The organism is Rhodophyticola sp. SM2404 (genome assembly GCF_053570515.1).
Genome location: NZ_JBSEDL010000006.1, coordinates 112,257 through 169,927 on the forward strand (window position 1 = coordinate 112,257; position 57,671 = coordinate 169,927).

Annotated in this window: 51 protein-coding genes and 4 tRNA genes (2 of these 55 cut by a window edge); 25 read left to right on the forward strand and 30 right to left on the reverse strand. The window is 58.7% G+C overall.

What is annotated here, in order from left to right; all coding sequences use genetic code 11:
• The 5 genes from ACTYEO_RS10810 to ACTYEO_RS10830 form a co-directional block, all read right to left on the reverse strand.
• On the reverse strand, positions 1–790 hold the beginning of the coding sequence (locus ACTYEO_RS10810; RefSeq protein ID WP_449323756.1) for an ATP-binding protein. Its footprint begins 1,352 nt before the window's first position; 790 of the gene's 2,142 nt are visible here — the first part of the coding sequence; its start codon is at positions 788–790; its stop codon lies beyond the left edge, outside the window.
• Between the two features lie 115 nt (positions 791–905).
• Complete coding sequence (locus ACTYEO_RS10815) at positions 906–2,063, reverse strand: RsmB/NOP family class I SAM-dependent RNA methyltransferase (RefSeq protein ID WP_449323757.1); 1,158 nt, start codon at positions 2,061–2,063, stop codon at positions 906–908.
• Between the two features lie 3 nt (positions 2,064–2,066).
• A complete protein-coding gene (gene guaB / locus ACTYEO_RS10820; protein ID WP_449323758.1) occupies positions 2,067–3,521 on the reverse strand; it encodes an IMP dehydrogenase in 1,455 nt (484 codons plus the stop codon).
• A gap of 96 nt (positions 3,522–3,617) precedes the next feature.
• On the reverse strand, positions 3,618–4,352 hold the full coding sequence (locus ACTYEO_RS10825; RefSeq protein WP_449323759.1) for an RlmE family RNA methyltransferase: 735 nt from the start codon (positions 4,350–4,352) through the stop codon (positions 3,618–3,620).
• Between the two features lie 67 nt (positions 4,353–4,419).
• Positions 4,420–5,577 carry a Ppx/GppA phosphatase family protein gene (locus ACTYEO_RS10830; protein ID WP_449323760.1) on the reverse strand — a complete coding sequence of 386 codons (1,158 nt, stop codon included), beginning with the start codon at positions 5,575–5,577 and terminating at the stop codon, positions 4,420–4,422.
• A gap of 253 nt (positions 5,578–5,830) precedes the next feature.
• On the opposite strand from ACTYEO_RS10830, the gene ACTYEO_RS10835 reads away from it, so the two are divergent.
• The 6 genes from ACTYEO_RS10835 to ACTYEO_RS10860 all read left to right on the forward strand — a co-directional run bounded on the left by ACTYEO_RS10835 (position 5,831) and on the right by ACTYEO_RS10860 (position 11,033).
• On the forward strand, positions 5,831–6,133 hold the full coding sequence (locus ACTYEO_RS10835; RefSeq protein WP_449323761.1) for a virulence factor: 303 nt from the start codon (positions 5,831–5,833) through the stop codon (positions 6,131–6,133).
• Between the two features lie 44 nt (positions 6,134–6,177).
• Entirely contained in the window at positions 6,178–7,107 is a 930-nt protein-coding gene (locus ACTYEO_RS10840; protein ID WP_449323762.1) for a methylenetetrahydrofolate reductase, read from the forward strand.
• A gap of 12 nt (positions 7,108–7,119) precedes the next feature.
• Complete coding sequence (locus ACTYEO_RS10845) at positions 7,120–8,196, forward strand: dihydropteroate synthase (protein ID WP_449323763.1); 1,077 nt, start codon at positions 7,120–7,122, stop codon at positions 8,194–8,196.
• Positions 8,197–8,318: 122 nt separating this feature from the next.
• The gene (locus tag ACTYEO_RS10850; protein WP_449323764.1) at positions 8,319–10,364 is read left to right on the forward strand and encodes an ASKHA domain-containing protein; all 2,046 of its coding nucleotides are present in this window, start codon (positions 8,319–8,321) and stop codon (positions 10,362–10,364) included.
• Positions 10,365–10,427: 63 nt separating this feature from the next.
• Positions 10,428–10,501 (forward strand) — tRNA-Gly (locus ACTYEO_RS10855).
• A gap of 55 nt (positions 10,502–10,556) precedes the next feature.
• Positions 10,557–11,033 (forward strand): acyl-CoA thioesterase, encoded by a 477-nt coding sequence (locus ACTYEO_RS10860; RefSeq protein WP_449323765.1) that lies wholly within the window; start codon positions 10,557–10,559, stop codon positions 11,031–11,033.
• A gap of 9 nt (positions 11,034–11,042) precedes the next feature.
• On the opposite strand, the gene pgi is transcribed toward ACTYEO_RS10860, so the two are convergent.
• From pgi to zwf, 3 genes are read right to left on the reverse strand one after another with little or no spacing between them, the layout of a single operon-like run.
• Positions 11,043–12,662, reverse strand: coding sequence for a glucose-6-phosphate isomerase (pgi, locus tag ACTYEO_RS10865; RefSeq protein ID WP_449323834.1), 1,620 nt, complete (start codon positions 12,660–12,662; stop codon positions 11,043–11,045).
• Positions 12,663–12,680: 18 nt separating this feature from the next.
• Positions 12,681–13,355, reverse strand: coding sequence for a 6-phosphogluconolactonase (gene pgl, locus ACTYEO_RS10870; protein WP_449323766.1), 675 nt, complete (start codon positions 13,353–13,355; stop codon positions 12,681–12,683).
• Entirely contained in the window at positions 13,352–14,806 is a 1,455-nt protein-coding gene (gene zwf, locus ACTYEO_RS10875) for a glucose-6-phosphate dehydrogenase (RefSeq protein ID WP_449323767.1), read from the reverse strand. The genes pgl and zwf overlap by 4 nt, the downstream gene beginning before the upstream one ends.
• Before the next feature lie 427 nt (positions 14,807–15,233).
• On the opposite strand from zwf, the gene ACTYEO_RS10880 reads away from it, so the two are divergent.
• The 7 genes from ACTYEO_RS10880 to gluQRS all read left to right on the forward strand — a co-directional run bounded on the left by ACTYEO_RS10880 (position 15,234) and on the right by gluQRS (position 23,263).
• Positions 15,234–15,812: a YqaA family protein gene (locus ACTYEO_RS10880; RefSeq protein WP_449323768.1), complete on the forward strand. Its 579-nt coding sequence runs from the start codon at positions 15,234–15,236 to the stop codon at positions 15,810–15,812.
• 3 nt (positions 15,813–15,815) lie between these two features.
• Complete coding sequence (locus ACTYEO_RS10885) at positions 15,816–16,292, forward strand: disulfide bond formation protein B (protein ID WP_449323769.1); 477 nt, start codon at positions 15,816–15,818, stop codon at positions 16,290–16,292.
• A gap of 158 nt (positions 16,293–16,450) precedes the next feature.
• The gene (gyrA, locus tag ACTYEO_RS10890; RefSeq protein ID WP_449323770.1) at positions 16,451–19,228 is read left to right on the forward strand and encodes a DNA gyrase subunit A; all 2,778 of its coding nucleotides are present in this window, start codon (positions 16,451–16,453) and stop codon (positions 19,226–19,228) included.
• A 156-nt stretch (positions 19,229–19,384) separates the two neighbouring features.
• Positions 19,385–20,014 carry a hypothetical protein gene (locus ACTYEO_RS10895; protein WP_449323771.1) on the forward strand — a complete coding sequence of 210 codons (630 nt, stop codon included), beginning with the start codon at positions 19,385–19,387 and terminating at the stop codon, positions 20,012–20,014.
• Positions 20,015–20,204: 190 nt separating this feature from the next.
• Entirely contained in the window at positions 20,205–20,978 is a 774-nt protein-coding gene (locus ACTYEO_RS10900) for a hypothetical protein (protein WP_449323772.1), read from the forward strand.
• 58 nt (positions 20,979–21,036) lie between these two features.
• A complete protein-coding gene (gene trmFO / locus ACTYEO_RS10905; protein ID WP_449323773.1) occupies positions 21,037–22,392 on the forward strand; it encodes a methylenetetrahydrofolate--tRNA-(uracil(54)-C(5))-methyltransferase (FADH(2)-oxidizing) TrmFO in 1,356 nt (451 codons plus the stop codon).
• Positions 22,393–22,417: 25 nt separating this feature from the next.
• Positions 22,418–23,263: a tRNA glutamyl-Q(34) synthetase GluQRS gene (gene gluQRS / locus ACTYEO_RS10910; RefSeq protein ID WP_449323774.1), complete on the forward strand. Its 846-nt coding sequence runs from the start codon at positions 22,418–22,420 to the stop codon at positions 23,261–23,263.
• Between the two features lie 42 nt (positions 23,264–23,305).
• Here gluQRS and hisI read toward each other — a convergent pair whose 3' ends face one another.
• Complete coding sequence (gene hisI / locus ACTYEO_RS10915; protein ID WP_449323775.1) at positions 23,306–23,665, reverse strand: phosphoribosyl-AMP cyclohydrolase; 360 nt, start codon at positions 23,663–23,665, stop codon at positions 23,306–23,308.
• Between the two features lie 66 nt (positions 23,666–23,731).
• Between hisI and ACTYEO_RS10920 the strand changes: the two genes are divergently transcribed.
• A complete protein-coding gene (locus ACTYEO_RS10920; RefSeq protein WP_449323776.1) occupies positions 23,732–24,187 on the forward strand; it encodes an iron-sulfur cluster assembly scaffold protein in 456 nt (151 codons plus the stop codon).
• A 205-nt stretch (positions 24,188–24,392) separates the two neighbouring features.
• Here ACTYEO_RS10920 and ACTYEO_RS10925 read toward each other — a convergent pair whose 3' ends face one another.
• The 5 genes from ACTYEO_RS10925 to sciP form a co-directional block, all read right to left on the reverse strand.
• Positions 24,393–24,515 carry a hypothetical protein gene (locus ACTYEO_RS10925; protein ID WP_449323777.1) on the reverse strand — a complete coding sequence of 41 codons (123 nt, stop codon included), beginning with the start codon at positions 24,513–24,515 and terminating at the stop codon, positions 24,393–24,395.
• A gap of 149 nt (positions 24,516–24,664) precedes the next feature.
• Positions 24,665–26,758, reverse strand: a complete 2,094-nt coding sequence (gene recG / locus ACTYEO_RS10930) for an ATP-dependent DNA helicase RecG (RefSeq protein ID WP_449323778.1) — start codon at positions 26,756–26,758, stop codon at positions 24,665–24,667.
• On the reverse strand, positions 26,751–28,925 hold the full coding sequence (ligA, locus tag ACTYEO_RS10935; RefSeq protein ID WP_449323835.1) for an NAD-dependent DNA ligase LigA: 2,175 nt from the start codon (positions 28,923–28,925) through the stop codon (positions 26,751–26,753). Before ligA ends, recG begins: the two co-directional genes overlap by 8 nt.
• Positions 28,926–29,098: 173 nt before the next feature.
• Entirely contained in the window at positions 29,099–29,812 is a 714-nt protein-coding gene (gene ctrA / locus ACTYEO_RS10940; RefSeq protein WP_449323779.1) for a response regulator transcription factor CtrA, read from the reverse strand.
• A 138-nt stretch (positions 29,813–29,950) separates the two neighbouring features.
• Positions 29,951–30,226: a CtrA inhibitor SciP gene (gene sciP, locus ACTYEO_RS10945; protein ID WP_449323780.1), complete on the reverse strand. Its 276-nt coding sequence runs from the start codon at positions 30,224–30,226 to the stop codon at positions 29,951–29,953.
• 131 nt (positions 30,227–30,357) lie between these two features.
• On the opposite strand from sciP, the gene mnmA reads away from it, so the two are divergent.
• Positions 30,358–31,503 carry a tRNA 2-thiouridine(34) synthase MnmA gene (gene mnmA / locus ACTYEO_RS10950; protein ID WP_449323781.1) on the forward strand — a complete coding sequence of 382 codons (1,146 nt, stop codon included), beginning with the start codon at positions 30,358–30,360 and terminating at the stop codon, positions 31,501–31,503.
• Between the two features lie 147 nt (positions 31,504–31,650).
• Here mnmA and ACTYEO_RS10955 read toward each other — a convergent pair.
• Both ACTYEO_RS10955 and ACTYEO_RS10960 read right to left on the reverse strand, forming a co-directional pair.
• Positions 31,651–31,727: transfer RNA gene (locus ACTYEO_RS10955), tRNA-Asp, on the reverse strand.
• A gap of 32 nt (positions 31,728–31,759) precedes the next feature.
• Positions 31,760–31,836 (reverse strand) — tRNA-Asp (locus ACTYEO_RS10960).
• Positions 31,837–32,084: 248 nt separating this feature from the next.
• Here ACTYEO_RS10960 and ACTYEO_RS10965 point away from each other — a divergent pair.
• Positions 32,085–32,600 carry a hypothetical protein gene (locus tag ACTYEO_RS10965; protein WP_449323782.1) on the forward strand — a complete coding sequence of 172 codons (516 nt, stop codon included), beginning with the start codon at positions 32,085–32,087 and terminating at the stop codon, positions 32,598–32,600.
• 310 nt (positions 32,601–32,910) lie between these two features.
• Positions 32,911–33,279 (forward strand): lysozyme inhibitor LprI family protein, encoded by a 369-nt coding sequence (locus tag ACTYEO_RS10970; RefSeq protein WP_449323783.1) that lies wholly within the window; start codon positions 32,911–32,913, stop codon positions 33,277–33,279.
• 143 nt (positions 33,280–33,422) lie between these two features.
• Here the strand turns inward: ACTYEO_RS10970 and ACTYEO_RS10975 are convergent.
• Together ACTYEO_RS10975 and ACTYEO_RS10980 are read right to left on the reverse strand one after the other, a co-directional pair.
• Positions 33,423–33,498: transfer RNA gene (locus ACTYEO_RS10975), tRNA-Val, on the reverse strand.
• Positions 33,499–33,558: 60 nt separating this feature from the next.
• Positions 33,559–34,146 carry a histidine phosphatase family protein gene (locus ACTYEO_RS10980; RefSeq protein ID WP_449323784.1) on the reverse strand — a complete coding sequence of 196 codons (588 nt, stop codon included), beginning with the start codon at positions 34,144–34,146 and terminating at the stop codon, positions 33,559–33,561.
• 114 nt (positions 34,147–34,260) lie between these two features.
• On the opposite strand from ACTYEO_RS10980, the gene ACTYEO_RS10985 reads away from it, so the two are divergent.
• The gene (locus ACTYEO_RS10985; protein WP_449323785.1) at positions 34,261–35,061 is read left to right on the forward strand and encodes an alpha/beta hydrolase; all 801 of its coding nucleotides are present in this window, start codon (positions 34,261–34,263) and stop codon (positions 35,059–35,061) included.
• On the opposite strand, the gene soxR is transcribed toward ACTYEO_RS10985, so the two are convergent.
• From soxR to tgt, 4 genes are all read right to left on the reverse strand, one after another.
• Positions 35,058–35,540 carry a redox-sensitive transcriptional activator SoxR gene (gene soxR / locus ACTYEO_RS10990; RefSeq protein WP_449323786.1) on the reverse strand — a complete coding sequence of 161 codons (483 nt, stop codon included), beginning with the start codon at positions 35,538–35,540 and terminating at the stop codon, positions 35,058–35,060. The genes ACTYEO_RS10985 and soxR overlap by 4 nt on opposite strands.
• Positions 35,541–35,970: 430 nt before the next feature.
• A complete protein-coding gene (locus tag ACTYEO_RS10995; protein ID WP_449323787.1) occupies positions 35,971–36,495 on the reverse strand; it encodes an HU family DNA-binding protein in 525 nt (174 codons plus the stop codon).
• A 149-nt stretch (positions 36,496–36,644) separates the two neighbouring features.
• Positions 36,645–39,050, reverse strand: a complete 2,406-nt coding sequence (gene lon, locus ACTYEO_RS11000; RefSeq protein ID WP_449323788.1) for an endopeptidase La — start codon at positions 39,048–39,050, stop codon at positions 36,645–36,647.
• Between the two features lie 245 nt (positions 39,051–39,295).
• Positions 39,296–40,426, reverse strand: coding sequence for a tRNA guanosine(34) transglycosylase Tgt (gene tgt, locus ACTYEO_RS11005; protein ID WP_449323789.1), 1,131 nt, complete (start codon positions 40,424–40,426; stop codon positions 39,296–39,298).
• 95 nt (positions 40,427–40,521) lie between these two features.
• On the opposite strand from tgt, the gene rimK reads away from it, so the two are divergent.
• The 6 genes from rimK to ACTYEO_RS11035 all read left to right on the forward strand — a co-directional run bounded on the left by rimK (position 40,522) and on the right by ACTYEO_RS11035 (position 44,592).
• Positions 40,522–41,907 carry a 30S ribosomal protein S6--L-glutamate ligase gene (rimK, locus tag ACTYEO_RS11010; RefSeq protein ID WP_449323790.1) on the forward strand — a complete coding sequence of 462 codons (1,386 nt, stop codon included), beginning with the start codon at positions 40,522–40,524 and terminating at the stop codon, positions 41,905–41,907.
• An 83-nt stretch (positions 41,908–41,990) separates the two neighbouring features.
• Entirely contained in the window at positions 41,991–42,368 is a 378-nt protein-coding gene (locus ACTYEO_RS11015; protein ID WP_449323791.1) for an SUF system Fe-S cluster assembly protein, read from the forward strand.
• 30 nt (positions 42,369–42,398) lie between these two features.
• Positions 42,399–42,779, forward strand: coding sequence for a HesB/IscA family protein (locus tag ACTYEO_RS11020; protein WP_449323792.1), 381 nt, complete (start codon positions 42,399–42,401; stop codon positions 42,777–42,779).
• A gap of 10 nt (positions 42,780–42,789) precedes the next feature.
• Positions 42,790–43,122, forward strand: coding sequence for a TfoX/Sxy family protein (locus ACTYEO_RS11025; protein ID WP_449323793.1), 333 nt, complete (start codon positions 42,790–42,792; stop codon positions 43,120–43,122).
• Positions 43,123–43,188: 66 nt separating this feature from the next.
• Positions 43,189–43,947, forward strand: coding sequence for a triose-phosphate isomerase (gene tpiA / locus ACTYEO_RS11030; protein WP_449323794.1), 759 nt, complete (start codon positions 43,189–43,191; stop codon positions 43,945–43,947).
• Positions 43,948–44,307: 360 nt separating this feature from the next.
• Positions 44,308–44,592 carry a hypothetical protein gene (locus ACTYEO_RS11035; protein WP_449323795.1) on the forward strand — a complete coding sequence of 95 codons (285 nt, stop codon included), beginning with the start codon at positions 44,308–44,310 and terminating at the stop codon, positions 44,590–44,592.
• Positions 44,593–44,833: 241 nt separating this feature from the next.
• On the opposite strand, the gene ACTYEO_RS11040 is transcribed toward ACTYEO_RS11035, so the two are convergent.
• Positions 44,834–46,075, reverse strand: coding sequence for a DVUA0089 family protein (locus tag ACTYEO_RS11040; RefSeq protein WP_449323796.1), 1,242 nt, complete (start codon positions 46,073–46,075; stop codon positions 44,834–44,836).
• 189 nt (positions 46,076–46,264) lie between these two features.
• Between ACTYEO_RS11040 and ACTYEO_RS11045 the strand changes: the two genes are divergently transcribed.
• Positions 46,265–47,431, forward strand: coding sequence for a cytochrome P450 (locus ACTYEO_RS11045; protein WP_449323797.1), 1,167 nt, complete (start codon positions 46,265–46,267; stop codon positions 47,429–47,431).
• Positions 47,432–47,506: 75 nt separating this feature from the next.
• On the opposite strand, the gene uvrA is transcribed toward ACTYEO_RS11045, so the two are convergent.
• From uvrA to ACTYEO_RS11080, 7 genes are all read right to left on the reverse strand, one after another.
• Entirely contained in the window at positions 47,507–50,371 is a 2,865-nt protein-coding gene (gene uvrA / locus ACTYEO_RS11050; RefSeq protein WP_449323798.1) for an excinuclease ABC subunit UvrA, read from the reverse strand.
• Positions 50,372–50,458: 87 nt separating this feature from the next.
• Positions 50,459–51,571, reverse strand: a complete 1,113-nt coding sequence (locus tag ACTYEO_RS11055) for an MFS transporter (protein WP_449323799.1) — start codon at positions 51,569–51,571, stop codon at positions 50,459–50,461.
• Between the two features lie 52 nt (positions 51,572–51,623).
• A complete protein-coding gene (gene lpdA / locus ACTYEO_RS11060) occupies positions 51,624–53,018 on the reverse strand; it encodes a dihydrolipoyl dehydrogenase (protein ID WP_449323800.1) in 1,395 nt (464 codons plus the stop codon).
• Between the two features lie 123 nt (positions 53,019–53,141).
• Positions 53,142–53,726: a DUF924 family protein gene (locus ACTYEO_RS11065; RefSeq protein ID WP_449323801.1), complete on the reverse strand. Its 585-nt coding sequence runs from the start codon at positions 53,724–53,726 to the stop codon at positions 53,142–53,144.
• Positions 53,727–53,767: 41 nt separating this feature from the next.
• Positions 53,768–55,039: an MFS transporter gene (locus ACTYEO_RS11070; protein ID WP_449323802.1), complete on the reverse strand. Its 1,272-nt coding sequence runs from the start codon at positions 55,037–55,039 to the stop codon at positions 53,768–53,770.
• 57 nt (positions 55,040–55,096) lie between these two features.
• The gene (gene queA / locus ACTYEO_RS11075; RefSeq protein WP_449323803.1) at positions 55,097–56,152 is read right to left on the reverse strand and encodes a tRNA preQ1(34) S-adenosylmethionine ribosyltransferase-isomerase QueA; all 1,056 of its coding nucleotides are present in this window, start codon (positions 56,150–56,152) and stop codon (positions 55,097–55,099) included.
• A gap of 15 nt (positions 56,153–56,167) precedes the next feature.
• Positions 56,168–57,671, reverse strand: the 3' portion of a protein-coding gene (locus ACTYEO_RS11080; RefSeq protein WP_449323804.1) for a hypothetical protein. 1,805 nt of this gene lie beyond the right edge of the window; only the last 1,504 of its 3,309 coding nucleotides appear in the window; the start codon falls outside the window, past its right edge; it ends in the stop codon at positions 56,168–56,170.

The window sequence follows — 57,671 nt, forward strand, 5'->3', positions numbered from 1 at the left end:
GGTTGGGGATGCGGTTTTCAACCACATCCTTGAGCCAATCGCGCACAGGACGCCCCAAACCTTCAACCAAACCGCTCAGATGCGCGTCTTCATCAGGGGGCATGCCAAGCAGGGTTTGCGCCAGAGTATTGGAGGCCAACACGCGGCCATCGGCTGCCAGATGGAGCAGGGCGACAGGCAGGCTTTCAAAACTGCGGGAGGAGATAATATCAGCTTCCTCAGCGGCCTCAGTCAATATTTCTTCATTTTTTTCAGATGGATAAGAGCTGACCACTGCGGCCTCCGCCCTCGCGGTCTTCTCGAATTCAAGCCGCCAAAACACCCCCCGCCCCAAGCGATGCCCGTTCAAGGCAACCGACACCCGCGGGGTGGTGATGGCCTCGCTCACATGGGCATCGCGCATCAAGGCGGTCTCCAGTCGCTCGAGCGAGCGGGTGAGGGTCGGGGAAACACTTGTGAGGATATGAGCCAGAGATTTCCCAGTTTGGGAGCCGAATTTCGCAACAGCCGAGTTGTTTTGCGCCACCACAAAGCCCGTTTCACTGGTGATGAAACACGGCGTCTGGTCATCCGCCATCAAGGCCATTGCCGCGCGCCATGTCACACGGTTTCGGCGGCGATCCAGCAAAAACACGCCAATTACGACAATGACAGAGAGAAACACGCCCCCTAGAACAGAGAGAGAAAGAGAGCGCACAGAACCGTCGAGATACATCAGCGCCACGGCCGCCCCCAAAAGGCACAGCCCCGCCAAAAGCGCCAGCATTGCGTAAAGCAGGCCGAAAGGCACCGCTTGCCTGCCGAATGATTGCCTTGCCCCTAGCACCATCTTCTCCGAATAATTCTTCGGACAAGCTACACGAAAAAACGTTAATCAGCCATTAACACTGAAAATCTGCGGGGTCCTACGGGCAGGACAGCTCGGCCATATAGAAGCCGTCGGATTGCGCGCGCGGGTCAAAGCGGGCCTCTTTGAGCAAGGAAAACCCTGCATGTCGCGCCAGAAATGCGGCGATTTGATCCTCGTTTTCCTCCCGAAGGAGCGAGCAGGTCATATAGACCAACCGCCCGCCTGATCCCAAAAGCGCGCGCGCTTGGTCCAAAATCAGGCTTTGGGTTGCGCATAACTCGACCAGCCCGTCCTCGGAGAGACGCCAGCGCGCCTCGGGGTCGCGGCGCCATGTGCCTGAGCCTGAACATGGCACATCGCATAGCACCAGATCATATCGGGTGCCTGCTAAATCCTCGGTCTCGACCTCGCGCAGATCAAGGCCCGCACACCCTGCGCGGATCGGGATATCTACCATACGCTCGCGCTTTGCGTCATGCACATCAATGCGCGCGTCACACAGGGCGGCCATGGCCAAAGCCTTGCCCCCGCCGCCTGCGCAATAATCCAGAATGCGGCCCTGATCGGGCCAATTGATCTGCTCAAGCGCCAATTGCACCGAGAGGTCCTGAAATTCAATCAAACCATCTAGATAGGCGGATGAATTGCGCAGCTGGCGCGCGCCTTGCGTGACCTGCAAAGCCATGCGGGAGCCTTGCATCTGCTCGGCCAGAATGCCTGCTTCAGCGAGGGCGTCCATACATGCCTCAGGCGTTGTTTTCTTCAGGTTCACACGCAGGTAAACGGGCGCGCGCTCGGCCGCTTTATGCAGCACATCCTCCAGATCCGCCCCAAAGACGGGCCTCAGCCGATCCAGCAGCCATTGCGGCGTGTCCAGTGTGATTGCGGCCTTCCCGTCAGGTGCGGGCGCGTCGTCCTCCGAGAGGGGCGCGGGCGCATGGCCTTGGCCCGTAAAGACATCCTCAGGGGGGATGCCTTGCAAACGCAACAGCCCGAGGATCAAGGCGCGCCCTGTCTCGCCGCCGCCCAACCAAGCCGCCCTGCCCCTATTGCGCAGCACGTCATAGACATGGTCGCGCACTGCCGCGCGATCCTTGGAGCCTGCAAAGCGCGAGCCGCGCGCCCATTGGGTCAGGGCCCGCTCAGCGGCAAGCCCTGCGGTGATCTGGTCAAGGACCTCAATCGCCGCATGATAGCGCGCCGCTATTTGCATGAGTTATCCGATCCGGTAATTGGGCGACTCGCGCGTGATCTGCACATCATGGACATGGGATTCCTGCAAGCCTGCATTGGTGATTTTCACAAAACGCCTATAGCGGCGCATGTCATCGACAGTGGCGCTGCCCGTATATCCCATCGCCGCGCGCAAACCGCCCACAAGCTGATGTACAACCGCACTGGCCGAGCCCTTATAGGGCACCTGCCCCTCAATCCCTTCGGGGACAAGCTTGTCAGTCGCGGCGTCTTTCTGGAAATACCGATCAGCCGAGCCGCGCGCCATCGCGCCAAGGCTGCCCATGCCGCGATAGGATTTGAAGGAACGCCCCTGATAGAGGATCACCTCGCCCGGGCTTTCATCGGTGCCCGCAATCGCAGAGCCCACCATCGCGCAGGATGCGCCCGCCGCGATCGCTTTGGCGAAATCGCCCGAGAATTTGATGCCGCCATCGGCAATCACGGGGGTGTTGCTGGCTTGGGCGGCCTCGGCGCAATCCATGATTGCGGTCAATTGCGGCACGCCCACGCCCGCCACGATCCGTGTGGTGCAGATCGAGCCTGGCCCGATCCCGACCTTGATCGCATCGGCGCCTGCATCAATCAGCGCACGGGTGGCATCGCCCGTGGCGACATTGCCCGCCACAACCTGCACCGTGTTGGACAGTTTCTTGACCCGCTCAACCGCGCGCGCCACGCCTTCGGAATGGCCATGCGCCGTATCAATCACGATCAGATCGCAACCTGCATCCACCAAAGCCTCAGAACGTTCAAACCCTGCATCGCCCACGGTGGTGGCCGCTGCCACGCGCAAACGGCCTAGCTCATCCTTGCAGGCATGCGGGTTCAGAACCGCTTTTTCCGTATCTTTCAAGGTCAGCAAACCTGTCAGCTTGCCCGCGCCATCCACCACGAGAAGCTTCTCGATGCGGCGCGATTTCATCAGGCTTTTTGCTTCTTCCAATTCGGCAGGCTCACGCAGCATTGCCAGATCATTCGAGGTCATCATCGCATGCACAGGCGTGTCATCCGAGGTTGCAAAGCGCATATCGCGATTGGTCACGATCCCCATGACATGGCCGTTTTCATCAACAACGGGGAAGCCTGTGAAATTATACCGCTCGATCAGAGCTTTCGCATCGGCCAAGGTCTGGTCGGCGCGCAAAGTGACGGGGTTATAAACGATCCCACTTTCAAACCGTTTGACGCGGCGCACCTCGCGGGCCTGCTCTTCCAAGGTGAGATTGCGGTGGATCACGCCCATCCCGCCGGCTTGCGCCATGGCAATCGCCATCCGGCTTTCGGTCACGGTATCCATGGCCGAAGACAAAAGCGGGATATTGAGTGCGATGGTCTTGGTCACCTGCGTGCGGGTATCCGCCGTTGAGGGCAGCACCGAGGAGGCCCCCGGAACAAGCAACACATCATCAAAGGTAAGCGCCTCACGAATCTCCATCACACGGACCTCTCAGCGGGAGTTTCAATTGGCACTGCCCTATCTCATGGAGCGGGCGGAAGGGAAAGACCAAATTTCGCGAAAATGCGGCTTTGCTCAGGCCTCATCCTCGCTGGTGCCGCGAAAGCCGCGCGCAACCACGAATTTTTCCGAGCTGTCCTGACGGCTGGCACCGGGCTTGATATTGGCCACCGTTTTGAAGCGCTGCTTGAGAAGCTTTTGCAATTCGCCCTCGGCACCGCCTGCCAGAACCTTGGCCACAAAGGTGCCGCCCTCATCCAGAACATCAAAGGCGAAATAGGCCGCTGCCTCGCAAAGCGCGATGATGCGCAAATGGTCGGTCTGCTTATGCCCCGAGGCCGAGGCCGCCATATCGCTCATCACGACATCGGCCTTGCCTCCAAGCCAGCCTTTGACGATTTCATCGGCATCATCTTCCATGAAATCAAGCTGATGGATTTCGGCCCCCGCAATCGGTTCGACCTCTTGCAGGTCAACACCAATGATGCGGCCCACGGATTTGCCCTGTTTCTCGCCAAGCGCATTGATGCGCGGCACAGCCACCTGCAACCAGCCCCCCGGTGCGCAGCCCAGATCAACCACCCGCGCGCCTGGCACGAGGAAGCGGTATTTATCATCAAGATCCATGATCTTATAGGCCGCCCGCCCGCGATAGCCTTCGCGGCGCGCCCGCGCGACATAAGGGTCGTTCAACTGACGCTCGAGCCAGAGGGTCGAGGACAGCTTGCGCCCCCGCGCGGTCTTGACCTTGACCCGCAATTCCCGCGCGCCACGTCCACTGCCGCCTTTTCCACTTGGTGTCTTTGCCATCGAGCTATGCCTTGAATGCTGTGCCGCCCCCATAGCGAGCTTGCCCTCCATGGGCAAGGAGCGCTGTTCAGAAGGGGCCATCCTCCAAGACGCCATCGCGGCTCATCTGTGCATAAAGCAAGCCTTCGCGCAGGCCACGATCAGCCACGCTCAAACGGTCTGTGGGCCATGCCCGCAGCAAGGCCTGCAAAATCGCGGCCCCCGACATGATCAGCGTCTGCCTGTCCCGCCCGATCCGCGGATCCGCCCGCCGCCCGTCAGGCCCGAGCGAGAGGTAATCACGAATGACCGTATCGATCTGGTCCGAGGTCATGCGCAACCCGTCCACCTTATTGCGGTCATAGCGTTTGAGCCCCAGATGCGAGGCCGCCACCGTGGTCACGGTGCCGCTGGTCCCGATGATCTGGAACCCCTCGCGCGCCTGATCGGCGGCGTTGATATAGGGCGAGAACTCGGCCATTTGTTCCTCGAAGAACCAGCTCATCAGCGCAAAGCGCCCGCCATCATCTTCGACATCGTCATACATGTCTTTCAGCGTGGCCACCCCAAGGGGGATGGAAATCCAATCGACAACCTTGGCGCGGGGGAAGATCGTGTCTTCATGTTTGAAGCCCTGATGCAGCCGCATAATGGCGCGCGAGCGCTCCAAGGGGGGCACGCGGGAGAGATCAATCCAGACCAGCTCGGTCGAGCCGCCGCCAATATCCACCACCAAAAGCTGCTCGGTCTTGGCCGAGACCAGCGGCGCGCAGGACACCACGGCCAATTGCGCCTCTTCCTCGGGCTTGATGATTTCCAGCTGCAACCCCGTCTCGCGCTTGACGACCGAGATGAATTCGCTGGCATTGGCCGCGCGGCGGCAGGCCTCGGTCGCGACAAGGCGCATCTGGGTCACGTTATGGCGCGACAGTTTGCTCTGACAAATCTTGAGCGCGCCAACCGCGCGTGCCATCGAGGCGCGCGACAAGCGGCCCGATGCCTCAAGCCCTTGGCCCAGTTGGACATTTTTTGAAAAACTATCGACCACATGCAATTGATTGCCCTTAGGCTGCGCAATCAGCATACGGCAGGAATTGGTTCCAAGATCCAGCGCGGCATAGAGATCCGCGGGATCGGGTTTTTTATCGGGTGCTGCCTTTCGTTCGACAGGCGGGCGAGATGCTGGTTTGACGGCATCGACGGGTCTGGGGAACGGGCCTGCACCATGAGGACGCTTGCGCGACATCGGCCCCTCCGAAATTCAAAGTTGCCCCAAGCCTAGCCGCAGATCCGGTTTCAAGCAATGCCCGCCTTTTGGCCTGCCGCGCCGCGATTCAACATCTTCATGAGAATTATGGGGGCGCGCGCCTCTCGCCATCGGGGCGCGCGGGTTCTATCACAGCCGCTAAGCGTCGGTGACGCCCCAATTGATGTCGAAAACAGGCCCCGCCACTGGCAGGGCCGCTCCTATGGTGCCCGTAGTAGAAGAGGATTCGCCCATGCCCGCTGTGACCATTGTTTACTGGCGTGATATCCCTGCCCAAGTGATTGTGGGCAAGGGTCGGTCTGCGGCGAAAATTCAACTGCCCGAGCGGTTCGAGCAGGCCATTGATCGCTGTGCGATGAAGGTCGGTGCAAAAGACGATAACGCCTATCTCGCCGAATGGCGGCGTGAGGCGGCAGGCGAGCGTGACGGTGACCCCGACACCATCGCCCAAGCCGAGGCGGATCGTCTGATCGCGGAATATGACAGTGACAGGATCAAGACCCTGATCGCGGCCGAAGGCCACGACAAGGCCTGATCCGCGAAATGCCCCTTCAGCCCGCATCATTCTGGGAGACAGCAATGGCCCTTTTAAATTTCAGACAGCCCCGCAGCGCAGATCTGCCCCCCGCCAATGCGCAGCTTGAGGCCTTTCTTCAGGGCTATTCCATCGAGGTGATGCCGCGCACGGCTGAAAAAATCGAGAATTTCCGCGATCTGCTGCCTGAGGGCACACGCGTTTATATCGCCCATATCGATGGGACCGAGATCACCGATATGGTCGCCACAGCGGCGCGTCTGGCCAAGGACGGCTTTGAGGTGATGCCGCATTTCCCCGCCCGTTCGATCAAGGATAACGCCACCCTGCAAGACTGGATCGCGCGCTATCAGGGTGAGGCCAATGTCACCTCAGGGCTCATCCTTGCAGGCGGCATCCCTCAGGCGCATGGCGAATTCGAAAGCTCCATGCAGCTTCTGGAGACGGGGCTTTTTGACAAGGCGGGTTTCAAACGCCTCCATGTGGCAGGCCACCCCGAAGGCAATCGCGATATCGACCCCAAGGGCGGCGATGCAGGCGTGATGGAGGCTTTGGGCTGGAAACAGGCCTTTGCCGCGCGCACAGATGCGCAAATGGCGCTGGCCACCCAGTTTTGCTTTGAGGCCAAGCCCGTGATCGCTTGGGCCGACCGTTTGCGCGAGGCAGGCATCGATATTCCCGTCCATATCGGCATCGCGGGCCCTGCCAAGCTGCAAACATTGATCAAATTCGCTATCGCTTGCGGGGTTGGCCCCTCGCTTTCGGTGCTACAAAAACGCGCCAAGGATGTCTCGAAACTGCTATTGCCCTTCGAGCCTGACGCGATCTTGACCGAACTGGCCGCCCACAAGGCCGCCAACGCCGATTTCAACATTGAAAGCGTCCATTTCTTCCCCTTGGGGGGCATCAAGACAAATGCACAATGGGCGATCAAACACGGGGGCGCATCCAGCCGCCCCGCCAATCAAGAGTGAGAGACCTCAACTATGACCCGCACCGTCATTGAATCGAAAACCAAGACCACCGTCATCGGCTTTGACGAGCCGTTCTGCGTGATCGGCGAACGCATCAACCCCACGGGGCGCAAAATCCTCAATGAGGAGTTGGAGCGCGGCGATTACACCCGTGTGCAGGCCGATGCCATCGCACAGGCCGCGGCTGGGGCTGCGGTGCTCGATATCAATTCAGGGGCGGTCTTTTCGAATAAAATGGCCGAAGACCCGCGCTATGCGGATAACAACTTTGTCGAGCCCGCGCTGATGAAGGCGCTGATCGAAAAGGTTCAAGAGGTCACCGATTGCCCGCTTTGCATCGACAGCTCGGTTCCCGGAGCGCTGGAAAACGGTCTGGCCGCCGCCGAAGGTCGCCCGCTGCTCAACTCGGTCACGGGCGAGGAAGACCGGCTGGAGATGGTTCTGCCACTGGTCAAGAAATACAATGTTCCTGTTGTGGCAATTTCCAATGATGACACAGGCATCTCCGAAGACCCCGATGTGCGCTTCAATGTGGCCAAAAAGATCGTGGAGCGCGCCGCTGATTTCGGCATCCCCGCCCATGACATCGTGGTGGACCCACTGGTCATGCCCATTGGCGCAATGGCCACGGCAGGCCATCAGGTCTTTACCCTCGTGCGCCGTCTGCGCGATGAATTGGGTGTGAATACAACCTGTGGCGCCTCCAATATCAGCTTTGGCCTTCCCAACCGTCACGGCGTGAATAACGCTTTCCTGCCAATGGCTTATGCCGCTGGTATGACATCGGCCATCATGAACCCCGTGGCCCTGCCCGTGGGCCCCAAAAAGATCGCGGAGAAACGCGCACAGGTTGAAGCAGCGGGCATCGTGATCCCCGAAGGAATGGATGATGAGGCTTTTGCCAAGCTTTTCGGCCTCGGCTCCACCCTGCCGCGTCCCGGCAAGGAGATGGAGGCGATCCGCGCGGCCAATCTTCTGCTCAATCAAGATGATGGCGGTGCCGCTTGGATCATGTTCAACAAGGACCCTGACGCGGCCGTCACAGGCGGGCGCGCCAATCGCCGCGCAGGTGGTCGCCGTCGCGGATAAAGCGGCCCAAGCGATGCTAAATTTGCGGCAAAGGGCCTCTGGTCTTTTGCCGCTCCGCTTTTTACCCCTTTTCTTGAGCCACCCTCGGCTTAGGTTCGGGGACGAACAAAACGGTATGTGATATGACGCAAGACCCACTCGTGATTTTCACCCCTTCGGGCAAGCACGGACGCTTTGCCAAGGGCACGCCCATCCTGACAGCGGCGCGGCAATTGGGCGTCGATCTCGATTCTGTCTGTGGCGGGCGGGGTATCTGCTCCAAATGCCAGATCGCGCCCTCCTACGGGGATTTCCCCAAACACGGGGTGAGCGTTGAGCAAGATGCCTTATCCGAGTGGAACGAGGTCGAGGCGCGGTATGACCGTGTGCGCGGGCTGAAAGAGGGCCGCCGCCTTGGCTGCCAAGCCTGCGTGCAGGGCGATATCGTTATTGATGTGCCCGCTGAAAGTCAGGTCCACCGCCAAGTGGTGCGCAAGGCGGCCTCCTCCAAACCGATCGTCATGGACCCCGCGACACGGCTGGTCATGATCGAGGTCCAAGAACCCGATATGCATGTCCCCACAGGCGATTTCGAGAGGGTGCAAACCGCACTCAAGGATCAATGGGGGATCGAAGGCGTGCGTGCGGGGCTGCCTGTTCTGGCCAAGCTGCAACCTGCATTGCGCAAAGGCAAATGGCAGATTAGCGTCGCACTCTATCAAGCTGCGAATACACAAGAATTCGAAATTCTAGATGTCTGGCCCGGCCTTCATGAGGGGGGGCTGTATGGATTGGCGATTGATCTGGGGTCAACCACTATCGCTGCCCATCTGTGCGATCTGACCGATGGTCGTGTCTTGGCCTCCTCGGGCATCATGAACCCGCAAATCCGCTTTGGCGAAGACCTGATGAGCCGCGTCTCCTATGCCATGATGAATGCGGGCGGAGATAAGGAAATGACCCGCGCCGTGCGCGAGGCGATCAATACATTGGCCGTTGAAATCGCCGCCGAGGCCGAGATTGACCCAGCCCTGATTTTCGAAACGGTATTTGTCTGCAACCCTGTCATGCATCACCTTCTTCTGGGCATTGATCCAGTGGAACTGGGACAGGCCCCTTTCGCTTTGGCGACCTCCGACAGCATTACCCTGCCCTCAACTGCGCTTGAGTTAGACGCGCTGAACCCCCAAGCGCAGGTCTATTTGCTGCCCTGTATCGCGGGCCATGTGGGCGCGGATGCCGCAGCCGTTGCCTTGGCCGAAGAGCCCGAGAAATCCGAGGACCTCGTTCTTATCGTGGATGTGGGCACCAATGCAGAAATCCTTCTTGGCAACAAGGACCGCGTTCTGGCCTGTTCCTCGCCCACAGGGCCTGCTTTTGAAGGCGCGCAGATCAGCTCGGGCCAGCGTGCCGCCCCAGGTGCGATTGAGCGCATCGAGATCAATCCCGACACCAAAGAGCCGCGCTTTCGCGTGATCGGCAGTGATATCTGGTCAGATGAGGCGGGGTTTGACGAAGCGATCAAGGATACGGGCGTCACAGGCATTTGCGGCTCGGGCATTATCGAGGCCGTGGCCGAGATGCGCATGGCGGGCCTGCTAGATCCGTCAGGGCTGATCGGCTCGGCCGAGCAGACGGGCACGCCGCGCAACCAAGCCACAGGCCGCACCCATGAATATCTGATCCATGACAGCAGCGCCGATGGCGGCCCGCGCATCACCGTGACCCAAGGCGATATCCGCGCCATTCAGCTTGCGAAATCAGCGCTTTACGCAGGCGCGCGCCTGCTGATGGATGAGCTTGGCGTGGATAAGGTGGACCGCGTGGTTCTGGCGGGCGCGTTCGGGGCCCATATCAGCCCCAAACATGCGATGGTTCTGGGCATGATCCCCGATGCGCCGCTGGACAAGGTCACAAGTGCGGGAAATGCAGCAGGCCATGGTGCGCGGATTGCGCTGTGCAACCGCGCCGCCCGCGGGCGGATCGAGGCAGGCGTTCACGCAATCCATAAGGTCGAAACAGCCATCGAGCCGCGTTTTCAGGAGCATTTCGTGGCCGCCAATGCCATTCCCCATGCGACCGACAGCTTCCCCGATCTGTCCAAGATCGTCACCCTGCCCCATGTCGCCTTCGGCGCATCAGGTGGTGGCGGCGAAGATGGCGGGCGCAGACGGCGCAGGCGCGGCTAGCAGGCAGGCGCGCCCTGTCAGGCTTGACGCAGCAAGGGCATGCGCTTAGGTGGGATCAAGGCTGCGGGTATGATGTAGTGGTAGCCTGTCAGCTTCCCAAGCTGAACGTGCGGGTTCGATTCCCGCTACCCGCTCCAACGCTTTCCCAAAACCGTCTTGACCAAAGCGCCCATCCCCGACACATCACGGGGTATGGAATATTTGACCCCGCTTGACGCCCCTGCCCTGCGTGCGCTTGGCATTCCCGTCCCTTGGAGCTTCGGTCTGGCCGATCGTGTCCGCTTTGGGGAATTGGATGCAATGGGCCATGTAAATAACACGGCCTCGCTGCGCTGGTTCGAGAGCTTTCGCCTGCCTTTCCTCAAGGCGCGCGGCGCGACCGAGTATCTCGAGACCAGCCCGCGCTTGGTGCTCAAACAGGTGGGCGTGGAGTATCACGCCGAAATCCTCAACAGCGAGAGCTATGTCATCACGGGCCGTGTGCGCAGCTATCGGCGCACCTCTTTCGTGATGGAGTATGCCGTCTGGGTTCTGCGCGACACCCCTGTCGAGGCGGTCACCTCACATGCTTTGATCGTATTCCTCAACCCTGACGGGGCGGGTCGTTTTCCCATCCCCGAGGTTGCAAAACAGGCCTTTGCCCGCGAAGACGGGGCCGTGGCGGAATAGACCCGTCCCTTAAAGGCCCATCTTTGCCTGCAGCGCGTCCGAGCGGAAATAGCTGACCAATTGCTTGGTCGAGCCGTCCTTTTCCGCCCCCTCTGCCTTACCGCTGAGCACAGGCTCCAGTGCAACGGCCAGTTCCTTGCCAAGCTCCACACCCCATTGATCAAAGGAATTGATCCCAAGGATCACCCCTTCTACAAAAACCCTGTGCTCATAGAGCGCGATGATCTGGCCAAGCATGGCAGGCGTCAGTTTCGGGTAGATCAAAGTGGTCGAAGGCCTGTTTCCAGGGAAGACGCGGTGACGGGCTTGGCGTTCCAGCTCGTCCCCCTCCAGCCCTTTCTCGGCCATCATCGCGCGGGCCACATCCAGCGAACGGCCAAGCATCAAAGCCTCGGATTGGGCCAGACAATTGGCGACCAATAGTCGGTGATGATGGCTCAGATCAGGCTCATGCCCACGGGCTGCCACCAGAAACTCACAAGGGATCACACGGGTGCCTTGATGGATCAATTGATAAAACGCATGCTGCCCATTGGTGCCAGGCTCGCCCCAGACAACGGGGCCCGAGGCAAACTCAAGATCAGCCCCATCCATCGAGACGCGCTTGCCGTTGCTCTCCATTTCCAGCTGCTGGAGATAAGCAGGCAGACGCGAGAGCCTCTGGTCATAGGGCAGCACAGCGCGGGTCGCATGACCGCAAATCTGGTTATGCCAGATGCCGACCAGAGCCAGCAAAACAGGCAGGTTTTGGGCCAAATCCGCCTCTTGGAAATGGGTATCCATCTCGCGGGCGCCGCGCAGCATCTCCTGAAAATCATCAGGCCCGACGGCCAGCATGATCCCAAGGCCAATTGGCCCCCAAAGCGAATAGCGCCCGCCGACCCAATCCTCAAAGCCGAACACTCTTGAGGGGTCGATCCCGAAGGCGCTGGTCTTATCCACCGCCGAGGAGAGCGCCGCGAATTGCCGCGCGGGGTCAGAGACCTTTTTGGCCATCCAGTCGAGGGCCGTGCGCGCATTGGTCATGGTCTCGATCGTGGTGAAAGTCTTGGAGGCGACGATCACCAAAGTTGTTTCAGGATCAAGCCCTTGCAAGACGTCATGAATATGCGCGCCATCTACATTCGAGACATAATGCAGCCGCGGCCCGTCATGATAGGGCGCCAAGGCCAGCGTCGCCATAGCAGGCCCCAGATCCGAGCCACCAATGCCGATATTGACCACATCGGTGAAATTTCCGCCCTGCCCTTTGAAATTGCCCGAGCGCAGACGCAGCGCAAAAGCGGCCATGCGCGCGCGGGTCTCAAGAACAGTTGGCATGACATTCTCGCCATCCATCTCGATCTTACCCCCCGTGGCACGCAACGCGGTATGCAGCACGGCGCGCCCCTCGGTCTCGTTGATCTTTTCGCCCGAGAACATCGCGGCACGGCGGCCTTCAACATCCCGCGCGTGCGCAAGATCCAGTAAAAGCGATAAGGCCTGCCGATCAATCGTGGTTTTGGAGAAATCAAACAGCGTCTCGCCGAATCTGGCGGAAAATTCGCCGGCGCGGCCGTCATCTTGGAAAAGATCTTGGATAGAACAGCCGGAATTGGCCGCGTGATAGGATTTTAGCGCGTCAAAGATACCCAAAGCAGGCTCCCGTTATTCGGCCCAATGGACCACAGCATTTGAAAGAACGGCGCGGATTGGCGCCTCTTGCGGGGTGAGCGTCATCGCGCGCTCCAAAGCTGCGCGTTTCTCGGTTCCCGTAATCACGATATGCGTGCTCATCGCGCCTTTCAGCACAGGCGCGGTCAAGGTGATGCGCGGCTCGCCCGCGCCTTCGGCCCGCATTGGCAGCAGCAAGGGCGCGTCATCTGACAGCGCCTCGGCCAGCAAATCCGCACCGGGAAACAGGCTTGCCGTATGCATATCCACCCCCATCCCCAACAGAAGCACCGAGATCGGCAAATGCGCCTCAAGCCCCTGTGCAAGCGCATCCAGCGCCTCTTCGGGATGCTCGGTTGGCGCATAAAGCGGGACAAGCGTGGCAGGTTCTGCCTTGCCCTTCAGCAAGCGCGCTTTGAGAAGCGCGGTGTTGGAGCGCGGGCTGCTCTCATCGACCCAACGTTCATCATTGAGGAAGACGGCCACGCGGTCCCAATCCAGCTCCTGCTCGGACAGAACATCGAAAATCGGGCCGGGCGTGGTGCCGCCGGGCACGCATAGACTGGCGCGCGCATTATTGCGCAAACTTGCGGCCAGTTCAGCGGTGATCTTGTCGGCCAAGGCCAGCATCATCAATTCGCGGTCAGGATAGTCGATGAAATCCTTCATTTCGCGACCTCCCGCCAGCGGCGACCATCCTTATGCAGCATCATCAAGGCCTCTTCAGGGCCCGAGCTGCCTTGATCATATTGCACAGGCTTGTCACCACGATTTGTCCAAGCCTCGATGATCGGATCGGTCCATGCCCAAGCCGCCTCGACCTCATCACCGCGCATGAACAAGGTCTGGTTACCACGGATCACATCCATGATCAGACGTTCATAGGCATCTGGCACATCGGCCGCTTCGGGGCCCAAAGCATCGGCAAAGGTCATATCAAGCGGCACATCCACCAGACGCATCCCGCCCGGACCCGGCTCTTTGATGGTGACCGAGAGATCAATCCCCTCATCAGGCTGCAAGCGGATCGACAAAACATTGGGCCTGCTGCCTGCATCTTCGTCAAAGATCGAATGGGGCGGCTCTTTGAAATGGATGACAATCTCGCTCATCCGCGCCTTCATGCGCTTGCCCGTGCGCAGATAGAAAGGCGTGCCGTTCCAACGCCAGTTCGCGATATGAACGCGCATGGCGATAAAGCTTTCTGTGCGGCTATCTGGGTTTTCGGCATCGTCGCGATATGAAGGTTGATCGCCCGCGCCCTTATATTGCCCGCGCACGATGTCATCGGTTTTCAACGGGTCCAAAGCACGGATCACCTTGAGCTTTTCATCACGCACCGAATCCGGCTCATAGCGGCTTGGCGGCTCCATCGCGGTCAGGCAAAGCAGCTGCATCAGGTGGTTTTGCACCATATCGCGCATCGCGCCCGATTGGTCATAATACCCGCCGCGCCCGCCAACGCCCACTTCCTCGGCCACTGTAATCTGCACATGATCGATATATTGCGCATTCCACAACGGCTCGAAAAGGATATTGGCAAAACGGATCGCCATCAGGTTCTGGACCGTCTCTTTGCCCAGATAATGGTCGATGCGGTAAATCTGGTGTTCGTCAAAATGCTCGGCCAGCGTTGCGTTCAACACGCGCGCCGAGGCCAGATCACGGCCAAAGGGTTTTTCAACCACGATCCGCGCATCCCCGCGCGCAATCTCGAACGCATGCAGACGCTCGGCCAGATCGCCGAACAGGCTTGGCGCAACCGAGAAATAAAAGGCCTGCACCACGCCCTCGCGCATTTCAGCTTTCAGCGCGCTCCAACCGCCCTCACCCTTGGCATCCACAGCAACATAGCTCAGCCGTTCAAGGAAGGTCGCGATCAGATCGGGATCTCGCTCCGGGGCCGAGACGAATTCCTCAATCGCCTCGCCCACAAAGAGACGCCACGCTGCGCTGTCCTGTTCGGTGCGCGCCGCCCCGATGATCCGCGCCTCTTGGGGCATCTGCCCATCACGGAAACGGCGATAAAGGCCAGGCAAAATCTTGCGGCGGGCCAGATCGCCCGTACCGCCAAAGATCACAAGGTCGAATGTATCAACCGGAATGACGCGCGAAACCATGGGCTCTCCTGTATCGGGCAGATGTCTAATTCTGACTTACACCACCAGCACAGGAAATCTGTTAGCGCTAACGGCATTTATGGATGCGTTTACAACCTCTCGCGCGGCAAGTCTAGCAGAGTGATCCGCCATCTCAATCGCAAGTCCAAGACTTCACGCAATAATAACAAATGTGGGGTTTGGGTGAGAATGGTTCGAGCGGCCTCCCCTCCGCTCGAACCAGTACGCGGCACAGGTCGTTCAACCCTTCGCGTAAACTCACGAGACGTACCAAACTCTATCGCTGCGCTTGCGTCAAGCGTTTTGAAAAAAGCCAAGCCCGTGCAAAATTTCTCAACGCCCACAAAACCCTACCCCTTTGCTTGACGCCACGGGCGGGATCGGGCATCGCCTGTGCACGCGACCTTATTTTTCGGATATTTCGATCATGATCCGCCGCCTCTATGACTGGACATTGAGCCTTGCCGCGCATCCACATGCGCTTTGGGCCTTGGCGCTGGTCTCCTTCATGGAAAGCTCCGTCTTCCCGATCCCGCCCGATATCTTGATGATTCCCATGATCCTCGCAGCCCCAAGCCGCGCCTTTTTAATCGCGAGCGTCTGCCTGATTGCCTCCGTCTTGGGCGGAATCGCAGGCTACGGGATTGGCTATTTCTTCTATGACCAGATCGGCCAACCCATTCTGGAGGCGCTCGGAAAAGGCGCCTATGCGGCCGAGTTCAATGCCCGCTTCAATGATCTTGGCTTCTGGCCCGTTCTCATCGCAGGCCTCACACCCTTTCCCTATAAGGTCATCACGATCATGTCGGGCTGGACGGGGCTGCCGCTGGGAACCTTCATCATCACCTCCATCGTGGCGCGCGGCATTCGGTTTTTCCTCGTCGCCACCTTGCTATGGAAATTCGGCGCACCAATTCGTGATTTCATCGAGCGCCGTCTTGGCTTGATGTTTGCCCTATTCCTCGCTCTGCTGGCGGCTGGATTTTATGTATTGAGGTTCCTCTAGATCATGACCAGACGCAGCTTGATACTTCTGGCAGGGCTCGGCTCACTCGCGATGCTATCCACTGCTTTCGGGTTTCAATATATCGGCGGGCTCGCGCCTTGCGCGATGTGCCTGTGGCAGCGCTGGCCCCATGTCGCAGCTATCGCCCTTGCCGCCATCGGCGCGGCCCTGCCGCATCGGGTGATCGCCGCTCTTGGCGGGCTCACCATGCTTGGAAATGCTGGCATCGCGTTGTTCCATACAGGGGTGGAGCGTGATTATTGGGAGGGGCCCGCCACCTGCACCACAGGGGGGCAAGACCTCACGGGCCTGTCAGGCGCGGAACTGCTCTCCTTTGATGCGCCTGCCCCGATCGTGATGTGCGATGTGGTGGTCTGGGAATTGGCGGGTCTGTCCATGGCCTCATGGAATGGCATCATCTGCCTCGGGCTGGCTGTGATCTGGTTCATGGCCGCAGGCCGCCGCCGCACCACGGGCTAACCCGCCCCGCCCTTTCATCTTTCCAAAAATACGACCTCCACAGCCCGCCAAATGCGCTGCGGTGGGAAAAAAGCGGGCTGAGCATTGCACCCTATATCCCGCCCCTCTATACTGGCCAGCAACAATATATAGATGCCCGCCGCATAGCAGGACGCCCCGTGACAGATACGCCAGAACCCCCTGAGAACGCAGACGAAACCCCGATCGAGCGCCACCCCCATGAGGGCCCCTCGATAGATATCGCTGCCGAGATGAAACACAGCTTTATCGATTACGCGATGTCGGTGATCATTTCACGCGCGATTCCCGATCTGCGGGACGGCCTCAAACCTGTTCACCGCCGCATCCTTTTCGCGATGCATGAGACCAATAACACCCATGAAAAAGCCTATCGCAAATCGGCCCGTCCGGTTGGCGATGTGATGGGTCAATACCACCCGCATGGCGATAGCGCGATCTATGACGCGCTTGTGCGCATGGCGCAGCCTTTCTCGATGTCGCTGCCTCTCTTGGATGGTCAGGGCAATTTCGGCTCCATGGATGGCGATAACCCCGCCGCGATGCGCTACACGGAAGTGCGCATGGACAAACCTGCCGCCTTCCTTCTCGCCGATATCGACAAGGATACGGTCGATTTTCAGGATAATTACGACGGCAAACAGCAAGAACCCACAGTTCTGCCCGCGCGCTTTCCCAATATGCTGGTCAATGGCGCAGGCGGTATTGCTGTCGGCATGGCCACGAATATTCCGCCCCATAATCTGGGCGAGGTGATCAATGCCTGTCAGGCGCTGATCGAAAACCCCGATCTCACCTCGGAAGAGTTGATCGAGTATGTTCCCGCCCCCGATTTCCCGACAGGCGGCATTATTTTGGGGCGTGGCGGCGCGCGCAAAGCCTATACCGAGGGTCGTGGCAGCGTGATCATCCGCGCCAAGACCCGCGTCGAGGAAATCCGCAAGGACCGCTTTGCCATCATCATCGACGAGATCCCCTATCAGGTGAACAAAGCCTCGATGATCGAGCGGATCGCTGAATTGGTGCGCGAAAAGAAGATCGACGGTATCTCGGGCGTGGCGGACGAATCCGACCGCATCGGTGTGCGCGTGGTGATCGAACTCAAGCGCGATGCCACCGCCGAAGTGGTGCTGAACCAGCTGTTCCGCTTCAGCCAGATGCAGACCTATTTTGGCTGCAATATGCTGGCGCTCAATGGCGGCAAGCCCGAGCAGCTCAATCTGCGCGGCTTCCTGACCGCCTTCCTTGATTTCCGCGAAGAAGTCGTGGCCCGCCGCACAGCTTTTGAGCTGAACAAGGCCCGCGAGCGCAGCCATGTGCTCTGTGGTTTGGCCGTTGCCGTCTCCAATGTGGATGAGGTCGTGGCCACCATCCGTCAATCCGCCGATGCCGCCGCCGCGCGCGAGGCCTTGATGACGCGGCGCTGGCCTGCCCATGAGATCGCGGATTACATCCGCCTGATCGATGACCCGACCCATAAAATGAATGAGGACGGGACTTATAACCTCTCCGAGACTCAAGCCCGCGCGATCCTTGAATTGCGCCTCCAGCGCCTGACCCAGATCGGCGTTAAGGAAGTCACGGATGAGCTGGAAGAGCTTGCAGGCAAGATCAAGGAATACCTTGCGATCCTCGCCTCGCGGGAGCGTATCCTGCAAATCATCTCCTCGGAACTGGCCGAGGTCAAAGACGCCTTCGCCGTTCCCCGCCGCACCGAGATCGTGGATTGGTCGGGCGATATGGATGATGAAGACCTGATCGAGCGCGAGGATATGGTCGTCACCATCACGGCGGGCGGCTATATCAAACGCACCCCTCTGGCCGATTTCCGCGCGCAAAAGCGCGGCGGCAAGGGCGTGTCGGGCGGCAGCCTCAAAGAAGACGATGTGGTCACAAACCTGTTCGTGGCCAATACCCATACGCCGCTGTTGTTCTTCACGACAGACGGGATGGCCTATAAACTCAAGACATGGCGCCTGCCACAGGGCAGCCGCACCTCCAAGGGCAAGGCCATCGTCAATATCCTGCCCATTCCCACGGGTGTCAGCATCGCAGCGATCATGCCCGTTGACCGCCCCGAAGAACATTGGGACGAATTGCAGATCGTCTTTGCCACCTCGGCAGGTGATGTGCGCCGCAACCAACTGTCGGATTTCACCAATGTGAAATCCAACGGCAAGATTGCGATGAAACTGCCTGAAACGGGCGATGTCAGCCTCGTGAATGCGCGGATTTGCACCGAAGAGGATGACGTGATGCTGGTCACGGATTCGGGCCGCGCGATCCGCTTCCGCACCACTGATGTGCGCGTCTTCAAAGGCCGCGATTCCACCGGTGTGCGCGGCATCCGCCTCTCTGGCGATGATACCGTGGTCTCCATGGCCGTGATCCGCCATTTCGATGCCACATCCGAGGACCGCGCCGCCTATCTCAAGCAACGCCGCATGATGGCAGGTGCGCCCGAGGATGAGGGCGACGAGGATGAAGACGCCACACCCGCAGGCCCGCTCTCGACCGAGGCCTTCAATGCGATGGCCGAAGCCGAAGATCTGATTCTGACGATCACGGCTAAAGGCTCGGGCAAGCTCTCCTCCAGCCATGACTACCCCGTCAGGGGCCGTGGCGGCATGGGCGTGGCAGCGATGGATAAGGCCATGCGCGGCGGCGCGCTGGTGGCCTGCTTCCCTGTCGAAACCTCAGATCAGGTCATGTTGGCAACCTCCACAGGCCAATCCATCCGCGTTCCAGTTGAAGGCATTTCCTTCCGCTCGCGCAGCGCAGGTGGCGTGAAGGTGTTTAACACCAGCGGGGCCGAAACTGTGGTCTCGGTGGCTTGGATCGCTGATCAAGGCGATGAGGCCACGCAGAGCGATGCCGCAGCAAGCGACGGGGCCGAAGCCCAATCCCCAGCAGAATAAGGGCGATGGGGCATCCACACGCGTGAATGCCCCATTTAAGACATTAACTTGTCCGCATATAGCCTTATTATTGAACGATATTTTTCAAAATTTACCCACATGATTGCCATATTGTGACGCGATAGTGTTCGCACTGGGACAAGAACGGGGGCGTTCTTGCGGCATTGGTTAGGCACCAATGCTGCGGTCTATGGAGTGCATATTTTGCAACGCTCAACACCCGATGTCTTCACACTTGGCGCAACCGCGCAGAACCTTCTGCGCGTGATCATCGCATCTTATTTTATCGCCCTCTCTTTGGGTATGATTTCAGGTGCCACCCTGTCACCCTTGGCAGCCATGCTCATCTCCGAGCAGCTGGCCAGTTTGATGTCTTCTCTCATTATGTTCGGCTTGGCATCTTTGGTGATGCTAGGGCTACATATTCGACCTGCTGCCCTTCTTCTGGGGCTCATCACCTTGGCAGGCAGCTTTGCAACGCTGAATGCTCTCGGTGTTTCGGAAAATTTGGGCGCCCTCTGGCGGGATTTGGTTTTGGTGGCCGCATTGGTGCTGACCTATTCCGAAAATGCCCCGCGTGATCGGCATAAACGCCGCGCGCTCCGCCAAAAGGTCGCGCCCCGCCGCATAACACCGAAACCGACCACCGCCACAACCTCGGTCGCCACGCCATGCCGCGGTGTAAAAGACGCCAACGCCCCGCGCCGCCTCAATAAGACTTGGGTTATGGATGATGATGACGGTTTAAATGAGAACATCTTCGCGGAAGACGGCGTCTACGCCTAGGTATACCCCTTCCATTAATATGTGTCTGCACCTTGGAGATTTGCGCTCCACGCTCCGGTTGGCCCTCCGCCACCGGAGCTTTTTTCTTACCCCCTCGCCCGTTAACCCTTTGTAAAGTTTAATATTCAATTAACCATAAGCCTATGGGAGACCACGCGGAACAGATCCCAGTTCAACAGTAGGTGTCACCATGATCCGCGCTTTCTCCCTCGCTTTTTGCGTTCTTCTTGCCACCAGCCCGATGGCTTTGTCGAAATCCTTGGGGCTTGCCGCGGGCTTTGTGGAACTCGGCCAAACCGAGCCTGAGCATGGCGCGGCAAGGCAAAGCGGCCGCATCTTGATGGATTTCACCATCTCCGCCCATCACGGGATCGAGGCAAGCGCCGCCCTTGAAGAGACCCCCCTTGGCACAACAGGCACCCTGACAGGTGTCGCCTATATGCGCCCCGCCAATGGCCTGCGCTACGGGCTGTTTGGCAGCCTCTCCGATCTCGACGGGGAAGCGGCCAGTTGGGGCTATGTCGGGGCGGCAGGGATTTGGGCCCTCTCCGACAGGCTGAGCCTTGGGGCCCATGGGGCAATCGGGCGGCGTGTCACGGGGCCACGCGCGGGCGGTCGCCTGATCGAGCCTGACACTTTGATGGGAGGGATCGATCTGAGCGCCACGCTCAGCGATAACCTGATCGCCAGCGCCGCCCTCTCGGTTGCGGAATTTGATGAATGGCAGTTCCGCGCTACAGCCTCGGAACTCAGCGCAGGGCTGACCTATCATGTGCCGCGCACGCCGTTGGGGCTCGAGGCCAGCGTGATCCATGACCGCCTTGATGGTCCCAATGGTGCGCCCGCCGAAACCCGTTTGCGCCTTGGCCTGTTCATCCAATTCGGCCCCCGCCCCAGCCAAGCCGAAATGCGCCCCTTCCAGATTTCCGACCCGATCGCGCAAGTGGTGCGGCGCGGCCTATAGGATGCCCGCCCGTTTTGCACCCTTTCCCTAAGCGCCCCTTTGTCCTACATCCCCCCTCATGACACAGGAACTCCATATCATCGGCGGCGGAATGGCCGGATCAGAGGCCGCTTGGCAGGCCGCAAATGCAGGTATCAAGGTCGTCATCCACGAGATGCGCCCCAAGATCGGCACCTTCGCGCATCAAAGCGGCGATCTGGCCGAAATGGTCTGCTCCAATTCCTTCCGCTCGGATGATGACGAGCAGAACGCGGTTGGTCTGCTGCATTGGGAAATGCGTCAGGCAGGCGGTTTGATCATGGAAATGGCCGATCAGCATCGCTTGCCCGCAGGCGGGGCCTTGGCCGTGGATCGCGAATTGTTTGCCCAAGGCGTCACAGCCCGCATTCAGGCCCATCCCAATATCACCATTTCAGGCGAGGAAATCCCCGCCTTGCCCGAGCACGGCCATTGGATCGTGGCCACAGGCCCGCTGACCTCGGGCAATCTGGCCCAAGCCATCGCGGATGAGGCAGGTCAGGAAAGCCTCGCCTTTTTCGACGCCATCGCCCCGATCATCTATGCAGATACAATCGATATGTCGCGCGCATGGATGCAATCGCGCTATGACAAGGGCGAGACCGAGGAAGAGCGCACGGCCTATCTCAATTGCCCGATGGATAAAGACCAATACGAGGCCTTTATCGACGCCCTACTGAGCGCCGAGAAGACCGAGTTCAAACCGGGCGAAACCGCAGGCTATTTCGATGGCTGCCTGCCGATTGAGGTAATGGCCGAGCGCGGACGCGAAACATTGCGCCATGGGCCGATGAAACCCGTTGGACTGACCAATCCGCATCAACCCGATGTGAAGGCTTGGGCCGTGGTACAGCTGCGCCGCGACAACAAGCTTGGCACCTTGTTCAATATCGTGGGCTTCCAGACCAAGATGAAATACGCCGCGCAAAAAGAGGTGCTGCGCATGATCCCGGGGTTGGAAAATGCCAGCTTCGCACGGCTTGGCGGCATTCACCGCAACACCTTTATCAACTCGCCCACGCTGCTGGATGAACAGATGCGCCTGCGCTCCAAACCGCATCTGCGCTTTGCAGGCCAGATCACGGGCGTGGAGGGCTATGTGGAATCTGCGGCCATGGGCCTCTTGGCAGGTCGTCTGGCCACGGCCGAGATCACAGGCAGCAATTTGCCCCCCGTGCCCGACACCACCGCAATGGGCGCATTGGTCACCCATATTACAGGCGGGGCCGAGGCGAAAACCTTCCAGCCGATGAATGTGAATTTCGGCCTCTTCCCCCCTCTGGAGGGAATGAAAGGCGGACGGAGGGGGCGCAAGGACCGCTACAAAGCCCATACCGACCGCGCCAAGGCGGCTTGGCTTGACTGGCTCAGCCATGCCAAAAGGGATGCAGCCTGAAACAATGGGGGGCTAGCTGCGGCTGATGCGCTTTCGAACACGGTTTGCCCCCTCTCCCACGGGTCCTTTGCATCTGGGCCATGCCTATTCCGCGATAACAGCCCATGACATGGCCCGCGCTGCAAATGGCCAATTCCTGCTGCGCATCGATGATATCGACACAAGCCGCGCCCGCCCCGAATGGGAGGCGCTGATCGCCCAAGACCTCGCTTGGCTGGGGCTGACATGGGACGGCGCAGCGCCGCGCCGCCAATCCGAGCATCTGCCCGAATACCGCGCGGCCATCGCTCGCCTCAGCGCAGATGGCCTCACCTATCCCTGCCGCTGCAACCGCCGCGACATCGAGGCCGCCGCCTCCGCCCCCCAAGAAGGCGCGCCCACACATGGCCCTGATGGCCGCATCTATCCTGGCACCTGCCGCAACCGCCCCATGTCAGATTGGGCGCAAGGCGATGCCATCCGCCTTGATCTGCGCCGCGCGCTCACCGCACCCCTTCCAAGCTTTACGGAAACAGGCCCCAAACATCACGGCCAGCATGACCTGACCCAAGATATCTTGCTCACCCATATCGGGGATCCGGTACTGGCCCGCCCGCATATGGCCGCCTCCTATCATCTCAGCGTGGTGATAGATGATGCGGCGCAAGATATAACCCATGTGATCCGCGGCGCTGATCTGTTTGAGGCGACATATCTACAGGTCTTTCTGCAAGCCCTGCTTGGCCTCAAAACTCCCATCTACCACCATCACGATCTGGTCCGCGACGACAAAGGCAAAAGGCTGGCCAAACGCGATGACGCGCGTGCCATCTCGACCTATCGCGATGCAGGCACCACCCCAGACGCCATCCGCAAGATGGTCGGGCTCTAATCGCTTAATCTTTGCTTCAAAAATACTTCCGCCGGAGGCGCGTTAACCCTCAGGCGCCATCAATTCGACTTCCTCACCATCCCGCACGGCTGTGTAGAAACACACGCGGCGATTGGTATGGCAGGCAGGCCCTGTCTGGCGCACCTGCACCAAAAGGCAATCGCGGTCGCAATCAAGGCGCATCTCGACCAATTCCTGCACATGGCCCGAACTTTCGCCCTTCACCCAGAAACACGCGCGTGAACGGCTCCAATAGGTCACCCGCCCCGTTTCAAGTGTTTTGGCAATGGCCTGCGCATTCATCCATGCCAGCATCAAAACCTCGCCCGTCTCCGCCTCCTGCGCGATCACGGGAAGCAACCCATTGGCATCAAATGTCAGGTTTGTCGGATCAAAGCGCATGGCCCACCTCTTTGCAAAATGCACAGCACGCGCTACCTATAGCGGGTCGGACGAAAAGGCAAAGACATGACGGCAGATGCAGACCTGATCAAGCTCTATTCACAGCGCATTTTGGCGCTGGCCGCCGATATGCCGCTTGCAGATCGACTGGAGTCCCCTCAGGCCAGTGTCAAGAAACGCGCGCCGATTTGCGGCTCGACGGTGATTGTCGATCTTGATCTGGAAAATGGAAAAATCAGCCGCTTCGGTCAGGATGTGAAGGCCTGCGCGCTTGGTCAGGCCTCAGCGGCGGTGATGGCGCAAAACATCATTGGCCGCAGCCGTGCCGAGGTGGAAACCGCGCGCGACCAATTGCGCGCCATGCTGAAAGAGGCAGGCCCACTGCCCGAGGCCCCGTTTGAGGGCTATGAGGTGCTGGAGCCCGCGCGCGAATATCGCAACCGCCATGCCTCTATCATGTTGGCGCTAGAGGCCACAGCACAGGCCATGGCCGAGGCTGAGCAGGCCAGCTCCTGCGCCTGAAGCGCGTCTCGCAACTCCATATATAGCAACAAAAAAAACCGCCGCGCATCCGGGGCAGGATGGCGGCGGAGTATGCGTGTCAGATAGGTCCGGAGCCATGAGGCAATTTGGGATATGCCGCCTAGCAAATGGGGAAAACCTCCCCCGTGGGACAGAGCATGGCGGCATAACACGGATCCGGACAGGGACCGCAGGCAGTAAACAGTTAGAGCATTCCAGGAAGATAGAGCATGCCCATGGTCAAAACGGCCAAGGACAGCACGCCTGCCACATCCGACAGGATGGTGTCATGCGAGCGGGTCAGGATGGTTTTGATCTCATTAAACATCGGGCAACTCCTTCTTCGGTGTTGACCCTTTGTTCTCATACTGGAAACGCAATGTAAAGAACTTTATGAGAACAAAAGCGAACAAAATGGAACAATTTGGTCTTGGAGGGACGGAAACATCAGCAAATCAACGCCGCAAGGATCGGCCGCTAGCCAACTGAAATCAGCCGGATGGCTTTGTCCTGCTCCATCAACCACAGCAAGACCCGCGCCGCCTGCCCCCGTGGTGAGGTCAGCTCTGGGTCCAAAGCCATCAAAGCGCGTGCATCGGTTTGGGCCAAAGCCATCAGGGCCGTCTGGCTTTCCAGATCGGCCACCTTGAACCGTGGTAGGCCCGATTGCGCCGTGCCGATCAGATCACCCGCGCCCCGAATGGCGAGGTCTTCCTCGGAAATGCGGAACCCGTCTTCAGTCTCGCGCATGACCATCAAACGGCGTTTGGCAGTCTCACCCAAGGGGCTGCGATACATCAACAGGCAGGTCGATTCCGCAGCGCCCCGCCCCACACGCCCGCGCAATTGGTGCAATTGCGCCAAGCCAAACAGTTCGGCCTGTTCGATCACCATGATCGAGGCATTGGGCACATCCACCCCCACTTCGATCACCGTTGTGGCAACCAAAACACGCGTGCGCCCTTGCGCAAAATCCTCCATCGCGGCCTGTTTCTCGGCCACGCCCAATTGCCCATGGACAAGCCCCACAACCCCGTCACCCAAAGCCGCGCGCAACAATTTAAAACGCTCCTCGGCGGCGGTGGCTTCATAAACCTCGGATTCCTCGACCAAGGGGCAGACCCAATAGGCCTGCCGCCCCTCCTCCACCGCTTCGCGCAGATGCTGGACAACCTCATCCATCTTGGCCGTCGAGATCAGCGCGGTTTTCACAGGCGTGCGTCCGGGTGGTTTTTCATCCAACACGCTCACATCCATATCGCCATATTGCGCAAGGCTGAGCGTGCGAGGGATCGGTGTCGCTGTCATCACCAAGACATCAGCCGCCGCCCCTTTCTGGCCAAGCAAAATGCGCTGGCGCACCCCGAAACGGTGCTGCTCATCCACAATCGCCAGACGCAACTCAGCGAATTCCACATCATCCTGAAACACCGCATGGGTGCCCACCAGAATATGGATATCACCGCGTTTGAGCGCATCGAGCTTCGCTTCCCGCTCGCGCCCCTTATCGGCCCCTGTCAGCACCTCTATGACCACGCCCGCCTCTTCGGCCAGCGGTTTAAGGTTTTGGTAATGTTGACCTGCAAGGATAGAGGTCGGTGCCATCATCACGCCCTGCCCGCCCGCCTCCACCGCAATCAGCAGCGCCATCAAGGCTACAAGGGTTTTGCCCGCGCCCACATCGCCCTGCAACAGGCGGTTCATGCGCAGGGGCGTGGCCATATCCGTCGCGATTTCTTCAATCACGCGGGTTTGCGCACCTGTGGGCGCATAGGGCAAAGCCGCCAGAACCTTGCGGCGCAAATGGCCATCGCCTTCACTCACCAGCCCCTTTTTGCGTTTGACCGAGGCGCGCGCCAAAGCCAGCGTCAATTGATGAGCCAGTAATTCATCATAGGCGATCCGTTCGCGCGATTTGGAACTGCGCGACAGATCTTGCGGGCCTTCGGGGTGATGCGCCTCAGCCAGCGCCGCCTGCCAATCGGGCCATTCCTTGCGGCGCTTCAACTCGGGGTCGATCCATTCGGGCAAAGGCGGGGCCAAATCCAGCGCCGAGGCCATGGCCTTGGCCATCCCCTTTTGCGTTACACCCGCTGTCAGCGGATAGATCGGCTCGAACGCAGGAATATCACCCGCATCCTCGGGGGGCAGGACATGATCGGGATGGGCCATCTGGGCCACCGCATCGAATAATTCCACCCGCCCCGACACAACCCTGCGACTGCCCGTTGGCAGGATTTTCTCAAGGTAATCGCCGCGCGCATGGAAAAACACCAATTGAAAAGAGGTCTGCGCATCCTCCACCTCGATGCGGTAAGGTCCCCGCCCTGAGGGCTTGCGATGCCGCCCGACCGTGACCTCAACTGTGGCAACACCAGGCAGAAGCACATCACGGATCGAGGCTTTGCGCGCGCGGTCCGTGCCGCCCGCGGGTAAGGTTAATAAAAGGTCTTTGGGTGTCTCGACATGCAGGCCCGCATAGTTTTTCGCCGTCTTCGGCCCGACGCCATCCAGCGTTTCCAGCCCTGCGAAAAGCGGGAAGAGTATTTCGGGCCGACCGCGCTCAGGCATCTCCGATCAACGCAAGCCATGCGTCCTCATCCATGGTCTCGATCCCCAAATCAGCGGCCTTCTTAGCCTTGGACCCCGCGCCAGGCCCCGCAACCAAGATATCGGTTTTCGCCGAAACGCTTCCCGCCACTTTCGCCCCTAACCCTTCCGCGCGGGCCTTGGCCTCGGCGCGGGTCATTTTCTCAAGCGTGCCTGTGAAAACAACGGTTTTTCCCGCGACAGGGCTAGTGGTAGAGCGCATCTCAGGCGCTTGGATGTCCAGATGGGCCACCAATCGGTTGATCGATCCGCGCTCGGCCTCTTGCGACAAGGTCGTGGTCAGGGCTTGGGCCACGGTATCCCCGATCCCGTCAATGCCTGTGATTTCAGACCAAGCGGGGCTTTCCGCAAGGGCCGCTTTGCGCAATTTCGGATCAACCGCCCGCGCGACAGGCTCGGCACTTGCTTGATCAACAGTCTCGGCCAAACTCTCCCAACTCATGAAATGGCGCGCCAGATCATTTGAGGCCACCTCGCCCACATGGCGGATACCGAGCGCGAAAATCATCCGCCCCAATGCTATTTTCCGTTTATCATCAATTGCTTGAAATAGATTCTCGGCGCTTTTATCGCCCCAGCCTTCACGGTTTTTCAATTGCTGAAGGCCGCTGCCAAACCGTGTGCGAAGGGTGAAAATATCGGCTGGTTCCTTGATCCAGCCATCACGGTAGAATTGCTCAACCTGTTTTGCGCCCAAGCCTTCGATGTCAAAAGCCGCGCGCGAGACAAAATGCTTGAGCTTTTCCACCGCCTGCGCAGGGCAAATTAGCCCGCCCGTGCAACGGCGCACCGCATCACCTTGCTCGCGCAATGCCTCCGATCCGCATTCAGGGCAAAGGGTTGGAAAGCTGAAACGCTCCGCATCGCTCGGACGTTTGGACAGATCAAGATCAGCAATTTTGGGGATCACATCGCCCGCGCGGTAAACCTGCACCCAGTCGCCCACACGGATATCCTTGCCCCCTCGGATCTCCTCACCCGTATTGGCGCGCCCTGCGATATAATCTTCATTATGCAAGGTGGCGTTCGACACAACCACGCCCCCCACGGTGACGGGGGCCAGACGCGCCACAGGCGAAAGCGCGCCCGTGCGCCCAACCTGAATGTCGATCGCTTCCAGCCGTGTCCAGGCCAATTCGGCTGGGAATTTATGCGCAATCGCCCATCTCGGCGTGGTCGAGCGCATCCCGAGACGCCGTTGAAGCGCCAAATCATCAAGTTTGTAGACCACACCATCAATGTCATACCCCAAGGTCGCGCGCCCCTGCTCGATCATTGCGTAATGGGCCAAGAGCGCATCCGTCGAATTGCAGCGCGCGGTCAGAGGATTGGTCTGAAACCCGAAATCCGAGAGCTGTTCAATCGCCCCCATCTGTGTCTCGGCCAAGGGTTGGGATAGTTCCCCCCAAGCATAGGCAAAGAATTTCAAAGGGCGCGCGCGCGTGATCTCGCAATCCAATTGCCGCAGCGATCCCGCCGCAGCATTACGTGGATTGGCGAATACCTTGCCGCCACGCGCCTCTTGCCGGCTATTCAATTCCGCAAAATCGGCATGGCTCATATAAACCTCGCCGCGGACCTCAAGAATATCTGGCGCGCCCGAAATACTTTGCGGGATATCTGCAATCGTTCGGGCATTGGCGGTGACGTTTTCGCCGATGCTGCCATCCCCACGGGTGGCGGCACTAACCAACGCCCCGCCCTCATAGCGCAAGGAAAGGGATAACCCATCGATTTTGGGCTCAGCCGTGAAGCCCAAAGCCGTCTTTGCATCAATCCCCAGATAGCGGCGTATATAATCGACGAAATCCCCAACATCTTCCGCAGAAAACGCATTGGAGAGCGATAGCATCCTCTCAACATGGGTGATTTTGGCAAACCCATCCGAGGGGCTTGCCCCCACCTGTTCGCTTGGGCTGTCATCACGTTTGAGGTCGGGAAAACGATCCTCGATCAAGGCGTTCTCACGCTTTAAGGCGTCATATTCCGCGTCACTCAGGCTGGGGGCATCATCCCTATGATATTCCGCATTCGCATTTGCGAGCAAAACAGCAAGCTGCGCCAGCCGTTGTTTTGCGGCATCCTCATCAAAGGCCGCTACCTTTTCTGCCAAGCCTGCATCTGACATTTCAAATTCCCACGGATGTTCTGCCCCATTGATATGGGTCACCGTGAGAGAGGTCTAGAGAGTCGCCACCGTCAATTGCGCAGGCGAAAAGATCGGGGCCAAATATCAACCCAGAGTTCAAACGGCCAAGCCTCAGCCAAAGCCACCCATCCGCTACAATAATTCAGCCAAGGTTAAGCCGTTGCGGCAAAATCCGTCTCGGAAAAGGCAGGTTCGGGATCGCGCAACACATAGCCCCGCCCCCAAACCGTCTCGATATGGTTTCCACCACCTGTCGCTTCCGACAGCTTCTTGCGCAATTTGCATATGAACACATCGATGATCTTCAACTCAGGCTCGTCCATGCCGCCATAAAGATGGTTCAGGAACATCTCCTTGGTCAGGGTCGTCCCCTTGCGCAAGGACAGAAGCTCGAGCATTTGATACTCTTTTCCCGTCAGATGCACCGCGCGCCCGTTCACCTCAACGGTTTTGGCATCAAGATTGACCGAGATCTCGCCCGTTTTGATAACGGATTGAGCATGGCCTTTCGAGCGGCGGATAATCGCATGGATACGCGCAACAAGTTCTTCGCGGTGGAACGGTTTGGTCAGATAATCATCCGCGCCAAAGCCAAAGCCCTTCAACTTACTGTCGGTGTCATCCGCGCCAGTTAGAATAAGGATCGGCGTATCCACACGCGCTAAACGCAATTGGCGCAGCACCTCAAGCCCGGTCATATCGGGCAAATTCAAATCCAAAAGCATAAGGTCGTAATCATACAGCTTCGCCAGATCGACGCCTTCCTCCCCCAGATCGGTGGAATAGACGTTCAAATTCGCGTGGCGCAGCATCATTTCAATGCTTTTTGCAGTGGTAGGATCATCTTCAACCAATAGCACTCGCATATTGACCTCTCTGATTCGCAGGTTTCAATAAAACCAAACTGATCTTAATTCGTTAACCACTGGTTACCTTTGACAAATTGTTTTGGGGTTTGGTCCGTAACGCAAGGAGAAAATCCCGAAGATCACTCAACCACTGGTTTAATCGCGGAACCTTTGCACCGCTGTTGCCTTCAAAGCCGCCTCGCCATGGCGCTCCACGCGGCCCAACCATGAGCCCAGTTCTTCCTCGGATAACGCCCATGTCTCGCGCGCCTCCTCCTCGGTAATCAGGCCAAAGCGCACAGCCTTGACCACGGCCGCCTTGCGGCTTGCCACCCAACGTCGCGTATTTTCAGGCGGCAATTGCGACCTTGAAAACCGCGTCCCGTCAGGAAGCGTCACCGCAATTGGCCCTTTGATCCGGCGGATATACATGACCCGTCTCTCACCTTGTCACCTCAATCGCTACAGTGCATGACAGCAACTGCTTAATGACGCGTAAGCAGCGCCCTTGTGATTACATCGCATTTTCCTATATTCCGCGATAACACCCCCCGGAGATCGTCATGCCCCTTGATCGCGACAGCGCTGCCCTCAACTCCCTTGGTTTCGCCAAGCCCCCGTCGCAAACGCGCGTGGTTGTTGCCATGTCGGGCGGCGTGGACAGCTCGGTGGTGGCCGCGCAATTGGCCGATGAGGGCTATGATGTGGTGGGCGTCACGCTGCAGCTCTATGATCATGGCGCGGCACTCGCCAAAAAGGGGGCCTGTTGCGCAGGCCGCGATATTCATGATGCCCGCCGCGTGGCCGAGGAAATGGGCTTTCCGCATTATGTGCTGGATTATGAGAATATCTTCAAAGACGCCGTGATCGACGAATTCGCCGATAGTTATCTGGCAGGCGCAACCCCTGTGCCCTGCATCCGCTGCAATGAGCGCGTAAAATTCAAGGATCTGCTGGCCACCGCAAAAGACCTTGATGCCGATTGCATGGCAACGGGCCATTACATCCAGCGCAAGATGGGCGCGCAAGGTGCCGAGCTGCATTGCGCCGCCGATGCCGCGCGCGACCAATCCTATTTCCTCTTCTCCACCAAACAGGAGCAACTGGATTTTCTGCGCTTCCCCTTGGGTCATCTGGCATCAAAGGCCGAGACGCGCAGCCTCGCGGCAAAATACGGCCTGCCCGTTGCCGATAAACCCGACAGTCAGGATATCTGCTTCGTCCCCAATGGAAACTACGCCGCCGTGATCGAGAAACTGCGCCCCGGCGCGGCCGATCCGGGCGAGATCGTGGATATGGATGGCACCCCTTTGGGCGAGCATCGCGGCGTGATCCATTATACAATCGGTCAACGCCGTGGTCTGGGCATCGGCGGTCTGGAAGATCCGCTTTATGTCGTCAAACTCGATCCCGACACCCGCCGCGTTATCGTCGGCCCGAAAGAGGCACTCTCCACCCGCGTGGTCCCCGTGCGCGAGATCAACTGGCTGGGAGACACCCCCTTCACCTCGCAAGACGCATGGGAGCTGGAGGTCAAAATCCGTTCAACCCGCCCGCCACGAACCGCCACGATCCGCCCCATCTCCGAGACCGAGGCAGAGGTCGAGCTATTCACCGCCGAGGAAGGCGTCAGCCCCGGTCAGGCCTGTGTCTTCTACGCGCCCGATACAAGCCGCATCTTTGGCGGTGGCTGGATCCATAAGGGCTAAGGCGTCCCGCCCCCCTTCATCTTTCCAAAAATACGAAAAAAGGCCAAAGGCCTGCGCGCGGCCGCGCTTGCTCCAAAGGAGCATAAGCGGACGCGCGCTCTGCCCTGCCCCACACCCATAAGGGCCGATATCACTTTAAAAGGAAAGTGGCGCGGTTGACGGGACTCGAACCCGCGACCCCCGGCGTGACAGGCCGGTACTCTAACCAACTGAGCTACAACCGCGCATATGCTTTGGCGAGCAGATCGAATGGTGGTGGCGCGGTTGACGGGACTCGAACCCGCGACCCCCGGCGTGACAGGCCGGTACTCTAACCAACTGAGCTACAACCGCTCACCATCCGCTCAAGCATCTGCCTTAGCGTGGAGGGTGTCTATGACGCAGACCCGCCCCCGTCAAGCGGGGATAATAGCAAAATATTCCACCGTCCCGAAAGAAGGCAAAAAACCTGCCTTTCGGGCAGGAAAAGCGGGGGCATATATTGGTCTGGGCGCAAGCAAAAAATACCTGCCGTGTCGCCCAACAGTTTGGACATTCGCGCGATCCGCCCTAACATTTCCAATCTGAGGGAGGAGACCGAGATGAAACAAATTGCAATTGCCATAGCACTGACCTCTGGTCTGGCCGTAATACCAAGTATTGGTGCTGCGCAATCCTGTATTCGCACAGAAGTGGCGCAGGAATTCTCCTATGCAGATACACTCAATTCATCAGGCGCTCCCCTAACCGAAGCCCACACTGTCTTCCAACAGGACCGGTTCTATGTGAACCAGCAAAACAGGCTTGATCCGAATGATAAAACCGACCCCGTCATGGTGACCCGCGATGCCCGGTCCAATTACGGGGAAGCCATTCGGTCCTATATGAACAGCAACGCGATGGCCAACATGCCCGTAGAGGCCCTTATTGGCCGCCAGTATGTCGTAGAACTAGAGGCCTGCGGCCCGCGCGATGCCCCCTCAATCGAGATTTTTTCGATGCGTGCAGGCGGCGGTCTTGACGAGGGAAGTCGGGATTTCGAGCTCGAACATCGCGAGGCGGAACTGGCCGAGTGGGAGCGCCGTTTGAACCAGCGTGAGGCGGATCTCAACGCATGAGAACGCCAACTCGGGGAATGGGATCGCCGAATTTCCGATATGCGCAACACTCTCGAGCGGCGCGAACAAGACCTAGATCAAGCCGCGCAGGGCAGCGCGCGGCCTTAAAGCGTTCCGCAGGTATTTGACACATCAGGTTAAAGTCGAGACGCTTCAGAAAGAAGATCAATGCCTTTCTATCGGGCCTCAACAGATCTGGCGGTGCGAAAAAACCGTCACAAATGGCGCGTTTTTTGCATAAATCGCGCTTGAAAGACCTTGCTTAGCCCTGAATGGGTCGCTTCTTTGACGGTTGAAACAGGAGTAATCCATGACCAAAGCCATTTCCCCTCTCCACCTGCTTCTCTGTGCAGCCATGGTGATGCTCGCCCCCCCGCTGAGCGCGGCCTCTTTCGATTGCAGCAGAGCGGAAACCCGCATTGAACAGACCATCTGCGCGGTTCCCGAGCTGTCCTATCTGGATGAATTGATGGCTAATAATTACTGGGCCATGCGTGGCGCCAATATCGGAGATGGGGCAATGGAAGACTTGATGTCTACGCAGCGTCAATGGCTAAGCCGTCGGGATCAGTGCAAAGATGTTGACTGCCTTTTGGACCAGTATCTGCAGCGCATCGACCAGATTTGCATCTACCCTGTTCTGACAGGCGCGTTTCCAGATTGCCGTGAAGCCTATTGAGCCATCGATCGTCGGCTTGGTGGGGACTGTGCTGTGCGGCTCATCGAAACCGCCCACATGACGCTGTCTGAAATCACGTTCAACACGCCTTGCGGGGACATGCATCAGCGGCATGTAAGGGGAAGACATCTTTTCAATAAGAATGGTGGGTGATGAGAGACTCGAACTCCCGACATCTTCGGTGTAAACGAAGCGCTCTACCAACTGAGCTAATCACCCGCTGGCGCGCTATTAGCCTTGAACGGCAGAGCTCTTCAAGCCCAAAAGTGAAAAATGTCATCAAGCGCGCAGGATATTTTCTGCGCCGGCTTGGATGGCGTAAATCACGGCCTGTTCATGCCCGAGATTTGCCGTGGCTGCGAGATCGAGCCCCAAGAGCTGCCCGCGCATATATTGCAGCGCGATTCCATGAGTCACGATGATAGATGGGCCATAAATCCCCTGAAGGAAGCTGTCCAATCGGTGGGACAGGGCCTCCAGCGTTTCGCCATCTTTCGTATTTATGGAAAGATGAAAATCCGTGGAATGTGAGTGGTAGGCCTCGGGCCAGCGGCTGGCGATCTCGGCATGGGTCAAGCCTTGCCATGCGCCCATATGGACCTCGCGCAGCCTGTCATCGAGGAATGGCGCGACACCGAGTTTCGCGCCCAGAATGTCTGCGGTTTGAACAGCGCGTGTGAGGGGGCTGGAATAGAGCAGGAGGGGCGTTGTGCCCGCCTGCACCGCAAGCATGATCTGCGCCTGTGCCGCCGCTTGCGTACGGCCTGTGGCGTTCAATTCCGTGTCCAGCCAGCCTTGCAACCGTCTTTCGCGGTTCCAATCGGTTTGGCCGTGGCGCAGAAGGTAGATGGGAAAATCAAAACGCATGGCCGAGGAAGTAAAGCCTTTGGCCGCCAACTCCAAGACCAAGCGGGCGGCTTGAGGCTGGCCAGAAGCGCGGTTTTTGTCGATATTGCGGTCAGGTAAAGGGGACTGGGGAACATGCAGCCGACATTCTCGGGGAAATATACCGCTGCGCGGGGGCAAGGGCTGCGGGATTTTGATCTCTATTTGCCGCAAAACGCACCGCGCGCCGTGGTGGTCTATGCCCATGGGGGCGGGTTTTCGCATGGCAAGCATACGGGCCCCTTTCCGCAGGCCTGTGCCGCAAGGTTGGTTTCCGAGCGGATCGGCTTTGCCTCGATTTCCTATGCCAAGGGCGGCGCGCCGATGGAAAGGTTCGACGCAAAGGAACAGGCCACCGTGACCCATGCGCAATTGCGCACTGCACGGGTGGGCATGCGTATCAACCCCGCCTATTGCGGGCCGCTGTTTTACGCGGCCTTGGAGGATTTCTCGCAAGCCTTGCGCGCGCTGCGTGATCTTCGGGACCCTTTTGATCTGTCGGGGGTACCGATGCTCAGCTTTGGTGCATCAGCGGGCGGGATCATTGCCGCATCATTGGCCTATCCGCCGCGTGACTGGCCGGATTTGGAACCTGTGGATGGCGCGTTTTGCCTATGCGGGGCAATGGTGCAACCTTGGCGGCTGAGCAAGGACGGGCCGCCTTTGACCTTGATGCATAGCTTTCATGACGGAGTGATCTCGCCGCACAACACGACCCTGATTGCCAATAAGGCCGAGGCGAAAGACGCGCCCCTGCGCGCGATTGTGACCAATGTCAAAGGCCACAAGCATCAACTCGACGCGCTTTTGGAGGGCCGTGATGATCGGGGCCAGCCCTATTGGGATGCTTTGAGCGAGTGCATAGAGGCCGCGATTGAGCGATCTGCTGCCCGCTAGCCTGGACGGCGCATCGGGGCCAATTCGTCTTCTTCCCCGACCCAACGGCGCGGGCCAGCCCCGTTCTTGGCGAGCTGGTCATCTTCATTGAATAAGGCGCATTGCTCGACTGAGAGACAGCCGCAGCCGATACATCCATGCAACTGGTTGCGCAGCCGCCGCAGATTGATGATTTGATCCAGCAAAAGATCCGACCATTGCTCACCTGCTTGCCGCCAATCGGCGGCTGAAACCGCCTTGTCACGCGGAATTTGGTCCAGCATGGCTTTGACATCGGCCAATGGCACACCGACCTTTTGTGCGGTCTTGGCGATGGCCACGCGGCGCAGCTCCGCTCGGTTATAGCGGCGGTGGTTTGCCCCCGTACGCCAGGATTTGATCAGCCCCTCGGCCTCGTAGAAATGAAGTGTCGATACCGCGACCCCTGCCCGTTCGGCCATTTCACCAACGCTTAGGTCACGTCCTGTTTTCTCAGCCATAATAGCTCCCGCTCTCAATTTACGTTGAGGCGCAGGGAAGCCAAACGCGAAGGCATCAAGGCATAGCCATAGCTTGCCGAAATCATCGCAAGAACGTTACCCCAACGCCCGTCGCGCACCGCCACATAAAGACTGCGATCCGCGTCCTAAACCGAACACTGATGACAAAAATTCTAAAAATTGCGACGTGGCAACGCCGCCCGGGACCACAGAAACACCCATAAATCGCTGTCCAGATCCCAAGGCAAAGCCACGTCTCAGGTCAATCACTACAATCATCACAATGCGACCACTTTGGTGGCCAATCTCTCATCACAAAATTTCAGTAACAAATACGTGAACAGTAAACACGAAACGAAGAAATTTTGAAAGACTTCACTTGCAAAAATGACCAAAAGCCCCGCTTGGAAAAGCGGGGCCAGCCAGAGAATTAGTCCTGATCTGCGAGGGCATCCTCGCTGCTATCTGCCCCAGCCTCTTCACGGGTCTTGAGCTTGATCTTGGCCACAAGCATATCGCCATTCGTCTGCGCCGTGCGGCGTTTGATGGTGATTTTGCCGATCGGGGGCAGAATTAATTCCTTACCCTCAGTGAGCGCTTTGGACATTTCATCAAGCACCAGATCAACGAATTCGCGCACATCCGATTTTTTCAGATCGGCCCGTTCGCTGACGGCTTGAATGAGATCGCGGCGTTTGAACATCTCGGCGATGGGATCGTCATCTGCGTCACTCTCATTGCCATCGCTCTGATCTTCGGCCTCGGCGCGGTGAAGAATGGCAGCAGCCCCCATTGCGGCTGCCACGGATGCGGCTGGCGAGTGGGTTTGCTCGGCCTCGTCTGATGCCTGTGATGTCTCGGTTTTTTCGGCCTCGTCAGCTGTCGTGTTTGTGGCCGCAACGTGCAGTTTCGCACGGCTCCGACTGGCTGACGTGCTTCTTTTCTTGGAAGCCATAAAGCTATCCCCTTTGTTCCCCGTATGCAGGCAGGGTAGCGGAATCGCTTGAAATTAACCACCCTGCACACCCCCAAGATGCAAAATACTCCGCCCAAGCATCGCCTAGACGGAGTATTTTTAGCGGTTCATGACAGGGTCGCGCCTAATTAATGGGCGGTGGCGGCGGTGCCATCCCCCTTGCCCAAAGCGCGCTGGACGGCGGCCGCATCTTCGGCCTCCTCATCCCAATCGATGGCTTCAGGCGCGCGCACCAGAGCACGGGCCAAGACCTCCGAGACATGCGAGACGGGAATGATCTCCAAACCCTCTTTGACATTATCGGGGATCTCGGCGAGGTCCTTTTCGTTCTCCTGAGGGATCAGCACGGTTTTGATACCGCCCCGCAGAGCCGCAAGCAGCTTTTCCTTCAACCCGCCAATTGGCAGGACATTCCCGCGCAAGGTCACCTCGCCTGTCATGGCGATGTCTTTTTGCACAGGGATTTGCGTCAGAACCGACACGATCGAAGTGACCATCCCGATACCCGCGCTTGGCCCGTCTTTCGGTGTGGCCCCCTCGGGCACGTGCACGTGGATATCCCAACGATCCATGCGCGGAGGCTGCACGCCGATCTTGGGCGCGATGGAGCGGACATAGCTGGCGGCCGCGTCGATGGATTCCTTCATCACATCGCCGAGCTTACCCGTTGTTTTCATCCGCCCCTTACCCGCAAGGCGCAGGGCCTCGATCGACAGAAGATCACCGCCAACGCTGGTCCAGGCAAGGCCCGTGACAACGCCTATCTGGTCATCCATTTCCGCCAAACCGAATTTGAAGCGGCGCACACCCAGCATCTCTTCGAGATTATCGGATGTAACCTCGACCGATTTGCTTTGCCCCTTCAGGATCGCTGTCAGCGCCTTACGGGCGATTTTGGCCAATTCACGCTCAAGGTTCCGCACACCCGCTTCGCGCGTGTAATAGCGGATCACGTCCGTCAGCGCTTCATCCGTGAGGTTGAATTCATCGGCGCGCAGACCGTGGTTCTTGATCTGCTTGGCCAGCAAGTGACGCTTGGCGATCTCGCGCTTTTCATCCTCGGTATAACCCGAGAGCGAGATGATCTCCATCCGGTCCAGAAGCGGGCCTGGCATGTTGTAAGAATTCGCCGTGGTCAGGAACATCACATTCGAGAGGTCATATTCCACCTCGAGGTAATGGTCCGAGAAGGTCGCATTCTGTTCGGGATCAAGCACCTCAAGCATGGCTGAGGCGGGGTCACCACGGAAATCCTGACCCATCTTGTCGATCTCGTCGAGAAGGATCAGCGGATTGGTGGTTTTCGCCTTTTTCATCGCCTGAATGATCTTGCCCGGCATGGAGCCGATATAGGTCCGACGGTGGCCACGGATCTCGGATTCGTCGCGCACGCCGCCAAGCGAGATGCGGATAAATTCGCGCCCCGTGGCTTTGGCAACCGATTTCCCAAGGCTGGTTTTACCCACACCCGGAGGGCCGACAAGGCACATGATCGGGCCTTTCAGCTTCTTGGAGCGCTGCTGCACCGCAAGATATTCCACGATGCGTTCCTTAACCTTTTCCAGACCGTAATGATCGGCATCAAGCACCTGCTCGGCGCGGCCAAGGTCTTTTTTGACGCGCGATTTCACGCCCCAAGGAATGGAGAGCATCCAATCGAGGTAATTGCGCACAACCGTGGCCTCGGCGCTCATCGGGCTCATATTCTTGAGCTTTTTGATCTCCGCATCCGCACGATCACGGGCCTCTTTCGAGAATTTCGTATTGGCGATCTTTTCCTCAAGCTCGGCAATCTCATTGGCGCCATCTTCGCCATCGCCCAACTCGCGCTGAATCGCCTTCATTTGCTCATTGAGGTAATATTCGCGCTGCGTGCGCTCCATCTGGGATTTCACGCGCGTTTTGATCTTTTTCTCGACCTGCAGAACCGACATTTCGCCCTGCATCATGCCATAGACTTTCTCAAGGCGGGCCGAGATATCGAGCGTTTCCAGCAGGTCCTGCTTTTGCTCAACCTCCACACCCAAATGCCCCGAGACGAGATCGGCCAATTTGGAAGGCTCCTCGGCCTCGATGATCGAGGTCAGGGCATCCTCAGGTACATTCTTTTTGACCTTGGCGTATTTCTCGAACTCCTCAACAACCGAACGCAGGAGCGCGGTTGTCGCTTCGGGATCATTCTCGGTTTCATCCAGCACGTGGGCGCGCGCTTCAAAGAACGAGTCATTGGGCAAGAACCCTTCGATCCGCACACGGGCGCGCCCCTCGACCAGCACTTTTACTGTGCCATCGGGCAATTTCAGCAATTGCAGGACATTGGCGATCACGCCCACATCATAGATGCCGTCGGATTCGGGGTCATCAATGCTGGGGTCGATCTGGCTCGATAGAAGAATTTGCTTATCGTCACGCATCACCTCTTCCAGCGCGCGGACGGATTTCTCACGACCGACGAAAAGCGGCACGACCATATGCGGGAAAACCACGATATCGCGCAGTGGAAGAACGGGATAAGTGCTTTGAACTTCTGGCATTTTGCCTTCCTTATTCTTGGCAAGCGGGCTCCGGGCCCCGCATCAGCGGCAGCCCCTGTCCTGCTCCTTGGTGGTGCAGTGTTACTTGGGGCACGGGGCTGCGCGTTTCAAGCGCAAGAACCGCGCCAACTCATCACAAAGCGTGCCTTTTCGCGAAAGCGGGCACAAGCAGGATTTTGTGAAGCCTTGGTGAAAGCTCGCAAAATATAGCGCGCGCCCCTGCTCGAATGACAGTTAGCCCAAATTTACAGCGGATCAATATCGCCCAAGGCGCGGTTGGCATGGAACTCGGCCTCGAAATCGGCAAAGCAATCGGCTTCGATCGCATCGCGCATGCCCTGCATTAGCTCTTGGAAGTAATGCAGATTATGCCATGTCATCAGCATCGAGGAGATGATCTCGCTCGAGCGGAACACATGATGCAGATAGGCGCGCGAATAATTGGAGCAGGCAGGGCATGTGCAGGCCTCATCCAGCGGGCGCGGGTCATCCTGATGGCGGGCGTTTTTGATATTGAGCTGGCCGCGCCGCGTCCATGCCTGCCCCGTGCGCCCCGAGCGCGACGGCAGCACGCAATCCATCATATCCACCCCGCGCTTGACCGCGCCCACGATATCATCGGGCTTGCCCACGCCCATAAGATAGCGCGGCTTGTCCTCGGGCAGCAGATCGGGCGCGTAATCAAGGCAACCGAACATCGCCTCCTGCCCCTCGCCCACAGCCAATCCGCCAATCGCATAACCATCAAAGCCGATCTCGCGCAGCGCCTCGGCGCTCGCGCCGCGCAAATCCTGCTCAAGCCCGCCTTGCATAATGCCGAACAGCGCATGCCCCGGACGATCACCAAAAGCCTGCTTGGAACGCGCGGCCCATCTCATCGACAATTCCATTGACCGCGCAATCGTATCGCGTTCCGCCGGCAAAGCGGGGCATTCATCGAAACACATCACGATATCTGAGCCGAGCAGCTTCTGGATCTCCATGCTCCGCTCGGGGCTTAGCATATGTTTCGAGCCGTCAATATGGCTGCGAAACTGCACGCCCTCCTCGGTCAGCTTGCGCAGATCGGCCAAGCTCATCACCTGAAAGCCGCCTGAATCCGTCAGGATCGGGCGATCCCAATTCATGAATTTATGCAAACCGCCAAGCGCCGCGATCCGTTCCGCAGTGGGGCGCAGCATCAGGTGATAGGTATTGCCCAAAAGGATATCCGCCCCTGTCTGGCGCACGCTTTCAGGCATCATCGCCTTGACGGTGGCGGCTGTGCCCACGGGCATGAAAGCGGGCGTTCGGATCTGCCCGCGCGGGGTCGAGATCACGCCACGGCGCGCTTTGCCATCTTGATGCAACAATTCATATGCAAACTCTTGGGGCACGGGATAAAGCCTCGTTCGAACAGGGGCTATGTTCTTCGGGCGATTCTACAGCAAAGCCAAGGCCCAACTCAAAGAAAGAGACAATGAGGCACCCAATGGATCAAGTTTTCAAGCTCGGCTGGGAAGAATGGGTCGGTCTGCCCGAATTGGGCCTGCCCGCGCTGAAGGCTAAGGTGGATACAGGCGCGCGCACATCCGCCCTGCATGCCTTTGACATCGAAGTATTCGGCCCCATCGCCAAGCCGAATGTGCGCTTTCTGATCAACCCGATCCCGAGCCGGCCCGATATGGCGATCACCTGCTCGGCCCCGATCCATGACCGCCGCGATGTGACCAGCTCCAATGGCGACACGGAGGCGCGCTTTGTGATCCTGAGCGAGCTGGAAATCGGCAGCTTCCGCCAACAGGTCGAGATCACCCTGACCGACCGCGCCGCAATGTCGTATAAAATGTTGATCGGACGTCAGGCGATCAAATCGAATTGGTTGATCAACCCATCCGAGAGCTTCTGTCAAGCACAGCGCAGCTTCGAGGTGTATCACACAGCCGCAGTCAAACAGACCGCCCCCAAACGGGCATTGCGCATCGCCGTGCTGAGCCGCGAGCAGAATTACTCGACCGCCCAATTGCAATCTGAGGGCGAGAAACGCGGCCATGTCGTGGAAGTGATCAATACAACCCGTTGCTACATGGCCCTGAATGCCATGAGCCCTGCCGTCTTTTATGATGGGGTGGAATTGCCGAAATTCGATGCCGTCATCCCGCGTATCGGCCCCTCGATCACATCTTATGGCGCCGCGATCCTGCGCCAATTCGAAACCTTGGGGGTTTACTGCGTCAATGGCAGCGCCGCCATTACCGCCAGCCGCGACAAGCTGCATGCCCATCAGATCCTGTCACGCCATCGCATCGGAATGCCCCAGACAGCCTTTGCCGCAAGCCCGAAGGATACCAGCAATCTCATCGCCTTGGTGGGCCATGCGCCCTTGGTTGTGAAGCTGCTGGAATCCAGCCAAGGCAAGGGCGTCGTTCTGGCCGAAACCAAGAAAGCCGCGCAATCGGTGATTGATGCCTTTCGCGGGCTATCGGCCAATTTTCTGGTGCAAAGCTTTGTGAAAGAAGCCGCAGGCGAGGATATCCGCTGCCTTGTGATCAATGGCAAAGTGGTTGCGGCTATGAAACGGGTCGGCGCGCCCGATGATTTCCGCTCGAACCTGCATCGCGGTGGCAAGGCGGTAAAGGTGCGCATCACCAAACAGGAGCGCAACATTGCCATCCAATCCGCCCGCGCCTTCGGGCTTGGTCTTGCGGGAGTGGATATGCTGCGCGGTTCGGATGGTCCGAAAGTCCTCGAGGTTAACTCCTCTCCCGGTTTCGAGGGGATCGAGGAAGTGACAGGAAAAAATATCTCGGAATTGCTCTATGATGCGATCGAAAAACAAATGCGCCCAAGCCCGATCCGACGCCGCGCGCCCAAGTGACCCGCACAGGCTGCTCTTGCCCTGTCTACGCATTTCCCTATATGTTTAGTCAGGAATTTAGATGCACAGATTAAGGTCCTCTCATGAGCAGCTCTCCCGATCCGATGCCCAATGACCAGATGGAAGGCGCGCCGCTGATCAAGCCCTCCAGCACAGAGCATCCGCTTTATGATATGGTGGTCGAGGCATGTCGTACGGTCTATGACCCTGAAATTCCAGTGAATATCTATGATCTGGGCCTTGTCTATACGATTGATATCAGCTCCGAGAACGCGGTTGATGTGACGATGACATTGACGGCACCGGGCTGCCCCGTGGCGGGCGAAATGCCGGGCTGGCTGGCCGATGCGATTGAACCTCTGGCAGGCGTGAAACATGTGGATGTGCAAATCACATGGGATCCGCCTTGGGGCATGGATATGATGAGTGATGAAGCGCGGCTTGAACTGGGGTTCATGTAACCCCGCACGCCGATCTGAAAGGAAAGTTCCATGTTTGGCATTCCAGGAAAGCAAGCCGTCACCATGACGCCTGCAGCGATCAACCAGATCGCCAAGCTGATGGAACGCGATGGCCATAAGGGCCTGCGCATTGGCATCAAAAAGGGTGGTTGCGCGGGCATGGAATACACCATGGATTACGCCGCCGAAGTGGACCCGAATGACGAAGTGGTCGAGCAGGATGGCGCGCGTGTGATGATCGCACCGATGGCGCAAATGTTCCTTTTCGGCACCCAGATCGATTACGAGACCAGCTTGCTGGAATCAGGGTTCAAATTCAAAAATCCCAATGTCACCGATGCCTGTGGCTGCGGTGAATCGATCAAATTCAAAGATGTCGAGGAACTGGCCGCCGAACGCGCGGCCGAGTGAGCGCTGAACCATGGCGATTTCCGCGGAAGAAATCAGCTTTGCCACCGACCTGTTTTCCGATCTCGGGCAGATATCCACACGGCGCATGATGGGCGGGCTTTGCCTCTATCAAGCAGGCGTGATCTTTGCGCTCGTCTATAGTGACGGGCAGATTTATCTCAAAGGGGCCAATGGCTTCGGGGATGTTCTTGAAGCGAAGGGATGCAGCCGCTGGTCCTATCAGCGGGAAGGGGCGAAACCCGTCTCCATGCCCTATTGGACCCTGCCCGATGCTGCCCTTGATGATCCAGAACTGGCCTGCGATTGGGCCCGCCGCGCGCTGGAGCATCTGACCGAGACCTAAGAGGTGCCTTGACGCCCCGCGGCATCCTTGCCACCCATGGCCGCAAAAATCCGAAGGGGATTCCTCATGGCTCGTAAGCTTGCCGCAGGCAATTGGAAAATGAACGGAACCAGCGCCTCGCTGGCGGAAATTGATGCCTTGGTTGCGGCCTGCCCCGCGCCCGAGATCGATATCCTGATCTGCCCACCTGCTACGCTGCTCTCGCGGATGGCGGCGCAAACGAAAGACAGCGCAATCGGGATCGGCGGGCAAACCTGCCATGTCGCAGCCATGGGCGCGCATACGGGCGATATTTCGGCGGATATGTTGGTGGATGCAGGCGCAAGCGCCGTGATCCTAGGCCATTCCGAGCGCCGCACCGATCATGCCGAGGATGACGCCAGCGTGCGCGCACAGGCGCAAGCGGCTGTTGCAGCAGGGCTGCGCGCCATCATATGCATTGGCGAGACCGAAGCGCAGCGCGATGAAGGGGTCACCTTGGATGTGATCGCCGAGCAGCTTGCAGGCTCCATCCCTGATGACGCCACCGCCAAGGCGCTTGTTGTGGCCTATGAGCCTGTCTGGGCCATTGGCACGGGTAAGGTGCCCACATTGGAACAGATCGCCGAGGTGCATGATTTCATCCGCGCCGAGCTGACCACCCGCTTCGGCGAGAGCATCGCCAATGCCACGCCGCTTCTCTATGGCGGTTCGGTCAAACCCGCCAATGCCGCCGATATTTTCGCTGTCACGAATGTCGATGGCGCGCTTGTCGGCGGAGCATCGCTCAAGGCGCAGGACTTCCTTGGCATCATCACACCGCTTGAGCAAAGCGCTGCGGGTTAAGCCCGCTAGAGGTTAGTGAGACCAGATTAAAAGGGCCATCCGCATCTCGGGTGGCCCTTATTTTGTTTGCATTCCCTGCAAAAACCTATCGTCAGCAAGGCTTTTGCGAAGGGCTCCCCCATTCCGCAGCCCAAACCATGCCTTTGCCGCGGCATTGCAGCGATGCCCCGATATCACATCCTGTGATGCAAGCAGGTTTTCGCCTGCAGGACCGCGGCTCAGTTGATCCGTTTCGGCACGGTGATATCCTGAACAGGATTAAATTCATTCCGTGGGAAACAAGCCAGCGCCAACGAAATGCCCGTCGAAACGCCTTAAAACGAAAGACTTTCTCAACACTTTATTTGGAACGGAGATCTCATGACCATATCCAAGTTACTTGGCAACTTCGCCATTATTGCATGCCTCACCGCGCCAATGTCTCTGGCTGCACAAAGCCTGCCTTCGGGCGAATTCTCACTGACCACGCAATTTCGCAAAGCGGAAGGCGAGTGCCTTGAAGGCAACCAGATCAATGGCGCGCTAGAGGGGGCGGCTTTCATGGATCGCTGCCAGAATGTATCAGGTCAGGTTTGGCGCGCACTCCCCGAGGGGGACGGCTATTACCGCCTGACAACCGAGTTTCGCGCGCCCCATTCCTGCTGAGGGCGGCTATTTCAGGCTAACCACGCAATTCCGCGAGCCTTTCAATGAATGTCTGGAAGGCAATCAGCTCGATGGGGATTATGGTGGGGCGGCCTTTATGGCGACCTGCCAGAACGTCACCGGACAGCTTTGGACAATCCTTCCTGCGCCAAACTGACCACACAGAAAGAGGGGGATATCCCCGCCACAAAAAAGGGCCGCCTTACTTCAGGCGACCCTTCGTTAATTTATCCGATGGTTCTTATTGCGCGCGGATATAGCGCTCCATCGAGATGCGGATGATGCCGTTATAGCTGTCGGAATATTGCGACACACCCAAGAGATAGGTGCCCGATGACAGCCGCGAGGCGATCTGGCTGTCGAGATTGCCGCTCACATCATCATTGAACGCCAGTTCCCGACCAACAGTGTCAAACAGCGCGATCACAGGGTCAGAGTCGCGAATGCCGATGGCATCAATCACCACGAAACCATCCTCGGGAACCGAGAAGGAGTACCAAACCGCATCGCCCGAGATTTGCGCATCACGGGCCATTGGCCCCATCAGCGTGCCGAGATCTTGGATCGGATAGGTGCCGCCAATAGGCGGGCTTGCCTCCAGCGTGGCATACATTTCGCGCATCGCCTCTTCCTGCGAATAAGGCGTGACGCTGACCGTCACAGGCAGGTTCGGATCCGAGAGCGAGCGCATGCCGATGCAATAGCTGCCTGGCTGAAGCGGCGTGGTGAAATCGATCCGGCTGTTAAGCGAGTTGTAATCATCATTCTCGGCAATCAGGCCACCCTGCCCGTCAAAAATGTAGATATAGGGGTCAGCCATCTCGTTCTCGGCGCGGATGGTCACAGCGGTCGGCTCGCTGATATTGAAGCGATAATACGGCACGCCCGTAATGGTATTTGTGGCCGAGACGCCCTCGGACATCGACGCGGTGATCATGCCCGAGCCAAGGGTTGTGGCAGGCGTTTCGGGAAGGCAGGCATCAATGCCCACAAATCCGCCGCCCTCGACGCCAACCCAGCCTGCGGTCAGGGCTTCATGTTCATCGGCGCGCCCGATACGGGCATCCGCCACGATCGGCTCACCGCCAAAGCTGCGCACGCCAAGGCAATAGCTGCCCGCGGCCAATTCGATCTCGCCCCGCGAGTCCCAGCCTCCGCCACCGTCATCATCACTCAGGATCAACATGCCCGTGCTGTCATAGAGATCGAGCACGGTGTCAGCCTCGGACTGGCCCGCAGCCTCAACACGGATATTGCTTGGCGCAGACAGGCTGAACAGGCTGTAGGCATAGCCATTGGGCGGCACCATAATGCTGTTTTGCTCAAAGAAATTTGGCGCGGTGGCGATATCGGATGCGCCTTCGCTGCCCCCCACCCAAACGCCTTGCGCGCCGAGCCCGCCACACAGATCCTGCGCGGCAGCGGGTAGTGTAAATGTACAAAGTGCTGCGGCCACGACAATGGGCCCTTTACTGAAATTCATACCTGATCCTCCAAAAATCGGATGCGTTGAAAAAAGCAGTCGCAAGGAGTTAAGCAGGTGGCTTGTTAATTTTCCAGTGGAATGATGCCCCGTCTTTCCCCGCAAACCCATTTGGGGCGCCATGGATGGGTCGGGAATTTAGGGCATGGGGCCTTTTCTGCACGCGGCGCTCGGGCTAGGCCTGTGGTCATGATACATCTTGCCCAATCCCCCAAAGACCCGCGCTTTGTGCAGAACCCCTATGCCTTCTACGCCAAAGCGCGTGCAGCAGGGCCTTTGGTCTATTGGAAGGAATATGGGTTGGTTTGCGCCACAACCCATGAGGCGGTGAACACCATCCTGCGCGACAGACGCTTTGGCCGCGAACCTGTCGAGGCGCTGAACATCCCCAATCATTTGGCGCCTTTTTACGCGGTTGAGGCCCATTCCATGCTGGAATTGGAGCCTCCGCGCCATACGCGTTTGCGCGGGCTGGTCCTGCGCGCCTTCACCTCGCGCCGCATTGCCGAGCTGGCCCCCGAGATCGAAGCTCTGACCCATGGCTTGCTTGATGACACCCCTGAGGGGCCTTTTGATCTGCTTGAGACCCTTGCCCGCCCCCTGCCCGTCACCATCATCGCGCGGCTTCTTGGCGTGCCCGAGGAGATGGCCCCTGATCTGCTGACATGGTCCAATGCGATGGTGATGATGTATGTGCCCGACCGAACGCGTGAACAGGAAGACAGGGCGGTGGCGGCCACTCAAAACTTCGTGAGCTTCCTGCGCGCCTATGTCGAGCAGCGCCGATCAGCACCACGCGATGACCTGATCAGCCATTTGATCGCCGCCGAGGCCGAGGGCGAGAAGCTCAGCACCGATGAATTGATTGCCACCTGTATTCTGCTGCTCAATGCGGGGCATGAGGCCACGGTACATACTATTGGCAATGGCGTGAAACAGATGCTTGAGACAGGCGCGCGGTTCGGGGCCGAGCCCGCAGCGCTGGTTGAGGAAATCCTGCGCTATGACCCGCCGCTGCATATGTTTACGCGCTACGTCTATGAGGATGTAACGCAGTTCGGGCATGCGTTTCAACGCGGGGATCAGGTGGCGCTGCTGCTGGCCTCGGCGGGGCGGGACGGGGATGTTTATGCTGATGCCGAGCGTTTTGTACCCGACAGGCGGGATGGGCCTGCCAATCTGGCTTTTGGCGCGGGACTGCATTTCTGTGTGGGCGCGCCGCTGGCGCGGCTGGAATTGCAGATCGCCCTGCCGATCCTGTTTGAGCGTTTTCCCGATTTGCATCTGGTCGAGCCGCCGCAATATGCCGATATTTATCATTTCCACGGGTTGGAGCGGCTAATCCTTGCGCGCTAGGGGCGCTGCCCCTTGGCGGCGCTGACGCGCCACCTACCCCGAAGTATTTTTCAAGCAAAGATAGATGGGCGCGCGTTATTCAGCAGCGTGTTTGCGGGCATCGAGCATCGGTTTGAGGTAGCGCCCCGTATGGGAGCGTGCGACTTCGGCGACCTGTTCAGGGGTTCCGACCGCCACAATCTCGCCGCCGCCATCGCCGCCTTCAGGGCCGATATCAATCAGCCAATCTGCGGTTTTGATCACATCGAGATTATGCTCGATCACCACAACCGAGTTGCCTTGATCAACCAATTCATGCAGCACCTCTAGCAATTTTCGAACATCTTCGAAGTGCAAACCAGTGGTTGGCTCGTCCAAAATATACAAAGTGCGACCCGTGGCGCGTTTTGCCAATTCCTTGGAGAGTTTCACGCGCTGCGCCTCGCCGCCCGAGAGCGTGGTGGCTTGCTGGCCCACTTTGATATAGCCGAGCCCGACCCTGACCAGCGCATCCATCTTCTCGCGGATGCTGGGAACAGCTTTGAAAAACTCCTGCGCGTCTTCGACCGTCATATCAAGAACATCGGCGATGGATTTGCCCTTGAAGCGGATCTCGAGGGTTTCGCGATTATAGCGCGCGCCTTTGCAGGTTTCACAGGTGACATAGACATCGGGCAGGAAATGCATCTCGATCTTGATCACGCCATCGCCTTGGCAAGCCTCGCAACGCCCGCCTTTGACATTGAAGCTGAACCGCCCCGGTTTATAGCCCCGCGCCTTGGCTTCGGGCAGGCCCGCAAACCAATCGCGGATCGGGGTAAAGGCGCCCGTATAGGTGGCGGGGTTCGAGCGCGGGGTGCGCCCGATTGGGCGTTGGTCGATATCGATGACCTTATCGAGATGTTCCAACCCTTTGATCGTCTCGCAAGGCGCGGGCGTCTGGCGCGCGCCATTGAGTTTCATGGAGGCCGTCTTGAACAAGGTTTCGATGGTCAGGGTAGATTTGCCCCCCCCCGACACGCCCGTCACGCAAACAAACTTGCCAAGTGGGAACTCCGCCGTGACATCGCGCAGATTATTGCCCGTGGCCTTGACCACTGTGACGGATTTCTTGCCTTTTTTGCCTTTTCGACGCTCAGTTGGGACCGCGATTTCGCGCGTGCCCGACAGGTATTGCCCCGTCACTGAAACCGCATCCTCGATGATCTGGGCAGGCGTGCCCTCGGCCACGATACGGCCGCCATGCACACCCGCGCCTGGCCCTATATCAAAGACGTAATCGGCCTCGCGGATGGCTTCTTCGTCATGTTCGACCACGATCACGGTATTGCCCTGATCGCGCAGGTTTTTCAGCGTCTCGAGCAGACGGGAGTTGTCGCGTTGATGCAGACCGATGGAGGGCTCATCCAATACATAGAGCACGCCCGTCAGGCCCGAACCGATCTGGCTGGCCAAGCGGATACGCTGGCTTTCGCCCCCTGACAATGTGCCTGCATTGCGTGACAAGGTCAGATATTCGAGACCAACATTGTTAAGGAAACCAAGGCGTTCGCGGATTTCCTTAAGGATGGCGCGGGCAATCTCATTGCGCTGGTTGCTTAAGCTTTCAGGCACCGCGCCGATCCAGTCATAGGCCTGTTTGATCGACATTTGCACGACTTGGCCCACATGCAAGCCGCCAATTTTCACAGCCAAGGCTTCGGGCCGCAAACGATAGCCGCCGCACATCCCGCAGGAGCGGTTATTCTGATAGCGCTCAAATTCTTCGCGGATCCAAGCGCTATCGGTTTCGCGGTAGCGGCGCTCCATATTGGGAATTACGCCCTCGAAGGTGCGCTGGACTTGGTAAACGCGGCCCCCCTCATCATAGCGGAAGGGAATTTCCTCATCGCCCGAGCCGCGCAGGAAAACCTCCTGCACCTTTTCGGGCAGGTCTTTCCATTTGGTCTTGGGCGCGAAATTGTAATGCTTGGCAATTGCTTGAATTGTCTGGATAAAATAGGGTGACTTGCCCTTGCGCCACGGCGCGATGGCCCCGTCTTCCAAGGTTAACGCGGCATCAGGCACCATGAGACGTTCGTCAAAGAACAACTCCACCCCTAAACCGTCGCATGAGGGGCAGGCCCCGAAAGGCGCGTTGAAGGAAAACAGCCGCGGTTCGATCTCGGGAATGGTGAAGCCCGAGACGGGACAGGCGAAATTCTCGGAGAAGGTCAGCCGCTCGGGCTCGCCCTCGGAAGGCGCGGTTTCGAGAATGGCGATGCCATCGGCCAGATCAAGGGCCGTGCGGAAGCTATCGGCCAGCCGTGTCTCAGCGCCTTCGCGCACCACGATACGGTCGACGACCACGTCGATATCATGGCGGAATTTCTTGTCGAGGCTCGGGGGTTCATCCAGCTCGTAGAACTGGCCATCCACCTTGACGCGCTGGAAGCCTTGCTTGCGTAACTCGATGAATTCCTTGCGATATTCACCCTTCCGGTCCCGAATGATCGGGGCGAGGAGATAGGCGCGTGTGCCCTCCTCCAACGCCATCACACGGTCCACCATATCTTGGACCTGCTGCGCCTCGATCGGCAGGCCTGTGGTGGGGCTGAACGGGGTGCCGACGCGCGCAAAAAGCAGGCGCATATAGTCGTAAATCTCGGTCACGGTTCCCACGGTTGAGCGCGGGTTTTTCGAGGTGGTTTTCTGCTCGATCGAGATGGCAGGCGAGAGGCCCGAAATGTGATCAACATCGGGCTTTTGCATCATGTCGAGGAATTGCCGCGCATAGGCGCTCAGGCTTTCGACATAGCGCCGCTGGCCCTCGGCATAGATCGTATCGAAGGCAAGGCTGGATTTGCCCGAGCCGCTGAGCCCCGTGATCACCACAAGCTGGTCGCGTGGAATATCCACATCAACATTCTTGAGGTTATGTTCACGCGCGCCGCGCACTTCGATTTTCTTGAGTTCAGGCATACTGCCCCCTGCCGTTAAGGACATTTCAACACATAGGCGCTTTATTCTGAGTCTCCAATGGAAAATGGAGAACTTTTCAAGAACACTCTATCTCAAGGCGGCGCGATAGGCCCAAAGCGTCAAAACCGCCCCCAACAACCCGCCGATCACAGCCATCGGCACGGCCTGTGACGCGCCCAAGGCTGCAAGGATCGGCGTGCCTGAAAAGGTGCCGATATTGCCCAATTGCGCCAAGGCGCCATTGGACAAGGCCCTGTCCTCGGGGCTTGTGTTCAACCACGGCACGGCGGCAAAGCCACCGCCTGCCACCATGCCCGAGACAGCCATGGCGAGGATCGCCACGGCAGGGGCCGCGCTTGCCATAAAAGGAACCACAGGAAACAGAAGTGCCATGGCCAAAAACCCGCCCCAAACCAATTGCGATGGAAGGAATACGCGCCCCAAAATACCTGCAAGCAAACTGCCGCCCAAACCTGCCAATGGCAAAACAGGCGCAAGCCATGGCGCGTTTAACGCTGCGGGCAAATAGGTGACCAAGGCCAGAAACAGCGTTGCATAGATGCCATGGCCCAAAGCAGGCCCGAAAAGACGCGGGGTTTGGTAGATGGCCAGATGGTCCGACAAGCTCGGCCAGCGCCGCGTGGGCGGCGCAAATCCGCGTGGTAGCATCAGGGCAAGCAGCCCCCAAAGCGACGCGGCCAAGGCGGCATGAGCCAGATAAACACGCCCAAGCGATCCGTTTTCGTCGATCATCAGGGCCGCAAGGGCAAAGCCCACGCCGAAAAACGTCGCCCAAATCCCCATGACGAGCGGGCGATCACGATCACTGGCAAGGCCTGCCATCAAAGTCGGGATCGCCACCACCAGCAGCAAATGCCCTGCCCCTTCCAACACGCGCAGCCCCATAAGCAGCGCAAAGGATGGCAAAGCGGCTTGGCCCAAACCCGTTATGGCGGAAATTCCAAGCCCGATCAGAATCGCGCGGCGCGGGCCCAAACTGGCGGTGATCCCACCTGCCAGCACGCCGAAAACCACCCCCATCACGGCCACGCCCGAGACGATGAAAGCCACGGGTGCCTCAGGGTAGCGTTCGGCCAAAGGGCCAAGGGTCAAAGCGATCTTGGCAAATTGCGTCGCCGCAATCAGGCCTGCGAGGTAAAGCGCCCCGATCAGGGGCCAAGGGGTGGTGGCGCGCGTCATCCCCTTCGCTTGGCAGCCATGCCCGCCCGCGTCAAGCGCGCGGGCGCGTCGCTTACATATGGATCACGCGGTCATAGGCGTCCAAGACGCTTTCATGCATCATCTCGGAAAGGGTCGGATGTGGGAAAACCGTCTCCATCAGGTCTTCCTCGGTGGTCTCGAGCTTTTGGCCGATCACATAGCCTTGGATCAGCTCGGTCACTTCCGCACCAATCATATGCGCGCCAAGCAATTCACCCGTTTTAGCGTCAAAAACGGTTTTGATCATCCCTTCAGGCTCGCCCAAAGCGATGGCTTTGCCATTGCCAATGAAGGGGAAACGCCCGACTTTGACCGTGTGGCCGCGCTGTTTGGCTTTGGCCTCGGTCAGACCCACACTGGCCACTTGCGGATGACAATAGGTGCAGCCTGCGATGCTTTCTGGCTTGATCGCATGTACCTTTTTACCTGCGATCATATCAGCGACCATCACGCCTTCATGGCTTGCCTTATGCGCGAGCCATGGGGCACCCGCCACATCGCCAATGGCAAACAATCCATCAACGCCAGTGCGGCAATATTCATCGGTCACAACATGGGTGCGGTCGATTTTCACGCCAAGCGCTTCAAGGCCCAAATCCTCGACATTGCCGACAATGCCGACCGCCGAGATCACGGTATCAAATTCCTGCGTCTCCAGCTTGCCGCCAACTTCGATATGCGCCGTCACCTTATCGGCGGCGCGATCAAGCTTTTTCACCATCGCCTTTTGCAGGATTTTCATACCCTGTTTCTCAAAGCTCTTCTTGGCGAAGGCCGAGATTTCTTCATCCTCAACGGGCAGCACGCGGTCCATCACCTCGACCACGGTCGTGTCCGCGCCAAGCGTGTTGTAGAAGCTCGCAAACTCGATCCCGATTGCGCCCGAGCCGATCACCAGCAATTTTTTGGGCATATGCGGCGGGGTGAGTGCCGATTTATAGGCCCAGACCCGTTTGCCATCAGCCTCCAGCCCCGGCAATTCGCGGGCCCGCGCGCCTGTGGCGAGGATGATGTTCTTGGCGGTCAGCGCCTCGGTGCCGTTGTCGGTTTTGACCGAGACTTTGCCTTTTGCAGGCAGGCTGGCCGCCCCCATGAAGACCGTGACCTTATTTTTCTTCATCAGATGCGCCACGCCCGAGCTGAGCTGCTTGGCCACATTGCGCGAGCGTTTGACCACCGCATCCAGATCATAGCTGATGCCCTCGGCCTTGAGGCCGAATTCCTTGGCGCGGTGCATCAGGTGGAACACCTCGGAGGATCGCAACATCGCCTTGGTCGGAATACAGCCCCAATTGAGGCAAATCCCGCCCATATGCTCCCGCTCGACAATCGCGACATTCAGGCCGAGCTGGCTGGCGCGGATGGCCGCAACATAGCCGCCGGGGCCGGCACCGATCACGATGAGATCAAAGTTTTTATCGGACAAGGTCGTTCCTCCAGAACGGTCGGTTTGGAATTAGTTCACCATTAAACTATCTGGCGAACCACTGCAATTGCCCACAGCGAAACGAGGGGCGGTTTTCCCCAAAACCCCATTTAACCTGCCAAATTACGCCGCGCCTTCCAGTTTGCGCACGGTGTAGCCATAGCCGCCATTGTCCAGATAGGTCTGCTCGGCGGGGGTTGTTTCGCGGCCAAGCGCTGTGTTGCGATAGGGAAACCGCCCAAACTCACGGATCACTTCGCGATGCGCGCGGGCATGCAATACATTGGGCGCACCCGTTTCAGGCATTCGTTCAATCATCAAACGGATACAATGATCCTGATCGCTGAGCATTTCCGAGTGCATCAAAGGAAGATAGAAAAACTGGCGCTCAGGCTCGTCGATACGCATATCCCAGCCTTGTTTGATGGCATAGCACGCCGCCGCTTTGGCCCTTTCATCGGTCGAGAAGGCACGGCCATCTTGGCGGAACATATTGCGCGGGAACTGATCAAGCAGAATGATCAAGGCCAAGGCCTTGCGGGGATGGCCTGTCCAATCCTCCAGCGCGCCTTTGGCCCCTTCCTCCCATAAATCACCGAATTTATCGCGGATTTCCTGATCAAAACTGTCATCGGCGACATACCATTTCGGCGGGCCAGCCTGTAACCAGAACTCCAGAATATCTTCGCTCGCATGGTTTTGCGACATCACTGCTCTTCCCTATTCCCCACCCTGCGGGCCATTCGCGATTAGGCGGTGGGCGGCAGGGATGCTTCATCCAATTCATCCTGCGTGGCTTCTGCAAAGACCTCTTGGGCGACCTCAACCGCAACTGCGCTGGCCGAGGCTAGAACGGGCGCGTAGCTGATCGTATCTTCTGTCGCCGTCGAAGGCCGCCTTGTCATGCGGAACCCAGCATATGTGGCCAAGCCTGCCATAAGCACAGCGAGATACAAGAAGAATCCCTGCGGCCCAAACCAGCCCATCAAGGCCCCCACGATAAGCGGCCCTGTAACGGCCCCCACCCCATTAATGAACAATAGCCGCCCGCCAGCCGCCGCCATCTGATCGGGCTCCAGAAAATCATTCGTATGGGCCAAGAGTAAAGCATAGAGCGGATTGGCCATCGCTCCGACTGCAAAAGCGGCGATCAGAAGCAGGTAGAAACTGCTGCTATAGATGGCGCTGATCGCGGCCACGGTACCGATTGCCGCCACACCCGCGATCAGAACACGGCGATCCATTCGGTCGGATATCCAGCCAATCGGGAATTGCAAAAGCAAGCCACCCACATAGATCGCCCCCACAAACAGTGAAATCTCGGCAAGGCTGAGATCGGATTGCGTGCCGTAGACCGCGCTCATCCCAAACAGGGCGGCGTAAACTGCCCCCATAACAAAGATGCCGATACAGCCAAGAGGTGAGAGGTGGAAAACCTCGAGAAAACTCATCGGCTCTGTGGTCTCGAAGGCAGGTGTTGGCGTGACTGACAGCAAAATCGGCGCGAAGCTGAGGCTCACCAAAACCGACAGAACCACAAACAGAATATAGCCCGACGGGTCGCCCAGAACCAGCAGGCCCTGCGCCGCCACAAGCCCCGACATTTGCACGATCATGTAAAGCGACAAGGCCTGACCACGCGTTTCATTGCTGGCCGAATTATTGAGCCAGCTTTCCGCCGTCACATACACGGCCGAGAAACAAAACCCGATGACCACGCGCAGCAAGGTCCAGACAACCGGATCGGCGATGGCGGGATAAAGGATCAACACCGCCGAGATGACCGAGCCGAGGGCCGCAAAGGTTCGGATATGGCCGACACGGCGGATCAGGTCGGGGGCCATTTGCGATCCGCCCAAGAAGCCAAGGAAATAGGCCGACATGATCACGGACATCCAGAAGGTCGAGAACCCTTCAATGTCGCCGCGCACACCCAAAAGCGTGCCTTGCAGGCCGTTTCCGACCATCAACAACAACATGCCGAGCAGGAGCGGCCAAGACGAGCGGATAACATAGAGCATGGCACATCCTTAAGGAGGAAGATCGCTACGGTCTAGGCCGCAGAGGGGCTCTGTCTGTTACTTATGCGACGGAAACAAGATCGAAGCGTCACCATAGGAGAAAAACCTGTATTCCGATGCCACGGCATGCGCATAAATCTCGCGCAGCCTGTCCTGCCCCATCAGGGCCGAGACCAGCATCATCAAGGTAGATTTGGGAAGGTGAAAATTGGTCATCAGCGCGTCTGCGATTTTGAACTGATAGCCTGGATAAATGAAAATATCGGTATCGCCCTGCCAGACAGGCATATGGCCATCTGCCGTGGCCGCCGTCTCGATCAGGCGCAGGGCGGTGGTGCCCACGGGAATGATCCGCCCGCCGCCTGCGCGGGTTGCGTTGATCTCGGCGGCGGCTTTTGCGCTGACCTCGCCCCATTCGGCATGCATTTTATGTGTGGCAACATCCTCGACGGTGACGGGCAGAAAGGTGCCCGCGCCCACATGCAGGGTCACGAAACTCAAATCGACCCCGCGCGCTTTGAGGGCCGCCAGCAGTGCCTCATCGAAATGCAGGCTGGCCGTGGGTGCGGCCACCGCGCCTTGATTGCGCGCCCAAACGGTTTGATAATCCTCAAGATCCTGCGCATCCGATGGGCGTTTGCTTTCGATATAAGGGGGCAGCGGCATGGCGCCTGCGGCGTTCAAAGCGGCGTCAAAATCGTCGCCCTCAAGGTTGAAGCGCAGGCGCAAGCCCCCCTCAAGTGCTGTCACTTCTGCGCCCAATTCTGTTGAGAAATTCACCACCTCGCCAAGGGCCAATTTGCGCATCGGTTTGGCCAAACCCGACCATGTGCCATCGGCTTGCGGCTCCAGCAGGGTCACTTCGATCTTGGCGCTGACCCGCCCTTGCGCGCTGTCGCGCCAGCGCTGGCCCCGCAGGCGCGCGGGAATGACCTTGGTGTCATTCAGGATCAACCGATCACCCGGCTGCAAAATATCCGGCAGATCAAAGACATGCCGATCGAAGCTGTCCGCGCCTTGCGCCACCAAAAGCCGCGCCGAACTGCGCGGTTTGGCAGGGCGCGTGGCGATCAGACGCTCAGGCAGGTCGAAATCAAAATCAGACAGTTTCATGCGGCATTCTCAGGTTCATTCAGCAAGCTCGGGGGGCGGGCGGCGGAAAATCTCGCGGAAAATTCCAGGTGTCAGAATAGAGAGCGGGTTAACATTGACCCGCAGCGCATCTACAGGCCCGCTGAGGCGATAGGAAAAGCCGAACAGCCCCTCGCGACGCGGAGCAAATAGCGCACCAAACAGGCCGTTAATGGCATAAAAGGGTGAGACCACGCCTTGCATATCGATCTGCCCCGCTTCGATGTCGTAAAGGCCATCCATGCTGATCCCCATTGAGGGGCCAATGGCCGAGCCCTCCAATATTTGGATCGCGCGCGGCGTCAAGCGAAAGCGTCCCTCGACCTGCCCCAGATTGATGCCTTGGCCGCCAAGCTGCTCTAGCAGCCCCACCACCGAAATCAGGTTGAGCAATTCTGCCATCACAGGCGCATCGCGCAAACGCGGGTTTTCGATGCTTAGCGTGCCATCAAATACGCCCGCCTCTCCCGTGGGCTGCAAGGCCAGTTCCATCGCACCGCCATAGGCGTTTTGCATGATGCCTGCTGCGCGCAAAACCGCCCCGCCATTTTCGGCATTGATCAAGATGGCCGTGCCCGTATCGGTGTTCACAAGGCGGCCCGTGATCGGCACAGCACCGTTGACATTGGCTTGGAAATTGCCAGACAGCCCACCATTATTGGCCAGATCAGCCCGCAATTCCGTCAGGGCGATCCCGCGCGAGACCTCCAGCCGATCAAGCGCCACCGAAAGCGGCCCCGCCTGCCCGCTGCCCGCAGATGGCGCAGGGTCCAGACCGCGCAAATCAAGCCGCCCTGACCTGACCTCGATCAGCGGCGCTTGGCCTTGCCCACGAGAGACAAGCCCGCCTTGCACATTGAGCCAATTCCCGATGACGAACCGCTCCAGATCAAGCCTTTGGAACAGCCCCCCTTCCCCAAGACCGACCGCGCCTTCCAGCTCCAACCCACTGACATCAAGCGATATATCGGCATTAGACGGGTTCGGACCAAGCGTCATATCAAGCTGCAATTGCCCTGTCGCGCCACGGCTTGACGCCCATCCCAAAGCTGGGATGGACAGCCCGACCCCGTCCAGATCAGAGCTGAGCGACAGCGCAGGTGCTGCGCCATTTGGCGGAATGTCCAAGCTGAATTGCGCCCGCCCCGCGCCTGAGACCAGACCGGGCGGCAGAGTGATCCCGAGCGCATCCAGATTTTCGGGCGACAGGGGCGCGCTGCCCTCAGCACGGCTGGCCACAGGCTCGCCCGCCCCCATTGGAACGGACCAATTGCCCGATATCGCCACCCCGTCTAACGCGGCTTGGCCGCTGATCGCGACCTGCTCGGACGTGACCGAGATCGCAAGGCGATCAGCGGTCAAAAGACGGTCAGGCACGATCTCGCTGGAGCGCAGGTTGAACCCCGTGCCCTCGATATCGAGCCTCATATCGTCGGGGTTTTGCCCCCGTATCAGACGCAGACCCACACTGCCCGAGGCCTCAACACGGCCCGAGGCCAGC

Coding starts and splice junctions, on each gene's coding strand:
- uvrA (WP_449323798.1), bottom strand. CDS start 50,371: ATGCCTGAACTCAAGAAAATCGAAGTGCGCGGCGCGCGTGAACATAAC.
- ACTYEO_RS10925 (WP_449323777.1), bottom strand. CDS start 24,515: ATGTTTAATGAGATCAAAACCATCCTGACCCGCTCGCATGACACCATC.
- hisI (WP_449323775.1), bottom strand. CDS start 23,665: ATGCGCTTTGATCCGACAAACCTGACATTTGATGCCAATGGGTTGCTT.
- ACTYEO_RS11020 (WP_449323792.1), top strand. CDS start 42,399: ATGTTTGGCATTCCAGGAAAGCAAGCCGTCACCATGACGCCTGCAGCG.
- ACTYEO_RS11040 (WP_449323796.1), bottom strand. CDS start 46,075: ATGAATTTCAGTAAAGGGCCCATTGTCGTGGCCGCAGCACTTTGTACA.
- ACTYEO_RS10845 (WP_449323763.1), top strand. CDS start 7,120: ATGACCCGCACCGTCATTGAATCGAAAACCAAGACCACCGTCATCGGC.
- ACTYEO_RS10885 (WP_449323769.1), top strand. CDS start 15,816: ATGACCAGACGCAGCTTGATACTTCTGGCAGGGCTCGGCTCACTCGCG.
- ligA (WP_449323835.1), bottom strand. CDS start 28,925: ATGTCAGATGCAGGCTTGGCAGAAAAGGTAGCGGCCTTTGATGAGGAT.
- mnmA (WP_449323781.1), top strand. CDS start 30,358: ATGCCCCTTGATCGCGACAGCGCTGCCCTCAACTCCCTTGGTTTCGCC.
- recG (WP_449323778.1), bottom strand. CDS start 26,758: ATGCCTGAGCGCGGTCGGCCCGAAATACTCTTCCCGCTTTTCGCAGGG.
- ACTYEO_RS11015 (WP_449323791.1), top strand. CDS start 41,991: ATGAGCAGCTCTCCCGATCCGATGCCCAATGACCAGATGGAAGGCGCG.
- ACTYEO_RS11065 (WP_449323801.1), bottom strand. CDS start 53,726: ATGTCGCAAAACCATGCGAGCGAAGATATTCTGGAGTTCTGGTTACAG.
- pgl (WP_449323766.1), bottom strand. CDS start 13,355: ATGAAGGATTTCATCGACTATCCTGACCGCGAATTGATGATGCTGGCC.
- soxR (WP_449323786.1), bottom strand. CDS start 35,540: ATGGCTGAGAAAACAGGACGTGACCTAAGCGTTGGTGAAATGGCCGAA.
- ACTYEO_RS10840 (WP_449323762.1), top strand. CDS start 6,178: ATGGCCCTTTTAAATTTCAGACAGCCCCGCAGCGCAGATCTGCCCCCC.
- ctrA (WP_449323779.1), bottom strand. CDS start 29,812: ATGCGAGTGCTATTGGTTGAAGATGATCCTACCACTGCAAAAAGCATT.
- rimK (WP_449323790.1), top strand. CDS start 40,522: ATGGATCAAGTTTTCAAGCTCGGCTGGGAAGAATGGGTCGGTCTGCCC.
- ACTYEO_RS10830 (WP_449323760.1), bottom strand. CDS start 5,577: ATGTCGCGCAAGCGTCCTCATGGTGCAGGCCCGTTCCCCAGACCCGTC.
- ACTYEO_RS10985 (WP_449323785.1), top strand. CDS start 34,261: ATGCAGCCGACATTCTCGGGGAAATATACCGCTGCGCGGGGGCAAGGG.
- queA (WP_449323803.1), bottom strand. CDS start 56,152: ATGAAACTGTCTGATTTTGATTTCGACCTGCCTGAGCGTCTGATCGCC.
- ACTYEO_RS10825 (WP_449323759.1), bottom strand. CDS start 4,352: ATGGCAAAGACACCAAGTGGAAAAGGCGGCAGTGGACGTGGCGCGCGG.
- ACTYEO_RS10850 (WP_449323764.1), top strand. CDS start 8,319: ATGACGCAAGACCCACTCGTGATTTTCACCCCTTCGGGCAAGCACGGA.
- gluQRS (WP_449323774.1), top strand. CDS start 22,418: ATGCGCTTTCGAACACGGTTTGCCCCCTCTCCCACGGGTCCTTTGCAT.
- ACTYEO_RS10970 (WP_449323783.1), top strand. CDS start 32,911: ATGACCAAAGCCATTTCCCCTCTCCACCTGCTTCTCTGTGCAGCCATG.
- ACTYEO_RS11035 (WP_449323795.1), top strand. CDS start 44,308: ATGACCATATCCAAGTTACTTGGCAACTTCGCCATTATTGCATGCCTC.
- zwf (WP_449323767.1), bottom strand. CDS start 14,806: ATGGTTTCGCGCGTCATTCCGGTTGATACATTCGACCTTGTGATCTTT.
- ACTYEO_RS10880 (WP_449323768.1), top strand. CDS start 15,234: ATGATCCGCCGCCTCTATGACTGGACATTGAGCCTTGCCGCGCATCCA.
- tpiA (WP_449323794.1), top strand. CDS start 43,189: ATGGCTCGTAAGCTTGCCGCAGGCAATTGGAAAATGAACGGAACCAGC.
- sciP (WP_449323780.1), bottom strand. CDS start 30,226: ATGTATATCCGCCGGATCAAAGGGCCAATTGCGGTGACGCTTCCTGAC.
- ACTYEO_RS11025 (WP_449323793.1), top strand. CDS start 42,790: ATGGCGATTTCCGCGGAAGAAATCAGCTTTGCCACCGACCTGTTTTCC.
- ACTYEO_RS10815 (WP_449323757.1), bottom strand. CDS start 2,063: ATGCAAATAGCGGCGCGCTATCATGCGGCGATTGAGGTCCTTGACCAG.
- ACTYEO_RS10980 (WP_449323784.1), bottom strand. CDS start 34,146: ATGCGTTTTGATTTTCCCATCTACCTTCTGCGCCACGGCCAAACCGAT.
- ACTYEO_RS10835 (WP_449323761.1), top strand. CDS start 5,831: ATGCCCGCTGTGACCATTGTTTACTGGCGTGATATCCCTGCCCAAGTG.
- trmFO (WP_449323773.1), top strand. CDS start 21,037: ATGACACAGGAACTCCATATCATCGGCGGCGGAATGGCCGGATCAGAG.
- ACTYEO_RS11045 (WP_449323797.1), top strand. CDS start 46,265: ATGATACATCTTGCCCAATCCCCCAAAGACCCGCGCTTTGTGCAGAAC.
- ACTYEO_RS10860 (WP_449323765.1), top strand. CDS start 10,557: ATGGAATATTTGACCCCGCTTGACGCCCCTGCCCTGCGTGCGCTTGGC.
- guaB (WP_449323758.1), bottom strand. CDS start 3,521: ATGGAGATTCGTGAGGCGCTTACCTTTGATGATGTGTTGCTTGTTCCG.
- ACTYEO_RS10920 (WP_449323776.1), top strand. CDS start 23,732: ATGACGGCAGATGCAGACCTGATCAAGCTCTATTCACAGCGCATTTTG.
- ACTYEO_RS10900 (WP_449323772.1), top strand. CDS start 20,205: ATGATCCGCGCTTTCTCCCTCGCTTTTTGCGTTCTTCTTGCCACCAGC.
- ACTYEO_RS10995 (WP_449323787.1), bottom strand. CDS start 36,495: ATGGCTTCCAAGAAAAGAAGCACGTCAGCCAGTCGGAGCCGTGCGAAA.
- ACTYEO_RS11070 (WP_449323802.1), bottom strand. CDS start 55,039: ATGCTCTATGTTATCCGCTCGTCTTGGCCGCTCCTGCTCGGCATGTTG.
- ACTYEO_RS11055 (WP_449323799.1), bottom strand. CDS start 51,571: ATGACGCGCGCCACCACCCCTTGGCCCCTGATCGGGGCGCTTTACCTC.
- lon (WP_449323788.1), bottom strand. CDS start 39,050: ATGCCAGAAGTTCAAAGCACTTATCCCGTTCTTCCACTGCGCGATATC.
- ACTYEO_RS10965 (WP_449323782.1), top strand. CDS start 32,085: ATGAAACAAATTGCAATTGCCATAGCACTGACCTCTGGTCTGGCCGTA.